Consider the following 57,671-nt stretch of genomic DNA (forward strand, 5'->3'; position numbering starts at 1 on the left):
CGTTCAGGCCAGATGATAGCTTATCGCCCTGTCCGAAAAATGGGGACCACCTCTGATTTACCGCATCAATGTTCAGGGCGTGATCTGGGGTATCCAGGCTGCAGCCAACATTTTCAAAGAGACCGGCAAGAAGGGCAAGATCATCAATGCCTGCTCCATTGCTGGCCATGAAGGCTTCCCTCTTCTCGGGATCTATTCTTCCACGAAGTTTGCGGTTCGCGCTCTGACGCAGTCCGCCGCCAAGGAACTGGCAGCGTTCGGTATCACCGTCAATTCCTACTGTCCGGGGATCGTCGGGACGGATATGTGGGTCGAGATCGACAAGCGCATGTCTGAGATTACTGGCGCTGACTTGGGCGCAACATACAAGAAGTATGTTGAAGGTATCGCTCTCGGACGGGTCGAAACAGCGGACGACGTTGCTGGCTTTGTCGCATTCCTGTCGGGCAAAGACTCCGATTACATCACCGGCCAGTCCATCCTGATCGATGGCGGCCTCGTCTACCGCTAAGGCTGTAGATACAAAAAAGGACCGGAGAAGTCCGGCCCTTTTTTGAAATCATCAGGCATCCCGCGGGATAAGGCGTCCACGCTGCCATGCTTCCGCAGCATCATCGGGGTCCTGCCCTTCGACGCCAATATTGTAATCCAGCGCACTCATGACCTTGTTGCCGAGCATCATCTCGGACAACTCGTCAAGAAGATCTGTGTCTGCCTTGCGCGCTACATCTTCCCGCAGAACCATGCGCGCAGACATTTCCCCGCCAAGCAGCTTGTCAGGGTCCTCAACCAGCGTCAGCAACGCAGTATGGAACACAGCGTGAGGCTGAGTGGCGACAACAAGGGGAGATTCCCCGTCAGCCTGCGCCTTTTCCAGACGACCGATCAGAGCGGCCTCTCCAACGACTTCAAGCGGCAGGGAGGAGAGAGCTGGAAGCTGCTTGAGTGCCTTTTCAAGAACCTCGCGGCTGTCATCCGCAACGATGACGCGATCCACCTCGGCTGATGTCAGCGTATTGACAGAGCCAAGAGAACGAAGTGCTGCAAACGAAATCTGCGGCTGATACAGATCCCCGATGACACGAAAGCCAGGCCCAGCGAATTTTTCATCGCGCGGGAACCAGGCAGAAACCAGAAGATCGACTTCACCCTGCTCCATGGCTTCCGCCACATCTTCAGGGTCGAGGTCTACGAACTCGACGTCCACCTCATGCGCTTCGAGAACACGGGCGACCGCACTGGCACACCCGGCATGAAGCGAGGTGTACAGATGGCCGATCGTCATTTGCGTCATGAGGCAGTCCGTCAGTCAGAAAATTGAAACGTGAGACCGTGGATAAGCCTCACGCTTCATTTTGTCACGACCCTTACCAGATCTTTACGCGCTGATCCGGGGCCAGATAGAGCTTGTCGCCCTCTTTTACGCCGAATGCATCATACCAGACGTCGATATTATGCGCTGGCATGTTCACACGCGTGACGGCCGGGGCATGCTCGTTCGAAAGCATCTGCTGGCGCAGCGCATCCGGACGATCCTTCTCACGCCACACCTGTGCCCAGCCCAGGAACACGCGCTGATCGCCCGTCAGGCCATGAACGGTTGTCTGCGGCTTGCCATGCAGGGAGTCATGATAAGCCTGCAGACCGAGGTTCAACCCGCCGGAATCCGCAATATTCTCGCCCATGGTCATCTTGCCGTTCACATGCGTGCCCGGCAGAGGCTCCTGCGCGTCATATTGTGCACCAAGACGATCGGCCAGCTTTTGGAAGGCATCAGAAGATGCTTTGGTCCACCAGTCATTCAGGCGGCCATGCTCATCATAATGACGGCCCTGGTCGTCAAAGCCATGGCTCATCTCATGACCGATCACGCCACCAATGGCACCGTAATTCACAGCCATATCGCCCTTCGGATCGAAGAACGGCGGCTGAAGAATAGCTGCCGGGAAGACGATCTCGTTCATGGTCGGATCATTGTAGGCATTCACCGTCTGCGGCGTCATACCCCATTCGTCACGATCCACCGGCTTGTCGAGTTTGTCCACCTCATGCTGCCAGTTGAACGCCACACCACGCACGGCATTGCCGTACACGTCGCCCTGACGAACCACGAGGTTGCTGTAGTCCCACCACTTTTTGGGATAGCCAACCTGAATGGCGAAGTGATCCAGCTTGTTCAGAGCAGCCTTGCGGGTCTGCTCGTCCATCCATGTGTTGTGCTCAAGGCGATCATGGAAGGAAGACTTCACCTTCTGCACCAGCTCCGTAATCTGAGCCTGTGCTGACGGCGGGAAATAACGGGCAACATAGATCTTGCCAAGAGCCCAGCCCATGGCACCATTGGTCACGCGTGTCGCACGCTTCCAACGAGGAGACTGCTGCGCCACGCCTGACAGCGTGCGACTGTTGAAGTCGAAGGACGCGTCAGAGAAATCATGAGACAGATAAGCTGCGGCATTGTCGGCCAAATGGAAGGCAAGCCAGGCCTGAAGCACGCTGTAATCAGCCTTCTTCAGAACGCGGGACATGGCAGCGATGCCATCGGGCTCACGCACGTCCACCTTGCGATCGGCAATATTTGCAGCCGGAAGCCCTGCCGTCGTCAGGAACGTGACCCAGTCAAAGTCCGGAGCAATCTTCTGTAGCTGCGTGACCGTCATCGGGTTGTAGAGCTTGAGCGGATCGCGCGTCTGGTCGCGGGGGATCTCAACCTTGGCAAGCGCCGTTTCAAGATCAACAACGGCCTGCGCGTTCTTGGCTGGATCAGCCCAGCCGACAAGCGTCAACATCTTGGCGACATAAGCCTGATAGGCCTTCTTCTTGTCGGCCAGCTTCGGGTCTGTGTAGTAGCTGATATCGGGCAGACCGAGACCACCGCTGACACCAATGCTCATGCCCTGATCGAGCATCAGCATGTAATGTTCCGGATCTTTCTGATCCTGCTCAACACCAATCTGGAATGTCGAGAACGCCATGGACTTCAGAGACGTACCAAACGCTTCTGCAAGGCTCTTGGCATCACTGACCTTGCGGATCTTCTCAAGATCCGCAGCTAGCGGCTTGGCCCCCAGAGCATCAACCGCCTTCTGGTCCAGATAACTGGCGTAGAAAGTGCCAATCTTGCCCATGTCGTCAGACGGCTCGGCAGAAACATGCTTCTGCGCTTCGCTCAGGATCGCCTTCTGGCGCTCCATGGACAGCTCATACAGAATACGGAACGGGCCGTAGCTGCTCATATCCCCCGGAATTTTCAGGTTCTTGAGGTACGTGCCGTTGGCATATTCGAAAAAATTGTCGCCTGGCTTGACGCTATGGTTCATGCCGGCTTCATCAAAGCCCCAGCCTGAATTGTAACCGGCGGCCTGCGCGCTAGCGGCCGTCAGGCCCATAGCCAGTGCAAGCACACTCGCACCCTGCGTCAGGCGGCGTTTAACAGAAACTGTAGTCTTCACATTATGCCTCATGTTCTGGCGATCGCCGTAGCATGAGGCATAAAAGATCATTTCGTCAAAAGGTCGTCCATACAAACGGAGACTTTTTGTTACTTCCCGCTTTTGCGGGTTGTCTTGCGTGCTTTGTCAGCCGGAGCGGAAACAGCCAGCACGTCATAATCAAAAACCATGACTTTATCGAGATATGGCCCGGCAAATTCCTTGAAGGCCTCATGGGCGGGGTCGAAGAAGGCCGGATCTGTCACGACGGGCTTACCAACGTAATAGTTCCGATCCCCTTCTGAGCGAAACGTCACGAGGAATGCCTGCTGCAGACCACCCTCTACACCTTCACCGCTGTTCTGAAACCCGGTCTCAATGCTGACCACTACGGGACGACCGTCCGGACGACGACTGTCCTGTGCAAGATGCAGAAACCGGCCGGCCACTTCCGCACGCTGTGCCGTCGTGGCGTCTTTTTTGTAGCGGAACATCACCATGTGACGCACTGTCCCCACACGCCAGTCAGCCGCTGTGAACTGAGCGTATCCGACCTGTCGGGCAAGCTGCTGGGAGGCAACCGTTGCCGCTGCCGGTGTATCGCTCGTCACCGGGCCTGACGTCGCGATCGGCAGGGAGTATGGATCTGCTTTGGCTGAGAAGCCCTGCGAAAGCCCTGCGATGGACAGAAGGGCAGCGGCTCCCCAGATAAAGCGACGGGACAGAAGTGGTCGAACGTCCATTCTCAAGCTCCAGTTACCAGACAGAAAATGCAGTTCTTCATGGCACGAAACGGCCCCTTCCGTCTTGTGAATTTCCGTAAGTCTGACGAACTGTCAGGCCGCGATCTGACGCTGAAACGATTTGCGGCGCCACTGGATCAGTCGATACACCCCATTCGCTGCCAGCTTCTGCCAACGGGAATGCGGGGTGAAGCCGATTGTCTTGAAGATCATCGCCGTCACACGATCAATGTGTTTCTGCTGATAAAACCCCATGGCTTTGGACATATATGCCGCAATGCACCGCTTGTGATCATACGGCATGTCCGGGGATTCATTGGTGGTGTGATAGGCGGACGCCAGCTCATCGTCCTCACTCTCGGTCACACGCCCAAGAGCAATACGCGTCCGTGCCCAGACACTGAGCTTCTCGCGCTTCAGATAGCGATGCATATGATCATAGAAGAGTTTGAAATGCCGGTATTCATCGGCGGCAATCTGCTTGCAGATGGCTTTCAGCAAGGGCTCATCCGTCGCATCCGCCAGCGCCGTGTAAAAAGACGACGTTCCCGTCTCGACCATACACCGCGCGATCAGCTCGCCCGTGCGGGACCCACGGATGGACGCATCGACGTCTGCATCAATCTTGTAACTTGCGCGATAACGCTCAAAAGCCTCTTCATAGTCCCAGCTCGGATCGGCCAGCATGGCCCAGCGGCCGAGAGCATCTCCGTGCTGAACTTCTTCCACTGCCCAGTTGGCTGTTGCTGCGCTGAAATCCGGGTCTCCCACAAAGACGCGTCTCAGATATTCAGCATAGTCCAGACCATTCTTTTCAACGACTGAAGCAGACTTCACCAGAGGAATGATATCCGGGTCCACGCGGGATGGATCAAAGGAATCCCAGTCCATCTGCTCGATACGCCAGTGTTTCATTGCTTTGCCTCGTCCGTTTTCCGGCTCATAATCATGACGATGAGATGACACGCCGGGGCCATTTTGGGTAGGTGTGACGCAACAACGTTGGAGAAAGCCCCGTGACGGCTCAGAAAATGACACAGCCAGACGTCCGCCACGACTGGACGCGCGCCGAGGTTGAAGCGCTGATCAACCTCCCCTTCCCGGACCTGATGTTCCGCGCCCAGGAACTGCATCGTCGTTATTTCGACCCCACAAAAGTGCAGATTTCCACGCTTCTTTCGATCAAAACAGGCGGTTGCCCGGAAGACTGCGCCTACTGTCCGCAGAGCGCCCGACACGAAAAAAGCGTGAAGGCCGAGCGCCTGATGGCCGTCGAAAAGGTGATGACCGAGGCGCGCGCAGCAAAGGCTGCTGGTGCTGGCCGATTCTGCATGGGCGCTGCCTGGCGCTCCCCGAAGGACCACGATCTCGACTCCGTTTGTGAGATGATCGAGGGCGTGAAGTCTCTTGGTCTCGAAACATGCGTCACGCTCGGGATGCTGGACTCCGTACAGTCCCAGCGCCTGAAGGATGCCGGGCTGGATTATTACAACCACAACCTCGACACCTCCGAGGAATTCTACGGCTCCATCATCTCCACCCGCACATATCAGGAGCGCCTCGATACGCTCTCCAACGTGCGCGATGCCGGCATCAATGTCTGCTGTGGCGGAATCGTGGGTATGGGCGAAGATCTGTCCGACCGCGCCGGCCTGCTGATGACGCTCGCCAACCTGCCGAAGCATCCCGAGAGCGTACCCATCAATCTGCTTGTTCGCGTTGAAGGCACACCGTTAGGTGAAGCTGAAGCGGTCGATCCGATCACCTTCGTCCGTATCATCGCCACAGCCCGTATCATGATGCCGGAAAGCCATGTCCGTCTGGCAGCAGGACGTGAAAACATGACGGATGAGGCACATGCTCTGTGCTTCCTCGCAGGTGCCAACTCTATCTTCTGTGGTGAAAAGCTCCTGACCACGCCAAACCCTGCTGAACACCGCGACCGTCAGCTTCTGTCCGCTCTGGGCATGACGCCGATGGTTCAGTCTGAAGCAGAAATGGGCGCACTGCGTCCTGCCGTTCCGGACGTCGCTGCCTACGAAGCAGCTCTGTCCTAACCAACAAGGGCGAGGCATTCTGTGCGCCTCGCCCTCATTGTTACCGATTAAGCCTTCAGACGTGCTGCAATATCCGCCACACGGCGGCCATAGCGCTCAGCCGTCAGCAAGTCCCCCTTCTGCACACCATCGACACCCGCATTTGCCGGTGCCCGTGCCAGAAGCCCGACTGACCCACCCAGATTGTTCGGGTCGTCGCCCGTCGCTTCAAGAGTGTTGGATGGCAGCACACCCAAACTCACCCAGATCCCACCATGCTGGGATGCCAGTGTCTGGAGCGTAATCAACGTGACCTGCTTATCCCCACTTGGGCTAGCGGAGTTCGTGAAGCCACCAAACACCTTGTCCTGCCAGCCGCGCGTGAACCAGATCTTGGATGTAGCATCTGCAAATTTCTTAAACTGCCAGCTCACGTTGCCCATATAGGTCGGCGTTCCAAAAATGATGGCATCCGCCTCGTTCAGCGCAGCCCATTCGGCCTCGGTAATTTCGCCGTCAGCACTAATCGCCACGAGTTGGGCCTGAGCTCCCTGAGCCACATGCTCCGCCACCACCTTGGTGTGCCCATATCCCGAATGATAGACGACCAAAACTTTAGACATCGTTCCTGTCCTTCAAACCAGTTTATACGATACGTGGTATCCATTGGATACCAACACTCTTTGTGGTATTATGCTAGCAAATTCGGGACAAGAAGGCACTTTCCAGACACATGGTTACCTTGCAGAAACCAGATACCCCAACACGAAACCTCTGCTTCAACGTCTATGCAAAAGAGTGCCCTACACGCCTTGTGCTGGACCGGCTTGGTGACAAATGGGCCCTTCTCGTGCTGGACCGCCTTCAGAATGATGTCGTGCGCTTCAATGCCCTCAAACGGGACATCAATGGGATTTCCCAGAAAATCCTGTCTCAGGTCCTGAAAAACCTCGAGCGCGACGGCCTCATTTCAAGACAAGCCTATCCAACCGTGCCCGTCACTGTTGAGTACAGTCTCAAGCCTCTTGGACAAACCCTGATCCAGGCTGTTTCAAGCCTCACGCACTGGGCTGAAACCCACATGGCTGACATTCAGGACTCCCAACGTCTTTACGATGAAGCAAAAAACAGCGCGCTCTGACATTTTGCGCCTTTCATAAAGCCATTTTTTAACTTTTCCCTTGGCCTCGTAGCCGTTCTTTCCTAAACCCTCGCCCTTTGCGAATTCGGGACGGGACCAGCCAAAATGACGACGCAACCTCTTAAAGCGCCAAAAATTCGCGTCGGCATCGACTTTGGAACGACCAATAGTGTCGTCGTCATCGCAGATGAACAGGGCAACACGCAGCCTGCCATCTTCAACTTCATTGACAGTCCGTCTTCCGAAACCTGCCGCACCCTGCTCTGTCTCTGGATGGATCAGGAGGGCAATCGACGCGTTCTTCAGGACGCTATCGGGCTTGATGCCATCGAAGCCTATCTGGATGATCCGGCAGAAAGCCGCCTCATCATGTCCATGAAGACCTATCTGGCTCAGGGCTCATTCCGCGAAACACGTGTTTTTGCCTCGACCATGACGCTTCAGAACCTGATCGCCCGGTTCCTGCGCTCCCTGATGGACAAGGCCGGCATTACACCAGAGCAGGTCAGCACAACGATCGGCAGGCCCGTGCGCTTTGCTGGTGAACTGGCCGACGACGATCTGGGTGTGAAGCGCCTGAAGGAAAGCTTTGTCGAGGCAGGTTTCGCCGAGCCAAACGTCGTGCTTGAGCCTGAAGGGGCTGGCTGGCGCTTCATGCAGCGACTGGATGCACCAGCAACGGTCCTGGTAGGAGACTTCGGCGGTGGCACAAGCGATTTCTCCGTCATGCGCTTTGACCCCCATGGCACACCGCGCACCGTCACGCTGGGTCATTCCGGTGTCGGGATTGCGGGAGACCAGTTCGACTTCCGTATTATCGACAATGTCGTCGCACCCGCACTTGGTCGGGACACGACATATCGGGTGATGGGTGGGCAGCCTCTTCCCGTCCCTATTGAATGGTATGCGAGCCTCGGCCGCTGGCATCGCCTGTCCCTGATGCGGACCCCTCAAACCCTTCGCAGCATTGCAGATGTCGCCAAGACAGCTTCTAATCCGCAGAAGCTGCGAAATCTTCTGCGCCTGATCGAAGATCAGGAAGGCCAGAACCTCTACCGGGCGATTGGTCAGGCCAAAAGCGATCTCTCACGGCACGACAGTACGGTCCTAAAATTCAGCCACCGGGATCTGAAAATCGAGCAGACCATCACGCGTGCAGATTTCGAAAGCTGGATCAAACCCGATCTGGAAAAACTAGCAGCAGCCATCGACGATGCCCTGAACGTTACAGGCCTTGGCATTGACGATATCGATCATGTCTTCCTCACCGGCGGCACGTCTTTCGTTCCGGCTGTTCGGAAGTTGTTCACGGATCGCTTTGGTGAAAGCCGGGTCGATGGCGGATCAGAATTTGTCTCTGTCGCTGAAGGTCTGGCCCTGATCGAAGTGGAAGCAAGAGCCTCGGCCTGAATGTTCAGGCCGGGCTACTGGTCAGGCGATCTGGCGAAATGGGGCTCATCGCGCGGGCAGAGACAACGGCCTCACGGAATGTCCCTTCCAAAGACAGCTTGAAGGCGGCATCCGTCTTTCCATAAGCCCGGGTCGTGAGACAGACACCTGAAGAGGTGAAAATTTCCACGACCGAACCATCTACGAAAATATCCAGCATATTGCGGGCGGCCAATGGCAAGGGTGCGGAATCTCCATTGGCCATCAATTCTTTTCCGGGCCGGTATGGATCGTAATCAAGCTCCAGAAATGGCCCCTCCCCTCCAAATGTCAGGCGCCCGGCCTCGGTTCCGATAAAGGTCAGACGAATTCGGCCATTCGGTCCATCGGGAGCGGCCCAGGACGAGGGCGTGAGCTGGCGGAAATGCGGGCCTTCCAACGCAGTCAGATTGGGATGGGGCGCAAGACGCAGAGCGACATCTCCGTCAGCCGTGAGAACCCGAGGCAAAGACATGACACCACTCCAGCCCGCTTCCATGGCCCCATGACTGCGCTCAGGCTTCTCAGGCACCCAGCCCCAGAGAACGCGCCGCCTGTGCTCATCCAACATGGTCCGTCCGGCATAGAACGCCCCATATCCAAGAGGCTGAATAATGCGCGGATGAAATGCGCCTTCGCTGTAAACGCCTGAAGCATAATAAACAGTGCTGCCCAGCGAGTAGATCAGGACCCAGGTATCACCGAGCGCAAAAAAGTCCGGACATTCCATGGCATCGTCGTAAGCGCCAGCCTGATGCGTGGGGCCATAGAAAATAGTGCGATAGGTCCAGTCTTTTAGATTCTCACTATCGTATTTCAGAATGACCCCACCCGGACCAAACTTGGATTGCCGAACGTTGGCGCCCAGCAGCATGTGCCATCCCTCGCGATCCTTCCAGACGAGCGGATCGCGAAATCCATCAACATGCAGTCCCGGCGGGGGCTCAGAAAGAACGGGCACAGGGTCCTGCTTCCAGTGCATCATCTGAAGATCAGATGTCGCCGTGCACTGCACGGATGGCTCAATGCCCGTGTAAAAAGCGATGGCCTGATCTTCAACGATCACAACGCAACCACTGAAAACTCCGAGGGAATCTGGCCCCCCGGGGACAGGGCTCATCGCAACGGGTTCGTGATGCCAGTGAACAAGATCAGGGCTGGTCGCGTGGCCCCAGTGAATGTTTCCAAACGCAGCTTTATCCGGCCCCCACTGATAGAACATGTGATAGCGACCATTGACCCAGACCGGGCCGCAGGGATCGTTCATCCATCCATAAGGGGCAATCAGATGATATTGAGGGCGCAACCGATCCGCAGCCATCACGGCGGCTGACGGAAGACGATAAGGCCGCGCCTGACTTCTGTGCGTCAGCCCCAGAGCCAGCAAGGCCACTCCAGACCCAAGAACCATTCGTCTGGATGTAGGCCTCATCTTCTCTCCTTCTCGTTCCGATTTCGTTACTATCGAATGAGAGGGGAGGCTCTGGCAATGACGGAAAAAATTTTCCTTTGATCAGCGAATGGGTGCTGCAGGCGCACTCACAGCAGAGACCGTAATGGAAGCTTTCTCCACATGGCCAGTCTGCTGCACGCTTCGGCTTGAGAGTTCCTGCTGTCGTAAAGCGGCAGCGGTGTTCATGTCACCCTGTGCTTCAGCAGCCTGAGCCGCGACAAGCAGAGCACGCCGCATTCCCTCATAGTCCTGCGCATCCCGTCTCTTCTGTGTCAGGGACATGGCTTGTTCCAGCGCAAGTGCTGGTGCACGATTCAAGAGTGCCAGACGGGCCGCCAGATCCTGATGATCCAGCATGGCAGCAGGCTCTTTTGAGGGAGCCAATAACGCTTCCATGCGGGCCAACTGTGTTACGTTACCTTGATCTGCGGCCCCCAGACCGGCCAGATAAGCCGCACGGTTACGAATGCCTACATCAGGCGACTGAAGCGCCACGAGCGCAGACGCCTCAGAACCCGTCAGGTCATGCTGCCGATACAACGCCGCACTTCTGACAAGCTCCAGATCACTGGTCTGACTGTACTGACGCAGCTTAAGAGCTTTTCCGGTATGATCGAGTGCTGTCAAAGCGTCGGCAGGCTTGTTTTCTTCCAGCAGGGCCGTCGCAAGATTGAAGCCCGCATCGTGGATCTGGGCGGCATCATCCCGGATAAGGGCACGGTCCATCGCCGCACGGTACTGACTTTCGGACTGGTCTGGATGTCCAAGCTCGAAAGCGCTCCGCCCTGTGTCCATTGCGTTCTCATAAGCCTGATCCGGATCAGGCCCCTTGGTCACAGACGAGCAACTTGCCATGGCAAGACACAGCAGAATCATACGCTTCATGGACGGACAGCCTCCGCGGGCAGACGATGACTAGGCGTTTTCTGCGCTGTACCACCCAGCAGCCACAGCCCCCGGAGCTGATCTGTCAGCTTGCGTAAACTATTGGCACTTGCTTCCGCCTGCGTGATGAGTGCCGGAAGCTGGGCCGTTGCGGCGCTGGTATGGGTAATCGTTTCCTGCACCTGCGGCATGCTCTTGCGAAGGGTGTCCGTGGCCGCCTTGGCATTATCCATCGTGCCATCAGCTTTCGTCATGACACCCCCAAGCTGCTTTTCGATCGGCTGAAGGCGGGCGATAACTTCTGTAAGATTTTCCAGCGCCTGATTGGCTTTCTGCAGGGTATCATCCTTTGAAAGAAGCCCGCCAACCGTGCCCTTGCCAGCCCGCATGTCCGTCAGCATGTCATTGACCTGCTTGGTAATGGCCTGAACGCTATCCATTGCGGGGACGAGTTTGTTTCTCAGGTCCGTAACCGTCTGGGTGATCACGTCTGCCGGGTTTGCCTCCACTGTCGCGTTCAGCACGGCATAGCCCCAGTCCATGTCTTCCCCACGGCCACGGCCCAGTTCGATATAGCTGGCGCCGGCCACCACGAAACGATGCCGGATCACCGCAGCACTATCCTGACGGATGAAGGGCACAAACTGTGGCTCGATGTAGCCCTCGGCATACATGCGGCCAGTGCTGTTCAAATCCAGATGGCGAATTTCACCGGCATGTACGCCCATGATCTCAATGTCGTCACCAATAGCCAGCCCGGCCACGCCGGTTTCCGGCAGGACAAAGTGAATCTTTTTCTCGGGTGTCAGCCACTGCTTGAGAAAGCCGGCTTCTGCCACCGCCACAGCAAAGAGGACGATGGTCACAAGGACCAGCAATCCCACCCATTCATCCGCATAGCGGTTCTGGAAAAGCGGGCGGGCAGTGTCAGGGCGGCGTACGCGAAACATCAAGACCCTCGCATCGAAAACAGTCCATCATCATACAGACGGAGGCGAATGGTCGCATCCGCTTCATAAGCCCCCCAGGCGCTGTCATTCGGGGCGAGCCAGACAACGGCACAGCCCCGGTCACGCGCATCCGTCAGAGCAGACAGAAAAGCGTTCATGAGCGGAGGGTTGGCACTTCCCATCGGATTTTCCAGCAGAAGAAGCGCGGGCTCCCCCAGAAACGCACGCACGCAGTCAGCCCGGCAACGATCCAGAGGAGACAGCTTACCCGGGGAAACGACTGGCAACCCGGGCAGACCAAACTGCATTCCCAACTGCACGGCCTGTTGCATCAACCGTTCCTCGGGCACCCGAGTATGATGCAGTTGTGGCCAGAGGATGTTCATATAGGTGCCATACAGGTCAATCCAGCCGCCATTGGCCACCATTCGACCAATCCGTCCCCGGAGTGCAGCAGCACGTCGTTCGTCCAGATCAGACCACTCAAGGCCCATACAGCGGGCAATACCGTCTTCCAGATCCACCAGCCCGACACACATATCGGAGAACAGGCTGGCCTGCTGCATATCCCGACATTCGATCAGAGCGCAGTCCCCCGGGTTCAGGCGCAGGTTGTAGCGTACAGAGGCCAGACCACTACCATCAAAGCGCGGACGAGCATCCAGCAGCTCCAGAATAGGATCGAGGATGTTCAGTTCGGCGGGCGGGACTGTTTTTTCGTCTGCCATATCAACCGAGCCAGACGCTGAGGACGACGTTAATCGTCATGATGGACAGGATGCCACGCGCAAATCCTCTTGGCATCAGCGAGGACAGATCGTCTTCGGTTGTGGCATCCATCCCGGACAGGCAGGAGCACACACCCACCGCAAAGCCACTGAAAATGAATTTGGCCGGAATGGCAAAATAGTCGACCGGGTGCATGCTACTCACCACCTGATCCAGAAACGCCCAGACCGGCATGGTGATGACGCCTTCAACACGGCATACGGCGTAACCGACCAGCAATGCCGTCAAACTGAAGATGATGCCCAGCGTGAACCCACTGATGGTCATGGCGAGACTTCGCGGAAGCAGAAACGCCACGAACGGATCAATCCCCATGCCCGTCAGAACGCGCATCTGACCACCCGTCGTCAGGGTTCCCAGTTCCGTCAGCATCAACATCCCGGAACGCCCCAGAAGAATGACGCCAACCAGCACCGGAGCAATCTCCCGCACCATCACGGTAGACAGGATCGAGCCCGTCATCTGGGCCATCCCGGCAAAACCCAGCCAGTAAACGGCCTGTGCCACAATCCCGAACCCCGTCAGAGCGGCCGTCACCAACACACTGAGAAGACCGCCGCCTGTAGCCTGCTGAAGGGAATGCCAGAATTCGATCCGCACAGTCCGGCGCCAGGACGTGGGCGACAGACCAACACGAATGACGCCCCAGGAAGCACCGATCACCATCAGGGTAAACCGCATCTGGGTCCGGGTAAAATATCCCAAAGTACCCAGAGCGTTCTGCACGCGCGGAATGCGATCGAAACGGGTTTTCATCGCCGCCCCGCCAGAATGAAACTGCGGGTCACGCCGCTGTTCGGCAGATAGAACATGCCCCTGGCTCTGAAGAGGAAATGCTCCCTCAACTGGATATAAGCCTGTTCCGAAACCTGAATTGTCCCGGCATCAGGCGCACTGGCAGCCAGAAGCTCAGCCACATTGATGGCCTCACCCCACAGATTAAAGACGGACGGCTCCTTGCCCAGCATCGCCGCCATGACAGGCCCAACATCAATGCCCACACGGAAGACCGGATCAATATCTACGGACGCCAGAAGGGACAGGCAGGCCTCACGGATGGACACCGCAGCATCTGCCAAACGCAGCACCGCGCCAGGATCAGGCTCCTGCGAACATCCGCCGACCAGCACCAGACGGTTACTCACCACCTGAACAGAGAACAGCCCCGTCTCCCGGGCAATGCGCTGAATGTCTTCGCTGAGCGACGACACGACTTTCATGGCACGTTCGGCGCTGTGGCGATCCATTGCGTATGGATCAGCAAAGGAAATCACCATGACTGGCACCTGCGGGTAAATCCCGCTTGGTACCACCCCGTCCTGAACACCCGAACCCGGTGGCAGGAGGAATCCCTCATCGTAACGCGTGTCTTTTAGCTCATGAGACACGCTTGGACGCGCCCCAGCCTGCTGGGTGCCCTGATCCAGAACCTGAGAAAACCGCAATGCCACGACCGACGAGACAATCGCGACAATATGCTCCATCGCGTCTGCTCTGGCTGGATCTTCCAGAACAATAACACCAACAGCCTGATGCCCACGCATAACCGGATGAAAGACGAGCGACCTGGCATCAACGGCCCGCATGATGATGCGCTGGAAATTCTGACTGCGTTCATCCTGACGCGCATCTTCAATGAAAAGGGAATGCCCTTCCATCAAGGCATCGAAAAGCTTGCTGTGCTCGCGTTTCGTAATCTCGATACCCGTGCTGTGGACATCCCGCACCGGATCGAAAGCATCTTCGCACAACAGGCGTTCTCCATCCGGAAGCAGCCGCCAGAGGCTGGCGCGCCGGGAGCCCGTTCGCGCCGCCAGAGCTTCCGTCAGGATCGGGACATCGTGAGACGCTTCGAACAGATCTGGCGTACTGGCAATTTCGTACAGAGAGGCATTTTCTGCCCGCATCTGCTCACGACCGACTTCAATCCGCTTGCGCAGCCGGTCGATACGACGCCCCTGTATGATCAACCCAAGGGCAAGCAAAGACGCCAGTCCAACAACCAGAGCCGAAAACCAGAGGTTCTGACGACGCGCCGTAATGGCAAAGTCCGAGAAATCGTTTTCCGGCGCGTTCAGCAACAAGACCCAGCGCCTGTGCACGAAAGGAAGCGTCGCGGCGATGGTGACGTAATTCTTGTTGCGCGCCGTCACGAGGCCCGGTCCAGGTCCTTTGACCTTGAAGGTATTCAGGGCCCGAATGAAAACAGGCTGCGTCTTTGGATCGAGTTGCATATGAGCGGGATCAAAAGACGGCTCCGATCCGTCTTCGCTCATATTATGCCCGGCGATGATCTGCCCCTTCATATCCACGATCACGGCTCGACCACTGCGGCCAACCTGAAGCTCGTTGAGAAAAGATGTCAGCCGGTTCAGGGAGATATTGGTGGCAAAGACTGCGCGATGCCCATCTTTCATCGGGAACGCGATGGAAGCGGTAATGGTAAATTCGCGAGCCGCCAAATACGCGTAAGGATTGGTCCAGTAGAGCGCCCCGTCTCCCCGTCCAATCCGTTTGATGGCTCCTTGAAACCACGGGCGCACCGTGACGTCATATTTGTCAGCTGGATCCGAAGCCGTACTCAGATACGTGCCATTCTGATCCACATACGTATGTCTATAGACCTCATGGCCATTTTCGACCTGAAAATGAGTCTGCTCGTAGTCCTTGCCGTGCCGTGTCACCATCCAGAACTGGCCCTGATCACTGGCCAGATAAAAGCTGTCCACCTGAGGCGTATGGGCCAGCATGGAACGGCCATAGAGCATGAACGAGTCTGGTGACGCATCCGTCAGCGGTGATCCGAACATGTCCGGAGCAATACTTGCGCTGTCAGACGCCGGGGAAAGGTAATTCCGGACCTCTTCCGTCACATACTTCTGCTGACTGCGCAGCAGATCCGAGGAAAGCGCAATCGCGCCCTGCCGGGTGGTCCGATAGTTGTGCAGGCTGATCGTAATAATGGCTGCAATGACCAGCAACACACCAACAATAGGCCCAAGAAACTGCAGAACCCTTTGCCGGCTACTGGCGGGGCTTCGTGTCGGATCAACAATCTCGGCAGCTGACAAGGGCGTGTTACTCCGGAACTACGGATAGTCTGATGGTATTTCTGACAGGCTTTGACATGACAATATCTCCTGCCCATTCATCTGCCGCAACCCATACGATACTGAACGAACGCTCGAACCCGCAGGTTTTTTGCCTGCTTCCAATAAACTTTCGTCAATTCTTGCTCTGTACAAAGAGGCATCTTAATCCGTATCGTACAAGTCCTCTTTCATTCACCTCCAAATGGCAGCATATCATCCGTCTGCATGTCTGCCTCGCCTTTCATTCACGCATGCCCTGGTGCCTTCCATGATTGAACTGCTCTCCCGCCGCTCTGTTCTGACCTTTTCAGGCGCTGACCGAGCCTCATTCCTGCAAGGGCTGATCACGAATGACGTTCAGACACTTGTCCCTGACAAGGCCGTCTGGAGTGCCCTTCTGACGCCGCAGGGCAGATGGCTAAGCGAGTTTTTTCTCTTCACCGATGGCGACCGCATCCTGATGGACTGTCCATCAGAGCATGCAGAAATGCTGGCCAAAAAGCTGTCCCGCTTTCGTCTGCGCGCGGATGTCAAAATCGAACTGACAGAGCTGCATGTCATTGTTGGCGCCACTGACACGGTACCATCTGAAGCGCTCTGCTCCGCGCCCGACCCGCGCTGCGAGAATGCCGGATGGCGCGCGATTGTCTCCCAATCACCTGTCGAACCCACACAGGGCCATGACTGGCTGGACCGACGCCTCGCTCTTGGCCTTCCAGACACGGACGATTTCGAGAGCGAAAAAACACTCGCACTCGAAGCCAATCTGGACCTGCTGCACGGCGTGTCATGGAAGAAAGGCTGCTACATGGGGCAGGAGTTAACCGCCCGCACCCATTATCGTGGCCTTCTCCGCCGTCGCATCCTGCCAGTCACGGTGAAATACGGGACATTTCCAGAAACAGGTGGCATTCTCACGATGGGTGACAAAGAGGTCGGTGAATTGCGCTCACGCCATGGATCGCACGCTCTGGCCCTCCTCCGGCGTGAAGCGTGGCTTTCGCCAGACCTTGCTTTTGAGGGCAAACCGGTCTCCGTTGTGTGGCCTGACTGGTTCCCTCTGGAGATGCGTTCGTGACCTATACCCCGCCTGCCCCCGCCATCATCGATGACATTGTCAGCCAGACGAAGTTCGATGCGAATGGTCTGATTTCCGCCATCGCGCAGGACACGAAAGGCGTCATTCTCATGCTTGCGTGGATGAATGCGGATGCTCTGCGGGAAACGCTTTTGACGGGGCGTGTATGTTACTGGTCCCGGAGCCGACAGTCTCTCTGGCGCAAAGGCGAAACGTCAGGCCAGCAGCAGCATCTTATTGAAGCGCGGCTGGACTGTGACATGGATGCCGTGCTGATGATTGTGGATCAGACTGGCGTCGCTTGCCACACCGGGCGTCGCAGCTGTTTTTATCACGGCGTAACACCAGACGGGCTGCGCGACACCGCACAGCCCGAAATCAGCACCAAAGAGCTATACGGTCACTGACTGACGTTAACGGGCACCGCTGCTCCTGGCAGCGGCCAACCCGGCATCATGAACGTTGCCGGGCAATTGTCTTGCACCTGCGGGGACGAGAGATAAGCACCATTCCCCGGAAAGACTGAAAGCTTCTTCGGGTCCAGAGTGAACCAGAACTGCGTCAGGACAACCCGCCCCTCGTGGTCAGCCTCACACTGAAACTGAAGCGCTCTTTCCTCCCGAACACCAGTGAGTTGCACGAACATCGACAGCAGATCGTCTTTCTTCACCTGGAAGCCGCTATGCTGTGCAAGCCACTGTCCATAGGCTGAAGACGCAAAACGATCCCGCAGGATCATGGACGTGACGAAGAACTTGTCAGCGTCATATCCGAAACAACGCGCATGCTTGGTATATTCATGCACATGCAGCGGGTGCTTGAGGTGTGGCACAACGCTTGCCAGCGCATTCTCCGTGGCAGGCTGAAGCTTTGGCGGCGCGTCGTCATGGTCATAAATATCGCACCCCTTCATCCACCACTGCTGCACAGGCACCGCCTGCGCTTCCAGGGCATGCGGCTCGGATGCCCAGAGCCCATGTAGCCCGATCAGATGGTTATGCGGTTGCCCTGTGAGGCATCCTCCGCCCGTTGCACAAAAGCCGGGCTGCCAGGTCAGAGCCAGTGTATCGTGGCTGAAATCCGCATGCGTGACGGGGGTCAAGGCTGGCCCAACAGGAGCCTGCGACGACACGCAGCCCCCCAGAACAAGCAGGGCGGCAACTACAAGACGTCTCATGCCTTCAGTCCTTTGGCGTGATGGCTCAGATGATCAGCAATGACGGTCTGGATAAACCAGTAGGAATGGTCACTGTCGTCATGTCGACGCATGTCCAGCGCTTGCCCACATTCTTTTGCGGCTTCAACAAGGGCGTCCGGACGGAGGTCAGCGAGATACTGATCCTGAAGCCCCTGATCCACGAGAATTGACGTCGGATGCTTATGCCCGCTCCGCAGTAAAAGCGTGGGATCACATTCCTTCCACTTCGCAGGGTCTCCGCCGAAATAGGCATCAAAGGCTTTTCGCCCCCAGGGAATAACGCTGGGATGACAGATGGGCGCAAGGGCCGAGACTGTTTTCCAGAATTCCGGATGGTTTAGGGCCTGATTAAGAGCCCCCATGCCGCCCATGGAATGGCCCATGATTCCGCGTCGATTTCCATCCAGCGAAAAAAGGCTTTCGGTCAGAGCGGGAAGCTCCTTCCGGATATAGCTCTCCATCCGGTAATGGGCACTCCATGGCGCATGCGTCGCATCCACGTAGAACCCAGCCCCGGTTCCCAGATCATACTCATCATCCTCCCCGGCTGTTCCGGTGTTCCGCGGAGACGTATCAGGCGCCACAAGCGCAATGCCGTGTTCCGCAGCGAAACGCACGGCATTGGACTTGATGAGAAAAGTCTCGTGCGTACAGGTCAGACCGCCCAAAACATGAATAACCGGAACCTTTTCTCCTGCCAGAGACTCTTTGGGTAGAAAAATCCCAAAAGTTGCGGGTACGCCTAGCTCAGCCGACTGATGCCTTAGAAAACGGACAGACCCGCCACAACAGGCATGCTGCCCCAGCGTCTCAACATCAGTCATGCTCAATACTCCACGACGCTGCGGATGCTCTCGCCGCGTGTCATGAGGTCAAAACCGTGATTGATTTCGGAGAGCTTGAGTTTGTGGGTGATGAGGGAATCAATGTCGATCCGTCCCTCCATGTACCAGTCCACAATCTTGGGAACATCCGTGCGGCCCCTCGCCCCACCGAAGGCTGAACCGATCCAGCGGCGACCCGTCACAAGCTGGAATGGGCGCGTGCTGATTTCCTGCCCTGCCCCGGCCACGCCGATCACGCAAGACACACCCCAGCCACGATGAGCACTTTCTAGAGCTTGCCGCATGAGGGTGACATTCCCCACACATTCGAACGTGTAGTCTGCGCCGCCGCCGGTCATCTCAACCAGATGTCCCACCAGATCACCGTTCGGGCCCAGACCCTTGGGGTTAACGAAGTCCGTCATGCCGAACTCGCGGGCCATCTGCTCCCGGGCCGGATTGACGTCAATACCGATGATACGTGTCGCCCCGACCATCTTGGCGCCCTGGATGACATTCAGGCCAATCCCGCCAAGCCCAAACACGGCGACAGTCGATCCCGGCTCCACCTTGGCAGTGAACATGACTGCCCCGAGGCCCGTCGTGACACCGCAACCGATGTAGCAGACCTTGTCGAACGGCGCGTCAGGACGGATTTTCGCAAGGGAAATTTCCGGAAGAACCGTAAAATTCGCGAAGGTCGAACAACCCATATAGTGATGGATTGGCTGGCCCTTGTATGAAAACCGGGATGTCCCATCCGGCATGACGCCCTTGCCCTGCGTGGAGCGGATGGACGTACACAGATTGGTCTTGCGAGACAGGCAAGACGGGCACTCACGGCATTCCGGCGTGTAAAGCGGTATGACGTGGTCGCCCGGCTTCAGATGTTTGACGCCTGGCCCCACTTCCCGAACGATGCCCGCGCCCTCATGCCCGAGAATGGCCGGAAAGAGGCCTTCAGGGTCCTGCCCGGAAAGCGTGTACTTGTCCGTGTGACACAGACCAGTCGCCTTGATCTCAACCAGAACTTCACCCGTTTTCGGGCCTTCAAGCTGCACGGTGTCAATTTCAAGAGGCTTTCCGGCCTCAAAGGCAATCGCGGCGATGACATCCATCTGAACTGGCTCCCTGATATATGTGTACAAAGTGTCTCATGAGGGAAACGGGACGCAAGAGCCGCGTTACGCTTTACACTCTTCTCCTGCCCTGACACTTGACGCTCGAAAGGTTTCTTTTCCGGTTCGAGTGGCAAAAGAGTGCAAGAGAGTGGACATCTTTTGGTGTTGGCCGGTCACACTTTTCACGGTTAGTTTCACCGGCCATACCGTTTTCAGGCAAGGAGCACAGGCTTGATCGTCAATCGCCAACACGGGCTAGCCATTCTTTTCAGAGAGTCCTTGCCACCTCTTCTGATTCTGGCGCTCTGGGACCTCGTGGTCGTCATTCTCTTCCAGATCTACCATCAGGAGTGGATGGACCAGCCAGCGCTGCCAATTTCTCTCATGGGCTCTGCACTGGCCATTTTCCTGGGCATGCGCAACAACGCGGCCTATGCCCGGTGGTGGGAAGGACGAACCCTCTGGGGCTCCATCACGAACAACTGCCGGTCGTTTGGCCGTGAGGCTGCATCCCTGCTCGGCGGTCGGCCTGACCTGGCCAGATTGATGGCAGCCTACCCGCATGTCCTGCGCGCAGCACTGCGTGGCGACAAGACGGGCGAGGAAGTAGATCGCCTCCTTCCGTCCGATATCCGTGAAAAAGTCTTCGCCTGCTCCAACACGGCCAATGCCCTGCTTTACGAAATTGGCCTGGGTGTGCAGCAGGAAGTGGCTCTCAAGAATATCGACGGCGCCGTCCATGGCACCGTGGACCGCATCCTGTCTGATATCGCCAATGCGCAGGGCGGTCTTGAGCGTATCCGCAATACGCCGCTTCCGGTGCAGTATTCGGTCATTCCCGAAATCGCGACGCATCTTTTCTGCATCATTCTGCCGCTTTCTGCCGTGCAGACCCTGGGGTGGATTACGCCACTTGGTTCCAGTGTCATCGGGCTTCTGTTCCAGATGCTGGATCGCAGTGGCCGTGACCTGCAGGAGCCGTTTATTGCCAGCGTTCATGCCCTCCCGATGCACACGATGGCGCGGACAATCGAGCGTGACCTGCTTCAGCCGATTGGCGAGCCTGCTCCAGGCATCATTCAGTCCAAGCACGGCGTTCAGCCCTGATTAGACATGATAGTGCAGGACAGGAGGGGGTTTTTCTGGTATCATCCGTGGCTATGAACACCTTCAAGACCCCCCCGAAGGGCGGCATGACCGACGAAATGGCTCGTGCCGCAGCCAAGTACACCGCCCGTCAAACCGACCCTGAACACGGCACTGACCCGTTCAGCGAAGGTGACTCCATCGTCTATGCCGCACATGGCGTAGGCCGCGTGGAAAAGATTGGTATGGTCGAAGTGGCCGATACCATGATCGAGATGATCCAGATCTCGTTCCCCGGCAATCAGATGATGCTCCGCATTCCGCTTGCGAAGGCCCGTAAGGCTGGTCTCCGCAAGATCGTGACGCGGGATATCGTGGACAAGGCGATGACGGTCATCAAGGGCAAGCCGCATGTCAGCAAAGGCATGTGGGCCCGTCGCGCTGTCGCCTATCAGGAAAAGATCAACTCCGGTGATCTGATCCAGATTGCGGAAGTTCTTCGTGACTTGCGTCGTAACGTCGACAGCCTTGATGGCAGTTTCTCCGAGCGTAAGCTTTTCGAAGCTGCACAGGAGCGCTTTGTTGCGGAAGTTGCCGTTCTCGAAAATACGGACCCCGCAACGGTCCTCGAGAGCCTGACCAAGACCATGAAGGCCGCCTGAGCCTTCCAGAATTCTGTGATGTTTTCGTGTAATTACGAAAACATCACAGTTTGAAAAGCATCCTTCAGGCCGTTTCCGCGTTGGCGACACGGAAGGCCGCTCCTGGATGCCCTATCCCATTTTAAAATCACTGACGTTCAAGGAGAGGTGAGGACCTATGCCCGCCCCTTACAGCAATCGTTTCGCCGGCAAGAAAGTACTCGTTACGGGTGCGTCCCAAGGTATTGGTGAGGCAACAGCCTTACGCTTTGCAGAAGAAGGCGCTCAGGTTGCGCTGAATGGCCGCAAGGAAGACAAGCTGATTGCTGTCCGCGACAAGCTTCCGAAGGTTTCTGGCGGTGAACACCCGATCGCCACGGGTGACATCTCCAAGGAAGAAGACGTCCGACGCCTGATGCGCGAAAGCATTGAGGCCATGGGTGGACTGGATGTGCTGGTTTGCAATGCAGGCTATCAGATCCCTTCCCCGTCTGAAGACATCAAGCTGGAAGACTTTGAAGGCGTGATGGCCGTCAATGTGACGGGCGTGATGCTGCCCTGCCGCGAGGCCATCAAGTACTGGCTCGAAAACGGCATTCAGGGCGCGATCATCGTGAACTCCTCCGTGCACCAGATCATTCCGAAGCCTCATTATCTCGGTTATTCCGCGTCCAAGGGCGCCGTGGGCAATATCGTCCGCACGCTGGCTCTGGAATATGCAAGCCGTGGCATCCGCGTGAATGCAGTCGCACCAGGTGCAATCGTGACGCCGATCAACATGTCCTGGATCAACGACCCAGAGCAGTACAAAAACGTTGCTGACCACATTCCGATGAAGCGCCCGGGTGAAGGACGTGAGATCGCGGATGCCGTCACATTCCTGGCCGCCGAAGACAGCACCTACATCACGGGTCAAACCCTCTTTGTTGATGGCGGTCTGACGTTGTATGGTGACTTTGAAAAGAACTGGTCCTCGTAATTTATGACATCTTCCCTCACTGTTCTCATCATTGAAGATGATTTTCTGATCCGGACCTGTCTTGTGGAATTTCTGCAAGACAGTGGGATTACAGTGAGGGAAGCCAGTAACTGCGCGGAAGCCATTGCCTGTATTTCCGCTGAAAGCAGCCTTGATGCTCTCGTGGCAGATATGTCTCTTCCTGATGGCGACGGCATGAGCCTCAGCCATCAGGCCAGAGAAAAATGGCCTGATCTCCCCGTGATTTACATTAGTGGTCATGGAGACCTTCGGCGGGATGAAGCCTCTGACAATCCGGCTCTGGCCCGCTTTATCTCCAAGCCTTATTCGCTTGCAGCCATTCTGAAAGCACTTCGGGAGATGGCTGAACCTGTTTCAGGATAACACTGTGACGGCTAGCCAAAGTACTTCTACGACAGACGGTGAGGCCCTCACCCGCGCTGAAAACGCCATACAGGCAGGCAATCCGAAACAGGCACTGGACATTCTGGGGCCACTCCCCCTGAGTGACGCCGTTCATCTGGCGAAGGGGCGTGCCTTTTTCCGTTCCGCTCAGTACGCGCAGGCTGCAATAGAACTTGAAGCAGCGAGTAAGCCTTTCGGCGGCCATGCCATCACTGCCCTCGTTGAAGAAGCAGCTTCCCTTCGGCGCCGGGCTGATCTGCTCCTGCTTATCAAGGAATGCCGTCGCCTCTCCCCGCAAGACACACGTCTTCTGGATGCCTACGGCACCATTCTGATGCATATGGGGCGCTTCGATGAAGCCGATGTCGCCTTCCGCGAGAGCCTGCAAAGACGCCCTAACGATAAAAATACCCTTAACCTTCTCGTCATGAACCTAACGGAACAGGGCCGGTTTGACGAAGCGTTGTCCATTATGGATGACCTGCGCCGCCAGCATCCGGAAGATTGGAAGATCGGTTGCAATACAGCTGCGATCTTTAACAATATCGGCAGGCTGGAAGAGTCAGCTAACGTCTATCGAGAGACCATTCCGCTCGCTCCATACGAACCAGCCCTGCGACTGAACCATTCCATTGCCATGCTCAAGAGCGGTCGAATGGCGCAAGGATGGACAGAACATGAATGGCGCTTTGGCGTCCCCGGGCACACCAACCTGCCCAAAGACACCCTGCTGCCCAATATTTCCCCGACTCTCAATCTTCAGGGCAAGCGCGTGCTCGTCACGCAGGAGGAAGGACTGGGTGATACATTGATGTATCTTCGGTACATCCCTGCGCTGGCACGAACAGGCGCAGTGGTACACATCTGGGGATCTTCAACACTGGCAGATCTCTGCCGTCGCGTTGAAGGGGTAGCCATTGTTCAGCATGGCGGCGAGGCCCCTGCTTTTGACTATCACTGCCCCTTCATCAGTCTTCCCCGCGCATTCTCGGCCACACCTGACGCCATGGGCGCTCCCGTTCCTTATCTGACGGCTGACCCTGGCAAGGCGTCTCAGTGGAAGAAATCCCTGAAAGCTGATCGTAACCTCCGTGTTGGTCTGGTCTGGGCCGGCGGCGCACGCCCGGAAAACACTGGTGCGCAGATGGTGGACCGTCAGCGGTCAATGCCTCTTGCGGCGCTGGCACCGCTCGCGAATGTAGAAGGCGTTACGTTCTACTCCCTGCAGAAAGATGACGCTGCGCTTCAATGCCTGGATTTCCCAGCCCCGCTGGTGGACTTCATGCCCCAGTGTCTGGACATGGACGACACAGCCGCTCTGGTGTCCTGCCTTGATCTGATTATCTCCGTGGATACATCCATGGTTCACCTGGCTGGGGCGTTAGGTAAACCGGTCATCATGATGGACCGTTTCAACAATTGCTGGCGTTGGCTCCACGAGCGCGAAGACAGTCCTTGGTATCCACAGATGCGGATCGTCCGCCAGACCCGTTTCCGGGAATGGTCGGACGTCGTGACCCGCGTGAAGGCCCTTCTGGAAGACGCCGTTCAGGCTCAGTAATCAAATCCGTAAGACAGACCCACACTTGAGCCGGGATCGTTCTCTGGCGTGGTAAAGCCTGTCACCTGACCGCCCGTTCCGACTGTCGTATTGAGCTTCAGCCGCTTGGTCAGATCAATCTGGACCTGAGCCTGCGTACCGGAGCCAGAGGTGGCCTGTTTTGCGCCGACATACACGCCCTTCATAACGTACTTGCCCGCTTCCACGCTGGTCCCACCGTTATCAACGCCACCACCGCCACCGACAGCCAGTCGGTCCAGTCCAAGGGCATTCCGCACCTTTCCAAGTGGATCGAATGATGACCCGCCGGCAAGCTGTGCGACGGCGGCAGCAAGCTCTGCAAGCTGCGTTGTGGAAAGTGAATGGGCATCCGTTCCGAACAGCAGAATGGCCATGACTTCATCACGAGGCTGAGTTGGCACAGACGAGAAATCGATCTTCGGCGCGCTGGCATAACCCGTGACAAGAAGGCTCGCGAGCGTTCCCTTGGCGTTACGGTCCGCGCGGAAATCCAGTGTCGGGTCAAGCTTGTGGTTAACGCCTGTTCCGTTGAACGCGACGCGACCATGCGTGAAGTTCAGATTAATTCCGGCCAGATTGAAGTTGCCCCGCTTGAGATCGAAACCGCCTGTAATGGACGGGGCGCTACTCGTGCCGCGAACATGCAAGCGGCCCTGCATTTCCGCATCCAGGCCATGCCCCTGGACCACAAACTGTCCCGGCGAAATTACATCAATCCCCAGCCCGATGATGAGGCTGCTGGTATTGTCAGGCGCTTTCTGACCCGGCCGGACCACGTCAAGCTGCGCGACCGATGCTGGCATCGAGTTCGGAATATTGACCGTCACGCTTGGCAGGACAATTTTCCCATCCACATCGACGCGTGTCGTGGCCTGACCGTGGATGTGCAGGTCCGTGTTGATGACGGCTGTTACAAGGTCACTTGAGACAGGGCGGGCCTTGTCGGAAATAACCTTGATGTCCACCGGCAGACCAGGACGGAAAATGCCAACCGTTCCATCAAGTGCGATCGTTCCCGGCCCAGCGTGAGCCAGAATATGCTCCAGCGTGAGGCTATCGCCCGAAGCGACAACGGCACCATTGATGTCCGTCAGACGAACGCCCTGTGCATAGTGGTCAAATGAAACGTTCTGGAGCTCTACACGCCCCGTCGCCCGTGGCTGGCTGGCCGTTCCGGCGACGTTCAGATTGATGCCAACCTGCCCTTTCGTCGCCATTCCACTCGCACCGAGCACGCCATTGGCAACGGAAAGATCGACATGACCTGTTGTGGCCAGTGCAATCGCTCCCTCCTTGGAAAGAGGCGCCGTCCCTCGGACAGCCAAGGCAACTTTCGGCCCTGCTCCAAGCGTCACATCAACTTTGGCCGTCTTTCCGGCCAGACCGATATTGGCCAGAACTTCAGCTGCGGGCAGTGATGCTGCGGGGCCTGTCTGCATTTTCAAGCCATGCGCCGTCAGCGCGACAGTCCCGGTAGGAGCGTCAATCGTTCCCGCCAGATTGGCCTTCGCAGAAATGACACCACTGGCAGCAAGTTCGGGGGCAAATGGCTTGGCTATGGCGGGAGTCAGGCGGTCAACTGTCGCTGTCAGAGCCAGGCGAGGTTTGATGGACCCGGCAATATCAATCGTTGCAGGCGCAACACCCTGCGGAGCCAGTGTCGCCCGCAGATGATCGACCCCCATGATATCTCCAAAAGAGACATTCGCAGGGCCACCCAGCCGGATATACTCTTCCTTGGCCATTGCCGTCAGACGGTCCACACGCACCGTCTTTTTGGGCAAGTTGAGCAGAACCGCCGCATCCACGTTGGCCGGAGAACCCATGACGTTCTGAAAGGCGCCATTCAGGGTCACTGCCATGGCGGACTGAGGACCTTTGACTGTGGCATGAGCCTTGCCGGTAATATCCTGAGAGCGGACACCCGTTAAATCCAGCGTCAAATCTGGAGCGGGATCGTCAATCGGGTTGGAAATCGTTCCTTTTAGATTGAGAGCCTGCACACTGGCCTGAGCCATGGTGAGTGCACCGTCCAGCCCCAGCCTGACCTGCGGTGGCGCGCCCTGCGGTTCAGTCGTATGGATGGCCAGCGCCAGGTGACCTTTGATGGCCTGCCCGATCAGTCGCTGGAAATCCGAAAGATTTTTGATGCTGACGTCCAGATCACCCAGCGGCACTTTCGCGCCATTCGGGAGGCGGAGTTTCCCCTGCCCCGTCAGGCTGTTCCAGCTCAATTTGTTCAAATCGAGATGGAAAGCACCGTCATCCGTTTTCTGAACAGCCGTATCCAGCGCCAGCGGAGCATGATCCAGTGTTCCATGTGCAGTCAGGGTACCTTGCGGCCGGCCGGGCAAATGCTGAAAATCTGCATCCAGCGCGACTGGGCCCTTGGCGACATCCTTGGTGCCGAACTCACCCTCAAGCCCTGCTTTGACAGCCAGATCATCGGTAGGACCATCGGCCGTTGCCGTCAGGGTCATGTTGCCCAGAAGCGCTGGGCTGGCCTGCCGCAGATCAGGAAGAGCAACCGTTGCTTTGGTTTGCATCGTGTTGCCATGCGCCAGATCAACAACCGCAGACACCAGTAAATGAAGCGCCTGACCGTCCAGACCAAAACTCTTCACCGTCAGAACATTGGCGGGTGACTTGCTGAGCTGAAGCGCCAGATGACCATCCTTGCCAATCAGATGGAGAGCCTGTGGCTGACCACCCGTAACAGAGATCGTGCCTGAGCTCTCAAGTGTCAGATCATCATGATCGGTCACTGGCATGGCAAAATCAGCAGCAAGGGCCGCGCTACCACTCAGATCCGTACTTCCGATGGCGGCCAGAGGATGCAGATCCGGCAGCGCCAGTGTCACATGACCCTTGGCCGCTGGCTTCACATCAACATTGGCTGCGACGTGCATCAAAGGATGGTCAACCTTGGCGACAACCGGAAGGGTCGCTGCCAGAGGATGAGCCGTCACATCCAGTGTCAGAGGCGCCGAAGCCAGAAGCGTTGGCTGGCTTCCTGGAATCCGCAGACCATCCAGAGCAGCTTGCAGATGTGCAACGGTCTCTTCTGGCTTTGCGGCTTCAGTGCCATCAAATGTCGCGTGCAGATGGCCGATGGATGCGCCACCCGCAGTCAGAGCATCAATATCCAGCAGCCCCTGTCCGGCAGGTGCCTTGAGCGGACCGTGCAGATCCGTGTTCAGGGCAATCGCATTCCAGCCAATGCCAGGCTTCAATGTCATCGCGGGGGCATTGGCCTTGACGTGAAGGTTCGCGACGTTCGTGTAGAGATTGATCTGCCCTGTTGAAGATGCCGTAATCGGTCCAGCACTCAGGCCGAAATCAAGGACCGCTGCCGTGCGGGGGCCTGCAAGGTTCAGATGCATGTCCACAGGATCAAGCTGCGGAAGCTGTCCGAGTGTGGTTGCAAAGCCGTTGACACCTTCCTTGAAGGTAACGGCGAGAGCCAAACGATCTTTCGGCGTCTGGGCTGAAAGCGTAAGTCCCCCGGCCGCATCCAGACGGGCCAGTTGCAGGGCAATGTCCATCTTGGGCAGTGTCTGCATCGTCACGCCATTCAGGAATGGCGCGATAGACGCAATATGAGCGTGACCGTTCAGGCTGAACAGCGTTGCCTTGCCCGTGAAATCAGGACCAATTTCGATCCGACTGACTTTCAGAGCATCCAGATCAACCTGGATATTCAGCTTTGATGGGCTGGAACTGGCTTGGGTTTCAGTCGTCTCTGCCGTTGTGTCAGAAATCGGTTTGCGCAGAAGAGCGAGGCGCTCAGCGCTCAAAACCTTGACGTGTGCATCCATGCCCACAAGGGACAGGGGCGACCAGCGAAGTTCAAAGTTATCCAGTTCGAGCCAGACGCCCTTGCTGTCCTTCACTGCAAGCCGCGCAAGCTTCAGATGCTGCGGAAGCGCACCGGACAGACCGGAGATCTGCACCATTCCACCTGTGAGTGGACTGACCTTCTGTTCAATCAGGCGTTGGCCCGGACCGATATTGATCCCGACAAGAACGACAACCAGCGCCAGAACAACCAGCCCGAGCGGAACGCCAATGACGAGAGAGACGATCCAGAGAATAATCCTGCGGGCGCGCATCAGAATGTCTCTCCAAGACCAATATACAGTTCCCATTTGTCGCCGTAGGCCGGTCTGTTCATCGGCAGCGCGACATCGACACGAATTGGCCCAATAGGAGTGAAATATCGCACCCCTCCACCATAACCCACGCGAAGTGTTCCCTGTCCGGGGCGGGAACCTGTGCCGACCTGTCCGGCGTCCACGAACCCTGCCAGACCGAGGTTCATGGGCAGTCTCTGCCTGAACTCAACTGTCCCGGCATCCAGAGACGTGCCGCCGATGGCGTACTTGGTGCGACCATATTGCGGGCCTACACCCTGATATCGGAAACCACGCACTGTAGCCGGTCCACCCGCATAGAGCCGTTGATCTGGCGGGATCTGATACGTCGAAGCGCCCTGCACAGACCCAATAGTTCCACGAACTGCGATAACGCTCTTGCCCGGCTTCGTCAGGCCGATCTTGGCCAGATCGAAATAGGTAGAGACCTGCGCGGACAGTAGTGTGAAGAACGATGTTCCGTTCTCTAGCGACACAGAAGGTGTGGCAGACAGAGAGGCCCGAACACCATGTGTGGCCGGATCGATCGGGTTCGCCAACTGAGTGCTATCGTAGGCCGCACTGAGAGGCGCCGATACGATGAAGTAACTCCGCGTGTCTCCGAACTGCTGGATCTGCTCCTGCATGCCCATCAGGCCGCCGGACACATACCAGAACTTGCCGAGACGACGTCCAATACCTCCACGCAGGATGAAGGCGGTCTGATGATAGGAATAGAGAAGCTGACGGATAGCTTCGACACGGAGACTCAGATTCTGGTTCTTATGCAGGAAGTCCGGTTTGCTGAAGTCCGCATAAACGTCATAGCCCAGCCCCTGCTGTGCCGAACCACCGAGGCCTGTAATAAGAGCCGTGAGCTTTAGCTGCTCGGCATTTCCAAGCAGGTTATGATGCGTCCAGGTTGCACCGGCACGCCCACCGAGATCCGTCGAATAGCCAGCCTGCACCGCAACAGTGCGCCTTTTTGCTTCCTTGAAGCTGAAATTGACCGGCATGGCCTGAAGAACGCCCGGCATGAGCGTCTGACCTGCGGGAAGTGTGATGATGGGCGGCGCATTATGCACCTGAACCGAGGAAAAAACGCCGACCGCAGCAAGGTCCTGCCGAGCGGCTTCAATCTTGGAGGGCTGGTACAGTTGCCCTTCCTGGATCGTCAGACGCCGCCGCAAAAAGGACTGATGCACGCGCTTCAGATCGTCCATCCCGATCGGACCGATGACAACCTTCGGCCCTTTCCCCACACGGAAAACGATATCAAGGGTTTCATCATGCGGCTGGAGATAGGCCAGCGGCGTAGAAACATCCGCGACGGCGTAACCCTCTTCCTGCAACTGGGTCAGCAGGTTGCCTTGCGCAGCCAGAACGTCCGAAGCAATCGCAGGTTGACCCGCCTTAAGCTTAAAGGCCTTCTGTTCGTCAGACGTAAGCTCAACCGGCACTCCCTGCCCCGCAGCCTGCCCGGAGGTATCAACCGCTCCCATTTTGTCGGCAGTCTGAGCTTTACTCGAGACCGGCGCTGCACTTCCTTTGGGGGACGGCTCTGTTTTCGGAGCGCCGGAAACGTCCGGTTGAGGCTTTGCTTTCGGTGGCGGTGTCGTCAGGATAATTTTTCCAAGGCGGAACTGGTTCCCCTTGCTGACGGAAATCGTGATGGTGACTTTGGCGTCTTTGGGAAGAGTGTTCAGCACGTCCGGTACGGCCGGATCACGCCCGTCTAATTCCCGCGCTCCCGCCTTGATAAGAATTGTAACCGTCCCGGCATAATACCCCTGAGATTGCAGTGCCGTGTCCACGCGGTCATAATCTGACCTGATACGACCAGCGAGCGCATAGGGTCCAACGGCATGCGTACTCTGAAGGGATTGCAACTGGGAGGATGCGTTTATAGCGGCATCAAGGTCAGCGTTTTTGGTCGGCTGAATCGTGACCTTGTAAGAGACGGTCTGTTCTGTCGCCTCCCCGGCAACAGGCGTATCTGCCCTGGCTCCGGACGGATGACAGCAGGCCGCCATTGCCCCAATGGCAAGAGAGAGAGAAACAGCAGATGAGCGACCGCGTGACTTCACCGGAGGTCCTGATAATCCGTTTTGAGAAATGATCGACCCCAGAAGGTCGAACCACGAAAAGCGAACCGATCGGATGTGGCCGCATACCCTTGTGGCAGTACCCCACGACGCACTGTCAAGTCCATGACAGAAAGACCATTTGAGACACGCATACAACGTTCGTAAGACAAACGAGATTGTCTCCGCCGCCTGAAATCCTTATCACTCAGCACCCATGCCCCATCCTGATGCTCAGCCACCACTCGGCCGCCGTCGCCATAACCGACCGATCATTGACGAAAGTGTCAATTTTCCAGACGAACAGGCAACGACCCAGTTCTCTGCTTTCAGTCGCACCGCTTGCGTGACGAGGCTTGCGGCCGTGCTGATCTGGGCATTCTGGGTTTCTGCCATCCAGTTTGTACTCATCCGTCTTCCAGGCTCCGGCAAGGTTCGAGTGCCCCGGATATTCTGGCGCATGATCTGCCGCATTCTTGGCTTGCAGGTTCGCATTGTGGGAACGAGAGCCGGAAAAATCCTTAACGCCAAGGATGTGCAACGGGGCGAGCGCCCCATCATCTATGTCGCGAACCATTGCTCATGGCTGGATATTCCTGTTGTCGGTGGCGCACTTCACACGGTCTTTGTCGCAAAGGGTGAAGTGGGATCCTGGCCGTTGATCGGAACCATCTCCCGGCTGGGCAGGACAATTTTCGTCAGTCGCAATCGCCAGAATACCGGCAAAGAACTGCAGGAAATGACCGAACGCCTCTGGGACGGAGACGACATCGTCCTGTTTCCTGAAGGGACATCTACTGACGGCTCCCGCGTTCTGCCTTTTCTTTCCTCGTTCTTTGCTGTCGCGAAGCCGGGACGGCTGGATCAGGTTGGCATGCCGAAACCCCCTTCAACACTCGTTCAGCCAGTGTCCATTGTTTATGATCGCTTGGAAGGGTTACCTGTTGGCCGTAGCCGTCGATCCGTCTTTTCCTGGTACGGAGACATGGATCTGACGCCTCATCTGTGGTCCTTCTGCCAGTGGCGCTCGATGCGTGCGACAATTCTGCTGCATCCCCCCTTGGACCCAGAAAATTTCCGCTCCCGGAAAGAGCTGGCGAATGCCACCTTCAAGGCCGTCAGCGAGGGCGCGGCAAAGCTCCGGCAAGGACTTGTTCCTGACGACCAGAACTAAACCTCATTATCTTTGGATCAAACCAAGGTTTGTCTTGACTTGCAGGCTGGCCCCGCGTCACTTTCAGTTCCATCGATGGGAGCAATTCAGCGTCCATCCGGAGATGGTGATGCCGCTTCAGGCCAGTCTGACATGTCGGTCCAGTCTCATGTTTGACCTTTCCTCTGTCCGGGCGGGCTTGACCCCGCAGCCTCCAGCCCTGATGTGTGTGCCTGATATTGCCAGCCCCGGATTGAAACCGTGACCACCGAGACTTCCGCTTCCGTGCCCGCCCCTGCTGAACGTGCCCGTCATGGCCTGCATGTTATTACGTGGGGCTGTCAGATGAATGTCTATGACAGCGCACGCATGGCGGATGTTCTTCGCCCGCTGGGATATGGCCCTGTCGACACGCCTGAGGCTGCTGACATGGTGATTCTCAACACCTGTCATATCCGTGAGCGCGCAACGGAGAAGGTTTTCTCCGAACTCGGGCGTCTGCGCAAAATCCGTGATGAACGAATTGAGAATGGTCAGGATCGCAGCATCATTGCTGTCGCCGGATGCGTGGCGCAGGCCGAAGGGGAAGAAATCCTTCGCCGTGCGCCGTACGTCGATCTGGTGCTTGGGCCTCAGACGTACCATCGCCTTCCAGAAATGGTGGCTCGGGCCGCACGCGCCGGTGGCGCAGTCATTGAAACAGACTTCCCAGCGGAACAGAAGTTTGACTTCCTGCCCGCCGAGGCTGCGCCGCAATCCTCAGGCAATCTCACTGCCTTTCTGACCATTCAGGAAGGCTGCGACAAATTTTGCTCCTTCTGCGTCGTTCCTTACACGCGAGGCGCGGAAACCAGCCGCCCCGTTGCATCGGTCATGGCAGAAGCCCGACGTATGGTTGCTGCGGGCGTGCGCGAAATCACCCTGCTGGGCCAAAACGTCAATGCCTATCATGGTGATGACGGCCAAGGCGGGAGCGCTACTCTGGCAGAGCTAGCTGCCGAACTGGGTCAACTCGATGGGCTGGACCGCATCCGGTATATGACCTCACACCCGCGCGATGTGGACCAAAGCCTGATTGACGCGCACCGTGACAACCGCGCCCTGATGCCTTTCCTCCATCTGCCGGTTCAAAGTGGTTCGGACCGTATCCTGAAAGCCATGAACCGTGGCCACACGGCGGATGAATATCGCGAGAGTGTCCGTCGCCTGAGGGAAGCCCGTCCGGACCTGGCACTTTCTTCTGATTTCATCGTGGGGCATCCCGGTGAGACAGAAGAAGACTTTGAAGCGACAATGCAGCTTGTCCGCGATATCGGCTTCGCCATGGCCTACAGCTTCACATATTCCCCCCGTCCCGGCACCCCAGCCGCTGGCCAGCCTTTTCAGGTGGCCGAAGACGTGAAGACCCGTCGCCTGGCAGAGCTTCAGGCTCTTCTGCGTGAACAGCAGGATGCGTTCAATGCAGACATGGTCGGCACGGTTCAGGATATTCTCATTACGGGGAAAGGCCGCAAGCCAGGACAGCTCTCCGGCCGGTCTCCGTATCTCCAGCCCGTTCATTTCGAAGGGCCGGACCATTTGATTGGCACCATCGCCAAGGTCGCCATCACCACTCGCATGACTAACTCACTTGGTGGAACCCTCATCCGGGAGACAGCCTCCGCTTGCTGACAACACCCCCGACGCGCTCCGTCGCCGCCCCTGGTGGTACCGAAGGCAATCGCACCGTCGCATTGCGCTTCAATGACAATATTCTCCTTCAGAGACTTCTGGGAGATCATGACAGGCACCTCGTCCAGCTTGAGGAGGGGTTCAATGTCAGGCTTTCATGCCGCGGCAACAAAATCGCCATTTCAGGCGAAACGGATGCTGTAGGCCGCGCTCAGGCGGCTATCGTTGCGCTGTACAATCAGCTCGAACAGGGCGGCACCATCGACAGCTCGCAGGTTGATGGTGTGATCCGGATGACTGCGCTTCCTACACGGCATCACGAACGCCAACGCGCTGCTGTTCCTCCAGCACCTCCTTCCAAGCAGCAGCCCCCTCGTCGAGAGGCCGGTCAGCACAGACCTGCTCCTCAGAATTTCCAAGCGGCTCCTGCTTCTGCGCCTTTGACAGATCTCCCGGCCATACGCACCAAACGCGGTGTGATTGCTCCCCGCTCTCATGGGCAGGCCGCTTACATGGAAATGCTGGCCCGCACTGATCTGGTTTTTGGAATCGGCCCAGCTGGCACCGGCAAAACCTATCTGGCTGTTGCTCAGGGCGTTGCCATGCTTCTTGCCGGACAGGTGGACCGGATCATTCTTTCCCGCCCAGCTGTTGAAGCAGGCGAGCGTCTGGGCTTCCTGCCCGGCGACATGCGGGAAAAGATCGACCCTTATCTGCGCCCGCTTTACGATGCCCTGAATGACATGATGCCTGGGGATCAGGTCGTGCGCAGAATGGGAACCGGCGAGATCGAAGTTGCACCGCTGGCTTTCATGCGCGGCAGAACGCTCGCCCACTCTTTCGTCATTCTGGATGAAGCCCAGAACACGACCCCAGCTCAGATGAAGATGTTCCTGACCCGCATGGGTGAAGGCACACGCATGGCTGTTACAGGTGACCTCAGTCAGATTGATCTGCCCAACGGGGTATCATCTGGGCTAAGGGAAGCCGTCGAGACCTTGGAAGGCATCAAGGGAATCGGCATCACTCGCTTTACATCCGTTGATGTGGTGCGCCATCCGCTGGTCGCCCGTATCGTCGATGCCTATGAACAGAAAGCGCCTCCCCCCCTGGATAATTTCCGGGATCGGCCGCGCCGGGATAACAATGGAACCTCCAAGTCGTCACGCCGGTACTGACATCATCATCGAGGACGCCAGATGGCGCTCCTCGGTCTCTGATACCGAGCGCACAATCCGTCGTGCGCTCACCGCCGTCGCCCGCCAGGGCGGCCCGGATTTCAGCCGGTCTCCTGCTCCGTCGATTCTTCTCTCGACAGATCGGATCGTAAAGCGGCTCAATGCCCGCTTCCGCAACAAGAACAAACCCACGAATGTCCTGACGTTCGAACCGGTCTCTCCCTTGCACGGCGGAGACATCATTCTGGGTTACGAGACAGTCCGGAAGGAAGCGGATGCGGCCCACCGCAGCATGCGCGCCCATCTGTCCCATCTCGTTGTTCATGGAGCCCTGCATCTTGCAGGATACGATCATTATCTCCCCGGTGAGGCCCGGGACATGGAAGGGGTTGAAACCCGCACGATGCGCCAGCTCGGTTTTGGCGATCCATGGCGACAGGCAGGAAGACGGGCATGAGCGAAGACACTACGGACCGTTCAGACGACGGTAAAAAGAACTCTCGCGGATTGTTCGGACTATTCGGCCGACGCAACCGCGATCAGGGTCTGCGTGAATCCATTGCGACACTTGTTCACGAAGCCGCCCAGCCTTTCGAGGAAACGGGAGACGAGCCGGAACTGGACCGCCAGGAACGTGCCCTCATCATGAATGTCCTGCGCTTGCGGGACATCACGGCAGATGACGTGATGATCCCGCGCGCAGATATCATTGCCATGTCAGAGAGCATCTCTTTCAACGATGCCCTGGATCACATGCGTCGGGAAAACCATTCCCGCATGCCAGTCTATCGCGGCCAGCTCGACGATATCGCCGGCATGATCCATGTGAAGGATCTGGTGGCGTATGTTGATGACCCTGAGGCGTTCGACATCCGCCCGCTTCTTCGTCAGCCTCTGATGATTGCTCCGACCATTCCGGTGCTTGACCTGCTGCTACAGATGCGTCAGCGCCGGATGCACATGGCCCTTGTCATTGATGAATACGGCAGCATCGATGGCCTCGTCACGATCGAAGATCTGATCGAGACGATTGTGGGTGATATCTCGGACGAACACGACGACCCGGTAACGACCCCGTGGGTAGAGCGCGCGGATGGCTCTTTCGATATTGATGCCCGTCTGCCCGTCCGCCAGCTTGAGGAACGGCTGGGGGCTGTTCTCACAGATGCTGAGCGCGAAGCCGAGATCGAGACGGTCGGTGGACTGGTCTTCCGTCTGGCAGAGCATGTCCCCGCGAAAGACGAAGTTCTGACCCATGAGAGCGGGCTGGAATTCCGCGTTCTGGATGCCGATGCCCGTCACATCCGTGCATTGCGAATGCGAGTGCCGGAAGGCTGGGAAAAGAAGCCCTTGCCGGATACCGGACAGCAGGATGACGAACGCGGGTCTTGACGTCTGAACCAGATCAGCGTTGTGAGTAGGACATCTTGTCCGTAGTGGAGCCTTGTCCATGACCCTTGGCCGTCGTGCATTTCTTATTGCCGGGCCTGCCCTTGCGGCAGTGACATCATTTTCTTCCGCCCGCGCGGAAGAAAATGGACTTTCCCCAACTGACCCCCGTATGGGGCCACGTGTTCTGGGTTCCCCGGAGGCCAAGGTTCAGGTCGATGAGTGGTTCTCGCTCACCTGCTCTCACTGCGCTCATTTCGCACAGACTATTTTCCCCCAAATCAAGACTAACCTGATCGATAATGGGAAAATCCGTTATCGCTATCATGACTTTCCTTTGGATCAAGTTGCACTCCTCGCCTCCATGGTCGCACGCTCCCTTCCTGCAGACCGCTATGCGCCCTTCGTGGATGATCTGCTGCGCACGCAAGACCAGTGGGCTTTTGCGCAGAACATCGATCCGGTGCAGGAACTGAAAAAGCGCGCCGCCATGGCAGGCGTCTCATCGGCTGAGTTCGACAAGATCAATGCCGATAATGCCCTGCGCGAGGCTATCGTGAACCGGCAGGACCGCGATGGTGCTTTCCTTCAGATCCAGGGTACCCCTTATTTCCGCATCAATGACGCTCCGGCACCGGATGTCGTTTCCAGCTATGATGCGTTCGCCAAAGCAGTTGCAAAGGCTTCCTGAATGACCCGCCCCATGATTTCCCGCCGCTTCATTCTCTCCGCAGCCCCGGCTCTTGCCGTGGCTGGTACGGCAGCCCGTGCGGCAGATGCGCCGCCAGCCCTTCCCGCCAATGACCCGCGCATGGGACCGCGCATCATCGGCAATCCGAATGCCAAGGTGCTGGTGCAGGAATGGTTTTCCCTGACCTGCACGCATTGCGCCCATTTCGGAACAGAAGAGTTCCCGAAGATCAAGGAACAACTCATTGATACCGGCAAGATCCGCTATCAGTTCCATGATTTCTGTGGTGACCGCGTCGGCCTAACGGCGGCCATGGTGGCACGTTCCCTGCCGGAAGAGCGGTATGTCCCGTTCATTGAAGCGCTGCTCTCCAGCCAGATGCAGTGGGCCTTCGCTTCGGGTGGCGATCCGATGCAGCGTCTGCAGCAGATGTCCGCTCTAGCCGGCGTCTCTGCGGCCCAGTTCAAGAGCATCAGCGAAGACACAGCATTCATGCAGGCCATGTACAATCAGGTACAGAAGGACGCAGATACCTACAGCATCCAGGGCACGCCGTATTTCCGCTTCAACAACACGCACTACGATCAGGACCCGGAAACCTACGAGAAGTTTGCCGATCTGGTCGCCAAGGCGTCCTGATCTCTTTCCGGACGTTTCATAAACACCGATGTCAACTCACACCACGACGATCAGCCGCCTGACGATCGGCGGCTTCAAAAGCTTCGCCGATGAGGTGCGCGTTGACATCCTTCCGGGCCTGACGGGCATTATCGGCCCAAACGGCTGCGGCAAATCCAATGTCGTCGAAGGCCTGCGCTGGGCCATGGGTGAGACCTCCGCCCGCGCCCTCCGGGGCGGCGAGCTGGACGATCTGATCTTTGCCGGAACAGGCGCACGTTCCGCCCGGAACATCGCTCAGGTCACGCTCCATCTGACCGGCGCCAAGGGTCTCGCCCCTGCTCCGTTTCAGGATGCTGAAGACCTCGAAATCACGCGTCGTGCCGAGCGCGGTTCCGGCAGCGAATACCGTATCAACGGCCGCGTCATGCGCGCGCGAGACGTGCAGACGCTTTTTGCCGATCTGGCGTCAGGTGCACGCAGTTCCGCCATCGTCAGCCAGAACCGTGTCGGCCAGCTTATTGCAGCAAAGCCGGAAGAGCGCCGCCTTCTGCTGGAAGAAGCTGCGGGGATTACTGGCCTTCATGCCCGCCGTCATGATGCAGAACTGAAACTTCGTCAGACCGAAACCAACCTCTCCCGTGCGGAAGATCTGCGCCTACAGATTGAAGAGCGGCTCGGTAGCCTCGAAGAGCAGACCGTTCAGGCGCGGAAATATCGTGAGCTCTCCGAGAAGCTGCGTGAAGCCGAGGTTCAGCTTCATGCCCTCCTGCACGCCCGCGCCAATCTCGCCGTACAACGCAGCAAAGATGATCTGGCCAAAGCCCGCGAGGCCCTCCGCAAAGCCGAGCAGGAAGCAGAACACGCGACCATTGCAGAGTTCGAAGCCCGCAAGGCTACCCCACAGGCCAGAGAAGAAACAGACCGTCTTCGCAGTGCTTTAGAGCGCCTGAAAGTCCAATCCGAGACGGCGCGGGTCGATGTCACGCGTGCAAGAGAAGCAGAGGCCGAAGCACTGGCGCGCTTCCAGCAGGCCGAAGCAGATTTTACCCGAAGCACGGAACGGCTCTCGCAGGATCGAGCAGCTCAGGCGGCCGCTCTTGCAGATTTGGAAGCGCAGGAAAAGGAACACGCCCAGCTTCCTGAACAGCGCGCTCAAGCCACCGAAGAGCAGAACCGCCTCGCAGCACTTGAGCGCACGCAGGCAGCGTCTCTGGAAGAAGCAGTCCGTCTGCGAGACGCAGAAGCGATCCGTCGCGATGGGCTGAGAAGTGCTCTGGATGCTCTGACCACACGGCTTGATGCTGAAACAGGCGCTCTTCAGGCACTTGAAGCAGAACTGACTGCGCTGGAGAAAAACCGACCTGACGATGAAGCTCTAGAGAGCCTGCGCCAACAGGTTGATGTCGCCATCAGTGATGCTGAAGACGCCAGACAGATCGAAGCTGCGGCTCTTGCCACGCTTCAGGATGCGCGTCTGGCAATGGGATTGCAGGGCCGCACCCTCGAAGACGGACGGCAACGCCTGACTGTTTTGGAAAAGACCGAGGCGGATCTGAAGCGTCGCCTTCAGGCGGCGACAGACCGCCTGTCTCAGGACCGCACCGCTCATGCCCAGACGGCAACCGCTCTACTGACGGATGCACAGCGCGCCGAGCTTCAGGCTCAGCGGGAAAAGACCCTGCAGGCATTGGAAGATATTTCCGCTCGGGAACGCGCAGCGCGGCAGGCTTTGGACGAGGCCAATACGGCGTGGCTTGAAGCGCGCGCGAAGGCTGAGGAAGGCGTTCAGCGCCATAAGGGTCTTCTGCGTGCGAAAGACAACGCCCAGCAGGTCGCCAGTCAGGCAGTGAAACGCGCAGAAACGGCTCTTCGAGAGCGGGATACCGTCGCGAAAGCTCTCGTACCGGACACTGACGTAGCAGGCCTTCGAGCAGCCGTCACGAACCTGGAAACGAGGCTGGATGCCCTTCAGGGCGCTCTCTCCGAGGCCGAAAAGGCCCTTTCTTGCGCGTCCGAAGCGGAGAGCTCTACCCGTGAGGCTCTGACCCGCACAGAAAGCACAATCCTCCGCCTTCGTTCGGAATGTGAAGGGCTGGAACAGACACTCGCCGCCGTCGCCGCGCAGCCAGACCCTCTGGAAGACAGGCTTGACATTCCCGCGGATCTGGCACGGGCCGTCGCTGCGGCATTGGCGGATGGGCTCGATGCCTCGCTCGCGCCCACGACCGTCGCAGCCGACCGTCGATGGCTTGCTCTCACAGCAATAGACAGCCCACGGATTGATTCCTGCCCGCCCCTCTCGTCTCTGGTTGCGGCGCCAGACGCTGTTAAACGCTGTCTGGACGCCGTTTTCCTGTTGGATGACCCTGCCAAAGGGGCGTCTCTTCAAACGCATCTCCAGCCCGGTCAGGCGCTTGTCTGCCGGAATGGCGCTCTGTGGAGATGGGACGGTTTCATTCGCTCTGGCGATGCTCCTGACGCCGGCGCTACCCGTCTGGAGCAAAGGCAACGTCTGACAAAGGCACGCGCCCTTCTCGCTGAGCAGGAAAACGGGCTTCCGGCCGTACAGAGCGCTTTCCAAGAAGCCCAGCGCATTCGAGTCGAAGCGGAACAGACCTTGCAACGTTTTCGGTCGGAACGTTCGGGGCTGGAACCTGAACTGAGCAAGGCCCGCACGCAACTCTCGTCACGCGAACAGCAGGCTGCGCTGGCAAAAGGTCGATGGGAAGAAGCGGAACGTCGGCTGTCGGATGCAGAGGCCGCTGCGAAAAGCGCACGCTCGGACGCTGAGAAAGCTGCGGCCGATTATGACGCTCATCCTTCTCCGGCAGCTCTGACGGACACGGCTGGACATGCGGCTCAGGTCGTGGAGGGGACTCGAACAGCTCTCACGGCACTGACGCGGGACCTCCAAAAAGCCCGAACAGACACCGAACAGGCTGATCGCACGTTGGATCAGGCTGTTCTGCGTCATGAGACAGCGCAGACACGCCTTCAGGAACTGGAAGAGGCCTTGAAAAGGCTGGAGCGGGACATTGATGCTCTTCAAACAGAACTTGAAGCCACACGAACTGCCACACACCGGCTGGATCTTCCGGATCTGGAGCGCCGTGACGCGGTCGCCCGTCAGCAGCATCAGGACGCCCGGCAGAAGCTTGAAACCGCGAGCAAGACCACGGGCGACCTCCGCCAGAGGGCAGATCGCCTTTCGGCCGAACTGCAAACTTTGGACCAGTCCGCAACGGCAGCCCTCGCCCGGCGCACGGCACTTGCTCCACGTGCGGCGGAGCTCAAAGCGCTCGTAGAAAAGCTCACGAAGGACCATCAGGCGCAGGCCGCCGCCATTGCAGAACGTCCAGACCCCGCGCTTCTGGAACAAAACGTACTAGAAGGCACGGCGGAACTGGAAGAAACCCGGAAGACACTTCAGACGGTCCGGGAGACTCTGTCTCACCTCGCGCTGGAAGATATGCGCTTAAACGGGAGTATCGCGGCGCTCAGAGGACGGCTATCCGACCTTGCGGGACAGATTTCTCTGGCCGTTCAATCACATGCAGAGCTGGAAGAGCGCCGCAACACCTTGGAAAACGCGTGGAACAAAGCGGCCCATAGTCCCGTTCGCCTCGAAGCCGCACTGAAGCAACAGGATCTGGATCTTGAGAAGGCCCAGACAGCTTATGATGAGGCCCGCGCAAAGGACGAAGCCACCGATCAGGCTGGTCAGGCTGCGCAGGAACGTCGTCGGGATGCCGACCTAGCTCTGTCTTCGGCTCGTGAAGCCATTGCCCGGCTGACCGAACGCGCTGAACAGGCTGTGGCAGCACGTGAGCGTCTGTTGACGGAAAGCGACCCGCCAGAAGGCGGCGTTTATCCCTCTGATCTGTCCGAGCAGGCCGAAACGTCCACCCGCCGTAGGCTCTCCCGCCTCACCCGTGAGCGGGACGATCTGGGAGCCGTCAATCTGCGGGCCGAGACAGAGTATCAGGATGCCAAGCAGACCGCCGAGACCATCGCCCGCGAGCATGAAGAACTGACGGCGGCCATCAATCGGCTGCGTGGCGGCATCGGAACCATCAATCGTGAAGGACGCGAGAGACTTCTGGCCGTCTTCACGGAAGTAGACCGGCATTTCCAGTCATTGTTCTCACGGATGTTCGGCGGCGGTCGCGCGCATCTGGGTATGGTCGGGAGTGATGACCCACTGGAAGCCGGTCTGGAAATCTTTGCCCAGCCGCCGGGGAAAAAGCTTTCCACCCTTTCCCTGCTGTCTGGCGGTGAGCAGGCTTTGACGGCCCTTTCTCTTATATTCGCGACGTTCCGCTGTAACCCTGCGCCAATTTGCGTGCTGGATGAAGTGGATGCTCCGCTCGATGACGCCAACGTGGAACGCTTCTGTTCCCTGTTGGCCGATATGACCAAGGAAGCCGGTACGCGTTTCCTTGTCGTGACCCATCATCAGCTTACCATGGCCCACATGGACAGGCTTTATGGTGTTACGATGCAGGAACGTGGTGTAAGCCGGGTATTGTCGGTTGATCTGGGGCGTGCTGCGGCTCTTGTCGAAGGCTGAAGTCTTTTTTCTTCAATCGAAAATTGACGTTAAGGCGTTGAAGCCTTTTGATAGACAAAACGCCTTGAAAGATCGAACCCATTTTCGTCGAACCACCTCTCCCCGCCCCAATCATGACGCGAATCCGTGAGCACGGTATTCGTGTGGTGGGAGACGTGCATGGTGATCTGAACGCATTCCGTCACGCGACTGCGACTGAGCGCTTCGTCATCCAGCTGGGAGATCTGGTCGATCACGGCCCAGACAGTGCCGGTGTGATGGAGCTGATGCTTGATCTGCTGGAAACAGATCGCGGGCTTTTTATTCTCGGCAATCATGACCGCAAGCTGGGGCGCGCGCTGGAAGGTCGTCGCCTCAGGCGTGATCCGCCACTTGAAGAAACACTTCGGCAGTTTTCCCTGCCGGAATATGAAGGGCTGCAGCAGCGCACCTATGAGGCGATTGCTGCAGCCCCGACATGGCTGCGGCTTGGGCGGGCATTATTCGTGCATGGCGGGTTCCATACCGCCATGTTGTCCGAAGCGCCTGTTCCGGGTCTGGGCGAAATGTCTGCCCCCCTCTCCCGCGCCCTTTTTGGTGAAACCACCGGCCGCATGCAGCCGGATGGATATCCTGAACGCCGCCTCACCTGGATCAACCGCATTCCGGACGGAATGACGGTCTATGTCGGCCATGATCGCCGCTCGACTGACGGACGCCCCTGGCGCCGGACCGGGCGCCTTGGCGGCACGGCTGTCTTTACAGATCTGGGTGCTGGAAAAGGCGGCCACCTTGCATGGATCGATATCAATGACTTCTGACAGCTCTTCCGCCCTCGCAGAACTTGAGCGCCTGCGTGCCAGCATCGACAATATTGATGCCGCCCTGATTCACATGCTGGCAGAGCGGTTCCGCTGCACAAAAGCCGTTGGCGAACTCAAGGCACGTTCCAGCCTTCCTGCCGCGGACCCCAACCGTGAAGCCCGGCAGATCGAACGCCTGCGCCAGCTTGCGCGGGACGCACATCTGGACCCTGATTTTGCTGAAAAATTTCTGGCATTCGTTATCAGGGAGGTCATTAGACATCACGAAGCGATTGCCGCCCAAACCCACGGTACACGCTGAATGGCCGAACGCCTGCTCCTTGTCCTGCGGCACGCTGAAGCCGGCCCCCATCTTTATTCGGGAACGGGTGATATCGAGCGGCCACTGACTGCGACGGGCCATCAACAGGCGGCAAGAATTGGTGCTCAGCTTGCAGGGCTGGAGCTACCTCATCCCTTTCAGGTGATTTGCAGTTCTGCCCGTCGAACACAGGAAACGGCAAAGGGCGTTCTTTCCGCTCTGCCTGATACGATTATTCCGCAGATTGAAAGCAACCTCTACGGAGCAGGTCTCGACACCCTTTACGGTTTCATTCACGCGACATCGGATGATATCCGGACGTTGCTCCTCATCGGGCACAATCCTGCCATAGGAACATTGGCTCATGATCTTGCAGGAGCCGCTCTCAAGAATGATGCCTTTGCCGCACTGAGATACGGGTATGCACCAGCAACCCTGACAGTCTTTCAGACAGCAGAAGACTGGGTCAATGTCCGACCTTCCACTGTTCAAGCCAGTCAGGTTCTTACGCCCTGACTGGCTTAATCAATTACGTTCAGGCGCAGAGAAGAGTAAGGCGCCTTTCGGCAGGTTCAGGCTTTACATAAGGTCCAGCCTCAACCACCTCAATTTCGAGCACTCCGGCTTCCGTCGCTGAACGCGGCCCAAGTTCAAGGAGAGCACTGCCGTTCGTCCACCGCATGCCGGACGGATCTGCGGCGTACCAACCGTCAGCTTTTTCAGGTTGCAGTAGCATAAGCTCGCGCATGCCCTGCCCATCCCAAAGACGGATTGCTCTCGTCAGAACACCAAGCACCCGCCTGTCATCCAGATAGGGGCCAACCGAATCACACAACCGAGATGCCTGTGACACCAGACGGACAGCACGCGCACCACTCGGAAGCGAAAACAGGAAGCGTCCTTCAACCTGCCGCATGGGAACAATGCGCTGGCCTGCTTGCGTTTCAAGATGCAAATCATGTGCACGCGTTGTTTCAACTGCGCACGCAACAGTGAGGCCAAGCTGTTCAGAGCGCTGAGCCAGACGGGCATGAACAGGCTCTACGACTGCTCGATCCGTCACCAGTGGCGCAGAAGCGTCATGCACCCAGCTTTTCGTAACAGTTGAGAAGTGAGCAATGCTCCCTGGCTGAGCAAAGCTGTTGCGATTTCCTGTGTCGAGATAGCTCTCTGTGGTCAGGCCGTTCGCCACGATCACATCATGATGGGCTGTCTCAACATGGTAGTAGTCATAGGACGTAATGTCTGTTGCGTAAGCAATGCTGCCGCCATTTACGAGCATACGCACTGGAATGAACACGCCATCCAAATAGAGGCAATGCTCTGGCGTCAGAAGCAGATCCGTATGGGGGGTACCTTCGGCCACAGCACCTGCACAAATGCGAACCGGATATCCTGCCATATCAAGATGTGGCCCTTGGCGAACCTGCGCTTTCTTACTGCCAACCCAACTCAGACGCTCAACCTGCTCGGCACCATCCCGAATGACCACAACGTCATCTCCGGCACGCAGGTCTTCAACAGCGACCTCACCAGTCGGTGCCTGGATAAGGCTTCCTCTAAGAAAACAGACCGGGCCTAGCGCAGCGATTGTTGAACCGTCATCATCTTTTGTCAGGGTCACACCATTGCTGCTGTAATCGCCCTGCATCCGTGTGGAATAAATGGTGTTTCCAGCGGATGTGACGTTCAGATAATAAGCGCCCCCACTGCTGACAAACGTCGCCGTCTCCCCGTCCGAATAGCTCAGTCCGTCCAGATCAATCCGTCCACCTGACAACAAGATCGTCTCACTCAGGGTGCCTCCGCTTTGCAGTGTCAGCACCGCACCTGAGGAAATGACTGTTGTATCGGCAATTGCTCCCGACGCGACATAGAACGAGGCTCCGCTGCGGACCTCAGCATGATCGACAATAGACCCTGGCAGAGCCGACAGAGTAGCGCCCGGGTTCAGCTGTGTATGGGTTAACTGGCCGCCTGAAGACGTAACCTGCATTCCGCCGCTGCTGACGGCTACATTATAGGCATGGCCGCCGTTCGTAATGGTCTGGAGCCCCCCGGACAGAACAGTCGTATTGTAGGACCTACCTGCGGAGCCGACTGTCAGGGTTCCACCATTACTGATGGTCAGAAAACGATCTTCTCCTTCGTCAGAAACAGCACCACCGCTCACAACGGTTACCCTTTGAATAGAGCCACCATTTTCAACGGTCAGAATGTTACCCTCTCCGCTGACGATACCCCCGGAGATTGCCTGACCTGAAGAAACTATCTGAGACATGAAGATCCTGATTTTGACGAAAAAGGAAACCGCAGGTTTTCTAAACCTGACGATGTGAAGAGCGCGGGTTGTAGCGGAAACGCATTCAAAAACACAATTTATTAACAAAAACTTTAAGACGCGCGGTTTCACGCCGATTTTTAGGTTTCCCTGCTTTTTTTGAGGCCTTCGACAGCCCGACAGGTAGTGTCTCTGGACAGGGAAAACCCCTACACCCTAAACTTTGACTCTTCCCGTCACTCTGCCAGACAGGCGCTTGTTCCATGCACGATCCAAAGTCCGAAACTGCTACCCTTCATGCTGGCGGCGCTTCCATGCAAGCCCCTCTTCTGAAGGGCACCATGGGACCGGACGTCGCGGACCTGCGTGGAATCCAACAGCAGCTTGGTATATTTTCCTTTGATCCCGGCCTGACGGGAACGGCAACCTGCACCAGCAAGATCACATTCATTGACGGGGATGAGGGAACGCTTCTCCACCGTGGCTATCCCATTGAAGACCTGGCTCTCAATGCCAGCTTCACGGAAACTGCTTATCTGCTGCTTTACGGAGAACTGCCTACAACGGCGCAATATCAGGCTTTTCAGGCTGATATGAACACCCACCGGCTGCTTAACGAGCAGATCCGGAATTTCTTCAATGGTTTCCGCCGCGACGCTCACCCCATGGCGATCCTGTGCGGCACCGTTGGCGCGCTATCAGCATTTTATCATGATGGTCTGGATATTTCACAGGCCGAAGACCGCGATCTCTCTGCCCGCCGCTTGATTGCCAAAGTGCCCACCATCGCCGCATGGGCTTATAAATACTCCATCGGAGAGCCCTTCATCTATCCTGATGAAGAGATGTCGTTCTCCGAGAATTTCCTGCACATGCTTTTCGCCAGACCAGGCAACCACTACCGGGTCAACCCGGTCCTGGCACGCGCCATGGATCGGATCCTGCTTCTACACGCCGATCATGAGCAGAACGCATCAACCACAACGGTTCGACTGGTTGGTTCTACCGGCGCCAATCCATACGCCTGCATCTCTGCCGGCATTGCTGCGCTCTGGGGGCCTGCTCATGGAGGGGCCAATGAAGCTGCCCTGAACATGCTTCAGTCCATCGGAACCCGTGAAGGCATCCCTGCCTTTCTGGAGCAGGTCAAAGACAAAAATTCCAGTGTTCGTCTGATGGGCTTTGGCCATCGCGTCTACAAGAGTTTCGATCCGCGCGCGAAAATCCTCCAGGCAACCTGCCATGAAGTGATCTCCGAACTGGGTCTGGAGCGCGATCCATTGCTCGACCTAGCCAAGGAGCTGGAGCGGGTCGCGACGGAAGACGATTATTTCGTCAGCCGTAAGCTCTATCCGAATGTGGATTTCTACTCAGGCCTGATCCTGAAAGCTCTCGGAATTCCGACAAGCATGTTCACCGTTCTCTTCGCGGTTGCGCGGACAGTGGGCTGGGTCAGCCAATGGAAAGAAATGATTGAAGATCCGGCCGGGCGGATTACACGCCCTCGCCAGCTTTACGTAGGGGAAACAAAACGGGAGTTTGTTTCCATGGGTGACCGGGACTGAAAGGCCCCTACCACACGGGCTGGATTAGCAATCGCAGCCCGGAGTCTGACCATCGGCCTTGCGGACGACATGATGGTCAATCCATTCCGCAACAAGGCGGCGTGCTTCCGTGATGGAAGATTCGGGGTGATGGATACGGTAAAGCGTCGTGCATGCGGCAAAGGCCTGCATGTCCGGCTGACCGACCTCACGCAGTTCCTGATAGGCGGTGACAACTGCACGTTCGCATTTCCGGCCGATCCGGCTGGTTTCGATGCTCACTTTTGATCCTGCTTCAGAAGAGGAAAAACGGTCTTACTCCTTAGGGGGCAAGGCCTGACTGCGCAAGCATAGATTGGGTCCCCCTATAACAGCAACAAGTGCATACGAATTTGGCACTACCCTTTGCGTCTTGTGGCCGGTAAACCACAGAAAACGACGTCAGTGGAGACCAGCATGACACAACATGGAGAGAGCCCGATCGCGGGTCGCACCCAGTGGGACCGGGACGCAGCCCTGACCACTGCCCGCATCCTTCTGGAGATCAAGGCCGTCAACTTCCGTCCGGAAGAGCCTTACACGCTGACGTCAGGCTGGAAGTCCCCGGTCTATATCGACTGCCGCAAGATCATCTTCTTCCCCCGCGCCCGGACCAAGATCATGGAACTGGCCGTCGAGAAGATCGGCCGCCACATTGGCTATGAAAGCATCGATGCGGTTGTCGGCGGCGAAACAGCAGGTATTCCGTTCGCTGCGTGGATCGCGGACCGCATGATGACGCCGATGGCGTATGTCCGCAAAAAGCCGAAGGGCTTTGGCCGTAATGCGCAGATCGAAGGTGATGTGCCCGATGGCATGCGCACCCTGCTGGTCGAAGACCTGACGACGGATGGTGCGTCCAAAATCCGATTCGCCAATGCCCTGCGCGATGCGGGCGCCATTGTGAACCACACCTTCGTCGTATTTTTTTACGGTGTCTTCCCAGGCGCCCACAAAACGCTGGCAGACATGGACATCTCCCTGCACGCGCTGTGCACTTGGTGGGATGTTCTCGAAGCCTGTGCAGGCGGCGATTATTTCTCTGAAAAGGACAGTGCCGAGGTTCGTCGCTTCCTTGAAGATCCCTGTGGCTGGTCCCGCAAGCACGGCGGTGTTGGCAGCGCCGAAGAAGCGTTGGCGCTCAAGGCCAAAGCAGAAGGCTGACGCCCGTGGGCTCTCCTGCCCTTTTGTCCCGATGCCTTGTTTTTGACTCGGGCATCGGGGGGATGGGTGTCGTTCAGGCTCTGCGCGACATCCTCCCCGCCCTCACGATCGACTATCTGGCCGACACCGCGCTGTTTCCGTATGGGGAACAACCTGATGATCGCCTGACCGGCCGCATCGTCAGCCTGCTCGCAGCGGCCTGCCGTGACGTCCAGCCAGACGTTCTGGTGATTGCTTGCAACACGGCGAGCACTATCGCCCTGCCGGCGCTCCGGGAACGTCTCTCCATCCCCGTTGTCGGATGCGTCCCCCCTATCCGCTGGGCTGGACGTGTTTCCACGACCCGGACCGTTGGTCTGCTGTCCACGTCAGCAACAGCCCGGCGCCCCTATGTGCTGGAACTGCATCGGGAGTTTGCCTCGGATTGTCGTCTCATCACCCATGGTGCGCGTGGACTGGCTGATCTGGCCGAACGCGCCTTTCTGGGCGATGCCATTCCGGATGCAGACGTCGAACGCGAACTGACCTGCCTGTTCGAACAGCCTCATGGCGAGGCCATCGATACGGTCGGGCTTGGCTGCACGCATTACACATTCCTGATGCCAGCGTTTCAACGCCTTGCACGCCCCAATCTGAACTGGCTTGACCCGGCTCCGGCCGTCGCCCGACAAGTGCGGACTGTGCTTGAGACCCTAGCCCCCATCGCAACAGACAAAGTCGCAGCACCGCCCCGGCTTTTCATGACAAGCGCACCATTCAATGCGCCGCTCTTGGAAGCCGCCGTAAGCCGTTTAGGTTTTTCGGAATGGTCTCTTTTCAGCCCGCTCGCACTGACGGCCTGAGAGCAAAGTCTGCGTCAGCCCTGATCGGACTGACGCAGAACAGAGTTTTTTAGCGGGCCCGGTTCACCGTGAACTGAACAGTCTCAATCAGAAGGCGACGCAGTTCGCTATCCGGGAAAATGGACAGGGCTTCAACAGCCGCATCTGCATAGACCTGCGCCCGGGCGATCGTCGTATTGATCGCACCTGTTTTCGCAATCAGGTTCAGAGCGTGAGGCAGATCCTCCTCAGTCTGCTCGCCTTCCCCAATAACGCGCTCCCAGAACACACGCTCTTCCGGTGAGCCGGCCTCATAGGCGGCCAGGACCGGCAGAGTGATCTTGCCTTCGCGCATATCATCGCCAACGGTCTTGCCCAGAACCTGCTGGTCTGCGGCATAATCCAGCGCGTCATCAACAAGCTGGAACGCCATGCCAAGATTGGTCCCAAACTGCTCGAGAGCATCCTCTTCCGCGTCCGGACGCTCGGCCACGACAGCACCAACGCGGCAGGCCGCGGCAAACAGTGCGGCCGTCTTGCCGTGAATGACTTCGAGATACCGCTCAACAGGCGTCGTGAGATCGTTCTGCACAACCATCTGAAGGACTTCGCCTTCAGCAATCGTTGCAGACGCATCTGACAGGATCGCCATGACCTTCAGGGAGCCGTCTGCCGTCATAAGCTGGAACGAACGGGCGAACAGGAAGTCCCCCACCAGAACGGACGCCTTGTTGCCAAACACGGCATTGGCTGAAGCCAGCCCGCGACGCAGGGTGCTCTCGTCCACCACATCATCATGCAACAGAGTTGCGGTGTGAATGAACTCCACGCAGGCTGCGAGCCCGACATGACGCTGATGATCCGGGCCCGGCTGATAACCACACAGCCGTGCTGAAGCGAGCGTCAGAAGGGGACGAAGGCGCTTGCCGCCAGCAGCCACCAGGTGAGCGCCAAGCTGCGGGATCAGGGGGACAGGGCTCTCCATCCGCGCGATAATGGCGCGGTTGCAAGCCAGCATGTCCTCTTCGAGATAGGCTGACAGCGCTGACAGTGCGCTTTCGCCACCTGTACCCTGAACCACAGCTTTATCAACGGTCACGGCAGCATCCGGTGCGGCAGAATCCAAGGGTCTTTACTCCAGTTCCTGCACACTATCCCAGGACTGCCCAGGACCGTGCAGGCACGATATGATGTGGCGTATCCCTGCTCGTTCTTCCTGTCTGGAAAAGCGACCAGGCCATATTAACGCCGGACGACAGGTTGGAATGACCATATGAGCGGCAGCAGGAAGGTGGTCAACCCATTGCAGCCCCCTAAGGCCCATCTGAAGAGCACTTCCCCCCTTTCTGAAAACGAAAGGGACGGAACATTGCTCAACGGACGACTCCACTACCGACAATTTCGGAAGGGCTATCGTACGGGGCTTGAGCCCGTCCTGATGGCGGCAGCTGTCCCTGCACGAGCCGGAGAGACTGTTCTGGAGGCAGGATGCGGTGCAGGCGCAGGATTGCTATGCCTTGCAGCACGGGTTGCTGGCGTGAGCGGCATTGGGCTTGAAGCAGATGCGGACACAGTGAAACTGGCGGCTCACAATTTCCTGAACAACCCGTTTTCAGACTCGCGAACATCGCTCTCGGCTCTTCAGGCCGTGCTCCCGACAATCCCATCATCCTTGCGAGCTCTGGCACCGACAGCCAATGGTCGCTTCCATCACGTGATGGCCAATCCTCCGTGGCACAGCGCGCATGGTACGCCCTCCCCTGACGAACGACGGCGGCTGGCCCTCAGCGCAGAAGACACCGACCCACAGGCGTGGATCCGCAGCCTCACCCGCTGGGTTCTACCCGGTGGAACACTGACGTTCATCATATCCGCAGCGATCACGGACAGAGCCTGCCAGACGCTTTTGGAAAACGGGTGCGGTTCACTCCAGCTCTACCCCTTCTGGCCCAAACAGGGACGGGAAGCGAAACTGGTGCTGATCCAGGCCATCCACGGCGGCAAAGGCATCTTTCGCCTGCGTCCGGGACTGATTTTGCATGAAGAGGATGGCCGCTTTACCGATGCGGCCGAACGGGTTCTGCGACGGGGGAAGAGCTTGCCCGAAAGCTGACTCTCCCCTATCCCCAGATTATTCGAAGACACTGCCTTCGAAGGCTTCTTCCCAGGTGCCGGACGTAGAGGCACGGGAGTATTCCGTAGAGCGGTTTTCGAAGAAGTTGGCGTGCTCAACAGCGTTCAGCATGTCATCAATCCACGGGAGGGGATTTTCTTCCTCACCATAAACCGGATCAAGACCAAGCTGCGTCAGACGACGATCCGCAATGAAGCGGATGTAACGCTTGACGTCTTCCGAGGACATTCCCTCAACCGGGCCCATTTCAAAGGCCAGATCAATGAACGCGTCTTCATGCTCAACGGTCGTGCGGCAGATTTCCTTTAGTTCTTCACGGAAATCTTCCGTCCACAGTTCCGGATTCTCACGAATGAACGTGCGGAACAGACGGATCATGGACAAGCAGTGCAGCGTCTCATCACGCACGGACCAGGACACGATCTGCCCCATGCCCTTGAGCTTGTTGAAGCGCGGGAAGTTCAGCAGGATCGCGAACGATGCGAAAAGCTGAAGCCCTTCCATGAAGGCCCCGAAGGCCGCCATGGTCTTGGCGATCTCACGCTTGTTGTCGATGTTAAACGACTGCATGAAATCGTATTTGTCCTTCATCTCCTTGTACTTCAGGAAGGCCGAATACTCTGTTTCTGGCATCCCGATGGTGTCGAGAAGATGGGAATAGGCCGCAATGTGGATCGTCTCGATGTTCGAGAACGACGACAGCATCATCAGCACTTCAGTCGGCTTGAAGACCTGGCTGTAATATTTCATGTACGCGGAATTCACTTCCACGTCGGCCTGTGTGAAGAAGCGGAAGATCTGCGTCACGAGATGCTGCTCGGCTTCCGTCAACGTACGGTGCCAATCCTTCACGTCATCAGCCAGCGGCACTTCTTCCGGGAGCCAGTGAACGCGCTGCTGGGTTAGCCAGGCATCATAGGCCCACGGGTAGCGAAACGGTTTGTACACCGGGTTCGCAGTCATCAGGTCATAATGCTGCTCGGTCGCTGGCGTTTCGCCAGCATTCGGGGTCGTGTTGCTCATGACCTTACTTTCCTCAAAGACACGTTTTCAGTGCACCTTACCTCTCCTTACGGAAAAGCCACAGACGCACGAATAACGTGTTTTCTCAATATCTTAACCAGGACAAAGGCTTTCCATCAAAGGGCGCTAAGGTACGCAGCCTGTCTGGCCTTTGGGTTTCCTGCTGCTCCAAGCATAGCTTCGGATGCGATCATAGTCACGCGTCACAGCGCAATCTCTTGAAGGACCGGAAGGCTGTAGTTATGCAAAGAACACAATCCTCCCGGCGGAGCTTCCATGCCCCAGAAAACGCGTCGCTTCTGGCCGCGCTCTCACCTTCTCGCGCTGATCCTCCTGCCAATCTGCATCTACCTGCCGGAGTGGCTCGGATTACGCTCCAGCGACCCAATGATGACGACGTCACTAATGGTGCAGAACTCTGCGAATGCCGCGAAGGGACTAATCCCGGGACATCCAGGCTGGATCGACGGTTGCGCAGGCGTTTTCGTAGAAGCCCTCGGCCGACTTGTGGCGCACGACTGGGTGCATGGTGTCATTCCCTGGTGGAATCCCTACAGCGGTGTCGGCATGCCTTTGGCGGGCGAATACCAGCCTGCCGCATTTTTTCTACCATTCGTGCTGTTTCTGGGGCTGCCGAATGGTCTCCTGATGATGAAGTGCACTCTGCAAATCATCGCGGGCCTGTCCACATATGCATTTTTGAAACAGCTGCGCCTCGATCCGCGCGCCGCGCTGATCGGTGGCCTGCTCTATGCTTTCAACGGCACCTATGCATGGGCTTCGGACGGCCCGTCTGAACCCCTCGCCTTTCTGCCTCTCGCTCTCTATGGCGTGGAACGTGCCCGAACCGGGAATTGGGGCTGGCTTGCTCTAAGCCTGACCTATCTCCTGTTGGCAGGCTTTCCCGAAACTGCCTTTCTTTTAGGACTGATCGCGCTCGGGCTTGCAGTTCTACGCTTTTTCCAGACTGCTCCTGGCAGCAGATCCCGCTTTGCCCTTCACATCTGCCTTGGGGGCCTCACGGCTGGTTTGATTGCCGCCCCGCAACTCCTCGCTTTTCTGACATTCCTACCCCATGCTGACATCGGTGTTCACGGCGGCATCAATGATGAGACCCTGCCGCATCAGGCATGGTCGATGCTGCTATTCCCCTACATCAACGGTCCCATATTCTACGGCTCCGAATTGGATGCATGGTATGCCCTAGGAGGCTATTGCGGGCTTACTCTTCCGTTTCTGGCTTTATGCGCCATTGGGGGCAACAACGAGCGAGGGCTGCGCTTCCTGCTGCTCGGCATTTTCCTTGCTGTCGTGGGAAAACAGGCCGGTGTTCCGGGGCTCACTCAACTCGTCGATCTGGTGCCAGGACTTGGGCACACCGTATTTTTTCGCCTTTGCGAACCCATGGTGGAAAGCTGCCTGATCCTTCTCGCAGTCTTCGCCCTGGATGACATGTTCCGTGGTGTGTGGCGCCGCAGAGCAATCATCCTGTCTGCTTGTGTGATGGGCGCCCTGATTGTCACGACCTATGCTCTGGATCATCAGTTCCTGACGAAACTTCGTTCCGTTTCTGAGGGACCAGTTTCTTCCCATATTTATGCGGTGGGATCGCTAGCTTTCGGCACCCTCTGCTTGGCTACTGTGGTTTTTCTTGCATGGAGCAAGAAACATCCGAAAATTATTGGAACGGTTCTCTGTTTTGAGACCCTTCTTTTGTTCGGATTTCCTCTTCTAAGCGCCTATCCGGAACAACCCCGCCCAGACCAACGCCTTATTACGGCACTACAGGGAGAAACCGGCCTACAGCGCTTCGTGACCATTGGACCGATTGAGCCAAATTATGGCGCTTATCTGCGGATCGCCTCTATCAATCACAATGCCATTCCCACGCCGAAAGCATGGATCGAGCGCCTGAAACAGGACTTCGGCTCAAAAGTCGACGCCGTAACCTTTAATGGCTCCTATCCTTTTGCTGAAAATGGGGATGCCTTTCTGGAAGCCTCTTTAGCCCGGCATCCTGATCTGTTCGCCAAACTCGGCGTATCAGCCCTGCTGGTTCCTCCAGGTCATGGCATGCCAAGCATCGCGCCCTACCCCCTAGAAAACCGCCAGCCAAACGGCTTTCCTCTGACGCCGAACTCGCCAGAGGTCACAATCAATATTTCATCATGGGAAAAGCCGGTTAGCCGCCTGGCAACGCTGCAATTGGGCACTTACGCCGGAAACTCGAACGGAATTCTGATTCTGTCCATTTGTTCCGACACGCAATGCGCAACGGGTCAGACACGGTTGAAAGAGGCAACAGACAACGGTCTGACGTCGATCGAACTGGATAGAATCATTCCAGCCGATGCCCACACCCTGACATTAAGCCTCAAAGAGGCCACCACAGACGTTATGATCTGGTCCACCGTGAAAGAGCGTGTGGGTTGGCCGCGCATCCGCTTTGAGACAGATGCTGTGCGCGAAGCCATGATGCCCGTTCTGCATACGGGAACCGGAGACCTCATCCGACTGAAGAACGCTGCCCCCTATTTTGAGACTGAAGCAGCCTGCACCCTTACTCTGAAAGACCGGGAGACGCTTGCCGCAAACTGCCCGGCGCCGACTTATCTTATCCGTCGCGAAGTGATACTGCCGGGATGGACGGCCGAGGTAAATGGCACTTTCATCGTCCCGGAAGTGTGGGACGGGTTATTTGAACGTATCCCGCTTCCTGCAGGACCAACCCGGATCCACTTTCATTTTGCACCTCCCGGCGCAATATTCGGATGGATCGCTACAGCACTGGGCCTCATCCTGCTCTGGTTGGGTTTCCGTCGCGTTAGAGCGCCTGACACGCCGTGAGAACATAAAAAAAACCCGGTTCCCCAAACGAGGAGCCGGGCTTTTCAAACCGATACTACCAACCCGCCTTACTGACAGGCGAGGCACTCGTCGTAATCGCCACTGCTCATTTTGCCACGCGGGGCAGCCTGCACGGTAGCTTCGTACTTCTCATCGTCCAGAATGTCGCTCTTCACGGCCAGCGTGGAGACTGCATCGGCACGCTGTACCGACAGGGAACGACAGTAATACAGAGACTTCAGGCCTTTCTTCCAGGCCTGGAAGTGGATCTGATGCAGGTCGCGCTTATGCACATCCGCCGGCAGGAAAAGGTTGACCGACTGTGCCTGACAGATGAACGGCGCACGGTCGGCGGCATGTTCAACAACCCAGCGCTGATCCAGTTCGAAGGCCGTCTTAAAGACGTCTTTCTCATCCTGCGTCAGGAAGTCCAGATGCTGAACGGAGCCTTTGCTCAGGGTAATGTCAGACCACACCTTATCCGTATTCTGACCGCGCTCTTCGAGGATCGTGGTCAGATGGCGGTTACGGACCGAGAAGGAACCAGACAGGGTCTTCTGAAGGAAGACGTTTGCACTGATCGGCTCAATGCCCGGGCTGGCATTGCCCGTGATAATGGAAATGGAGGCCGTCGGAGCAATTGCAAGCTTGTGCGAGAAACGCTCCATGAAGCCGTATTCTTCGGCATCTGGGCACGGGCCACGCAGTTCCGCCAGCTTCTTTGACGCCGCATCAGCCTGAGCGCGGATATGCTGGAAGATCTTTTTGTTCCAGACCTTCGCCATCACGCTCTCGAACGGGATCATCCGGGCCTGAAGGAAGGAATGGTATCCCATCACGCCAAGACCGACAGAGCGCTCCCGGGCAGCGGCGTACTTGGCACGCGCCATGTCATCCGGCGCACGGTCAATGAAATCCTGCAGAACGTTGTCGAGGAACAGCATGACGTCCTCGATGAACTGCGGATCGTCCTTCCACTCGTCCCACGTTTCCAGGTTTAGGGAAGACAGGCAGCAGACAGCCGTCCGGTTCTTACCATGATGATCGATACCGGTTGGCAGCGTGATCTCGGCGCAAAGATTGGATGTCTTGACCTCAAGCCCGGCGAGTTTGTGATGCTCGGGGCGGGCGCGGTTCACATGATCCGAGTAGATGACGTACGGCTCGCCCTGCTCCATACGGGCCGTCAGGATACGGATCCAGAGCCCACGGGCGGAAACCTTGCGGATGATGCTGTGGTCCTTCGGGGACAGCAGCGGCCATTCCTCGTCCGCCTCAACAGCACGCATGAAGGCATCTGTGATCAGAACGCCATGATGCAGGTTCAAAGCCTTACGGTTTGGGTCACCACCCGTCGGGCGGCGCATTTCCGTGAATTCTTCGATTTCAGGATGCCAGACCGGCAGATATACAGCCGCAGACCCACGACGCAGAGACCCCTGCGAGATGGCCAGTGTCAGGCTGTCCATTACGCGGATGAACGGAATGACGCCGGACGTCTTGCCGTTACGACCGATGTTCTCACCGATCGAACGCAGATTGCCCCAATAGGACCCGATGCCGCCGCCCTTGGATGCCAGCCAGACGTTTTCGTTCCAGAGGCCGACGATACCTTCCAGGCTATCTTCGGCTTCGTTCAGGAAGCAGGATATCGGCAGACCGCGGGACGTTCCACCGTTAGATAGAATCGGTGTAGCTGGCATGAACCAGTGGCGTGAAATGTAATCATAAATACGCTGGGCATGACCCTGGTCCGCCCCGTAATAGGACGCAACACGCGCAAACAGATCCTGATAATGCTCGCCCGGCAGCAGATAACGATTGTCCAGCGTCGCTCTACCAAAATCCGTCAGTAAGGAATCACGTGAACGATCCACACGGACGGCATGATGACCCGGAAGCTGCACGACATCATCGAACATGTCCGGCGTTTCTTCCCCCTCCCCAACGGCACGCTCGCCAACAGGATGGTCAACAGGCGGAAGCACGTCATGCGGGCGGTCGGCCGTATGTGGCGTGTCCATCGTCACGTCATGAAGTGTCATTGCGCTCTGCTCCGGCAGTCTGATTTTTTCGATTTGATGACCCTCCAATTCCACACCCGCGCCCGTCACTGCAAGCGAACTCTTCTCTTGCAAATTGGAAAGAGCTGTGAATTTGGAGTCATCCATATCTAGGGGCATAAACGATCCACACCCCTATATATTGGGGCAATCGCAGAAAACCGCCATAGGTTCCCATTCATCCCCAAGGGGGCTTTTCCTGAGTGGCATCACAACCACACCACACGGTTTTTTCACGGCAACGTTTCCTGTCTGGTCACGTTGGAGACAGCATCCCCTCAACACGCGGAGAGCGTCTC

Annotated in this window: 47 protein-coding genes and 1 pseudogene; 27 read left to right on the forward strand and 21 right to left on the reverse strand. The window is 57.4% G+C overall.

Translation table 11 applies throughout. The annotated features are described in order from the left end of the window. Window positions 1-55: 55 nt before the first annotated feature. Window positions 56-511: pseudogene (locus ABF979_RS00005) on the forward strand (SDR family oxidoreductase); the annotation flags it as partial. Between the two features lie 51 nt (window positions 512-562). On the opposite strand, the gene ABF979_RS00010 reads toward ABF979_RS00005, so the two are convergent. The 4 genes from ABF979_RS00010 to ABF979_RS00025 all read right to left on the reverse strand — a co-directional run bounded on the left by ABF979_RS00010 (window position 563) and on the right by ABF979_RS00025 (window position 5,089). Further along, a complete protein-coding gene (locus tag ABF979_RS00010) occupies window positions 563-1,294 on the reverse strand; it encodes a glycine betaine ABC transporter substrate-binding protein (protein ID WP_415557242.1) in 732 nt (243 codons plus the stop codon). 73 nt (window positions 1,295-1,367) lie between these two features. Next, window positions 1,368-3,527: a M13 family metallopeptidase gene (locus ABF979_RS00015; protein WP_415557243.1), complete on the reverse strand. Its 2,160-nt coding sequence runs from the start codon at window positions 3,525-3,527 to the stop codon at window positions 1,368-1,370. A 14-nt stretch (window positions 3,528-3,541) separates the two neighbouring features. Beyond that, window positions 3,542-4,174 (reverse strand): Dabb family protein, encoded by a 633-nt coding sequence (locus ABF979_RS00020; RefSeq protein ID WP_415557244.1) that lies wholly within the window; start codon window positions 4,172-4,174, stop codon window positions 3,542-3,544. Window positions 4,175-4,267: 93 nt separating this feature from the next. Further along, window positions 4,268-5,089 (reverse strand): acyl-ACP desaturase, encoded by an 822-nt coding sequence (locus ABF979_RS00025; RefSeq protein WP_215748778.1) that lies wholly within the window; start codon window positions 5,087-5,089, stop codon window positions 4,268-4,270. 116 nt (window positions 5,090-5,205) lie between these two features. On the opposite strand from ABF979_RS00025, the gene bioB reads away from it, so the two are divergent. Continuing rightward, window positions 5,206-6,231: a biotin synthase BioB gene (gene bioB / locus ABF979_RS00030; RefSeq protein WP_202206803.1), complete on the forward strand. Its 1,026-nt coding sequence runs from the start codon at window positions 5,206-5,208 to the stop codon at window positions 6,229-6,231. A gap of 47 nt (window positions 6,232-6,278) precedes the next feature. On the opposite strand, the gene ABF979_RS00035 is transcribed toward bioB, so the two are convergent. After that, complete coding sequence (locus tag ABF979_RS00035) at window positions 6,279-6,833, reverse strand: flavodoxin family protein (RefSeq protein ID WP_215748779.1); 555 nt, start codon at window positions 6,831-6,833, stop codon at window positions 6,279-6,281. A 110-nt stretch (window positions 6,834-6,943) separates the two neighbouring features. Here ABF979_RS00035 and ABF979_RS00040 point away from each other — a divergent pair, with 110 nt between their 5' ends. Both ABF979_RS00040 and ABF979_RS00045 read left to right on the forward strand, forming a co-directional pair. After that, complete coding sequence (locus ABF979_RS00040; protein WP_415557246.1) at window positions 6,944-7,351, forward strand: winged helix-turn-helix transcriptional regulator; 408 nt, start codon at window positions 6,944-6,946, stop codon at window positions 7,349-7,351. Between the two features lie 105 nt (window positions 7,352-7,456). After that, window positions 7,457-8,761: an Hsp70 family protein gene (locus ABF979_RS00045; protein ID WP_415557247.1), complete on the forward strand. Its 1,305-nt coding sequence runs from the start codon at window positions 7,457-7,459 to the stop codon at window positions 8,759-8,761. Window positions 8,762-8,765: 4 nt separating this feature from the next. Here ABF979_RS00045 and ABF979_RS00050 read toward each other — a convergent pair whose 3' ends face one another. The 6 genes from ABF979_RS00050 to ABF979_RS00075 all read right to left on the reverse strand — a co-directional run bounded on the left by ABF979_RS00050 (window position 8,766) and on the right by ABF979_RS00075 (window position 15,927). Further along, window positions 8,766-10,211, reverse strand: a complete 1,446-nt coding sequence (locus ABF979_RS00050) for a glycoside hydrolase family 32 protein (RefSeq protein ID WP_415557248.1) — start codon at window positions 10,209-10,211, stop codon at window positions 8,766-8,768. An 81-nt stretch (window positions 10,212-10,292) separates the two neighbouring features. Further along, complete coding sequence (locus ABF979_RS00055) at window positions 10,293-11,117, reverse strand: hypothetical protein (protein ID WP_415557249.1); 825 nt, start codon at window positions 11,115-11,117, stop codon at window positions 10,293-10,295. After that, a complete protein-coding gene (locus ABF979_RS00060; protein WP_215748784.1) occupies window positions 11,114-12,067 on the reverse strand; it encodes an MlaD family protein in 954 nt (317 codons plus the stop codon). The genes ABF979_RS00055 and ABF979_RS00060 overlap by 4 nt, the downstream gene beginning before the upstream one ends. Beyond that, window positions 12,067-12,795 carry an ABC transporter ATP-binding protein gene (locus ABF979_RS00065; RefSeq protein WP_202206671.1) on the reverse strand — a complete coding sequence of 243 codons (729 nt, stop codon included), beginning with the start codon at window positions 12,793-12,795 and terminating at the stop codon, window positions 12,067-12,069. Before ABF979_RS00065 ends, ABF979_RS00060 begins: the two co-directional genes overlap by 1 nt. A gap of 1 nt (window position 12,796) precedes the next feature. Beyond that, entirely contained in the window at window positions 12,797-13,612 is an 816-nt protein-coding gene (locus ABF979_RS00070; RefSeq protein WP_202206670.1) for an MlaE family ABC transporter permease, read from the reverse strand. Continuing rightward, entirely contained in the window at window positions 13,609-15,927 is a 2,319-nt protein-coding gene (locus tag ABF979_RS00075) for a cache domain-containing protein (RefSeq protein WP_415557250.1), read from the reverse strand. Before ABF979_RS00075 ends, ABF979_RS00070 begins: the two co-directional genes overlap by 4 nt. 289 nt (window positions 15,928-16,216) lie before the next feature. On the opposite strand from ABF979_RS00075, the gene ABF979_RS00080 reads away from it, so the two are divergent. Continuing rightward, window positions 16,217-17,026 (forward strand): YgfZ/GcvT domain-containing protein, encoded by an 810-nt coding sequence (locus ABF979_RS00080; protein ID WP_415557251.1) that lies wholly within the window; start codon window positions 16,217-16,219, stop codon window positions 17,024-17,026. Further along, window positions 17,023-17,433, forward strand: coding sequence for a phosphoribosyl-AMP cyclohydrolase (gene hisI, locus ABF979_RS00085; RefSeq protein WP_415557252.1), 411 nt, complete (start codon window positions 17,023-17,025; stop codon window positions 17,431-17,433). Before ABF979_RS00080 ends, hisI begins: the two co-directional genes overlap by 4 nt. On the opposite strand, the gene ABF979_RS00090 is transcribed toward hisI, so the two are convergent. From ABF979_RS00090 to ABF979_RS00100, 3 genes are read right to left on the reverse strand one after another with little or no spacing between them, the layout of a single operon-like run. Next, the gene (locus ABF979_RS00090) at window positions 17,427-18,203 is read right to left on the reverse strand and encodes a ribonuclease T2 family protein (protein ID WP_086634086.1); all 777 of its coding nucleotides are present in this window, start codon (window positions 18,201-18,203) and stop codon (window positions 17,427-17,429) included. The genes hisI and ABF979_RS00090 overlap by 7 nt on opposite strands. Further along, window positions 18,200-19,048, reverse strand: a complete 849-nt coding sequence (gene fghA / locus ABF979_RS00095; RefSeq protein ID WP_415557253.1) for an S-formylglutathione hydrolase — start codon at window positions 19,046-19,048, stop codon at window positions 18,200-18,202. The genes ABF979_RS00090 and fghA overlap by 4 nt, the downstream gene beginning before the upstream one ends. 2 nt (window positions 19,049-19,050) lie before the next feature. After that, window positions 19,051-20,166, reverse strand: coding sequence for an S-(hydroxymethyl)glutathione dehydrogenase/class III alcohol dehydrogenase (locus tag ABF979_RS00100; protein ID WP_415557254.1), 1,116 nt, complete (start codon window positions 20,164-20,166; stop codon window positions 19,051-19,053). A gap of 234 nt (window positions 20,167-20,400) precedes the next feature. Here ABF979_RS00100 and ABF979_RS00105 point away from each other — a divergent pair, with 234 nt between their 5' ends. From ABF979_RS00105 to ABF979_RS00125, 5 genes are all read left to right on the forward strand, one after another. Then, a complete protein-coding gene (locus tag ABF979_RS00105) occupies window positions 20,401-21,276 on the forward strand; it encodes a bestrophin family protein (RefSeq protein WP_064274069.1) in 876 nt (291 codons plus the stop codon). Between the two features lie 53 nt (window positions 21,277-21,329). Beyond that, window positions 21,330-21,917 carry a CarD family transcriptional regulator gene (locus ABF979_RS00110; protein WP_046899564.1) on the forward strand — a complete coding sequence of 196 codons (588 nt, stop codon included), beginning with the start codon at window positions 21,330-21,332 and terminating at the stop codon, window positions 21,915-21,917. A gap of 157 nt (window positions 21,918-22,074) precedes the next feature. Continuing rightward, window positions 22,075-22,875, forward strand: a complete 801-nt coding sequence (locus ABF979_RS00115; RefSeq protein ID WP_064274068.1) for an SDR family NAD(P)-dependent oxidoreductase — start codon at window positions 22,075-22,077, stop codon at window positions 22,873-22,875. 3 nt (window positions 22,876-22,878) lie between these two features. Continuing rightward, window positions 22,879-23,259 (forward strand): response regulator, encoded by a 381-nt coding sequence (locus ABF979_RS00120; RefSeq protein WP_202206664.1) that lies wholly within the window; start codon window positions 22,879-22,881, stop codon window positions 23,257-23,259. A 4-nt stretch (window positions 23,260-23,263) separates the two neighbouring features. Next, a complete protein-coding gene (locus ABF979_RS00125) occupies window positions 23,264-24,841 on the forward strand; it encodes a tetratricopeptide repeat protein (RefSeq protein WP_415557256.1) in 1,578 nt (525 codons plus the stop codon). Here the strand turns inward: ABF979_RS00125 and ABF979_RS00130 are convergent. After that, on the reverse strand, window positions 24,835-28,974 hold the full coding sequence (locus ABF979_RS00130) for a translocation/assembly module TamB domain-containing protein (RefSeq protein WP_415557258.1): 4,140 nt from the start codon (window positions 28,972-28,974) through the stop codon (window positions 24,835-24,837). The two genes, ABF979_RS00125 and ABF979_RS00130, sit on opposite strands and share 7 nt — an antisense overlap. Further along, a complete protein-coding gene (locus ABF979_RS00135; protein WP_415557260.1) occupies window positions 28,974-31,082 on the reverse strand; it encodes an autotransporter assembly complex protein TamA in 2,109 nt (702 codons plus the stop codon). Before ABF979_RS00135 ends, ABF979_RS00130 begins: the two co-directional genes overlap by 1 nt. A gap of 214 nt (window positions 31,083-31,296) precedes the next feature. Here ABF979_RS00135 and ABF979_RS00140 point away from each other — a divergent pair, with 214 nt between their 5' ends. The 11 genes from ABF979_RS00140 to ABF979_RS00190 all read left to right on the forward strand — a co-directional run bounded on the left by ABF979_RS00140 (window position 31,297) and on the right by ABF979_RS00190 (window position 43,972). After that, window positions 31,297-32,253, forward strand: a complete 957-nt coding sequence (locus ABF979_RS00140) for a lysophospholipid acyltransferase family protein (protein ID WP_415557261.1) — start codon at window positions 31,297-31,299, stop codon at window positions 32,251-32,253. 240 nt (window positions 32,254-32,493) lie between these two features. After that, a complete protein-coding gene (gene miaB, locus ABF979_RS00145) occupies window positions 32,494-33,903 on the forward strand; it encodes a tRNA (N6-isopentenyl adenosine(37)-C2)-methylthiotransferase MiaB (protein WP_415557262.1) in 1,410 nt (469 codons plus the stop codon). Further along, complete coding sequence (locus ABF979_RS00150) at window positions 33,897-35,081, forward strand: PhoH family protein (RefSeq protein ID WP_415557263.1); 1,185 nt, start codon at window positions 33,897-33,899, stop codon at window positions 35,079-35,081. Before miaB ends, ABF979_RS00150 begins: the two co-directional genes overlap by 7 nt. Beyond that, window positions 35,050-35,538 (forward strand): rRNA maturation RNase YbeY, encoded by a 489-nt coding sequence (gene ybeY / locus ABF979_RS00155; RefSeq protein ID WP_202206657.1) that lies wholly within the window; start codon window positions 35,050-35,052, stop codon window positions 35,536-35,538. Before ABF979_RS00150 ends, ybeY begins: the two co-directional genes overlap by 32 nt. Then, complete coding sequence (locus ABF979_RS00160) at window positions 35,535-36,473, forward strand: hemolysin family protein (RefSeq protein ID WP_215748796.1); 939 nt, start codon at window positions 35,535-35,537, stop codon at window positions 36,471-36,473. The genes ybeY and ABF979_RS00160 overlap by 4 nt, the downstream gene beginning before the upstream one ends. Window positions 36,474-36,531: 58 nt before the next feature. Beyond that, on the forward strand, window positions 36,532-37,161 hold the full coding sequence (locus ABF979_RS00165) for a thioredoxin domain-containing protein (RefSeq protein WP_415557264.1): 630 nt from the start codon (window positions 36,532-36,534) through the stop codon (window positions 37,159-37,161). Further along, the gene (locus tag ABF979_RS00170) at window positions 37,162-37,800 is read left to right on the forward strand and encodes a thioredoxin domain-containing protein (RefSeq protein WP_415557265.1); all 639 of its coding nucleotides are present in this window, start codon (window positions 37,162-37,164) and stop codon (window positions 37,798-37,800) included. It abuts the gene before it with no gap. A gap of 28 nt (window positions 37,801-37,828) precedes the next feature. Beyond that, window positions 37,829-42,352, forward strand: coding sequence for an AAA family ATPase (locus ABF979_RS00175; RefSeq protein WP_415557266.1), 4,524 nt, complete (start codon window positions 37,829-37,831; stop codon window positions 42,350-42,352). A gap of 113 nt (window positions 42,353-42,465) precedes the next feature. Beyond that, on the forward strand, window positions 42,466-43,152 hold the full coding sequence (locus ABF979_RS00180; RefSeq protein WP_202206652.1) for a metallophosphoesterase: 687 nt from the start codon (window positions 42,466-42,468) through the stop codon (window positions 43,150-43,152). After that, window positions 43,142-43,456, forward strand: a complete 315-nt coding sequence (locus ABF979_RS00185; RefSeq protein WP_202206651.1) for a chorismate mutase — start codon at window positions 43,142-43,144, stop codon at window positions 43,454-43,456. The genes ABF979_RS00180 and ABF979_RS00185 overlap by 11 nt, the downstream gene beginning before the upstream one ends. Beyond that, window positions 43,457-43,972, forward strand: a complete 516-nt coding sequence (locus ABF979_RS00190; protein ID WP_415557267.1) for a SixA phosphatase family protein — start codon at window positions 43,457-43,459, stop codon at window positions 43,970-43,972. A gap of 19 nt (window positions 43,973-43,991) precedes the next feature. On the opposite strand, the gene ABF979_RS00195 is transcribed toward ABF979_RS00190, so the two are convergent. Further along, entirely contained in the window at window positions 43,992-45,737 is a 1,746-nt protein-coding gene (locus ABF979_RS00195) for a Hint domain-containing protein (protein ID WP_415557268.1), read from the reverse strand. A gap of 263 nt (window positions 45,738-46,000) precedes the next feature. Here ABF979_RS00195 and ABF979_RS00200 point away from each other — a divergent pair, with 263 nt between their 5' ends. Then, window positions 46,001-47,302: a citrate synthase gene (locus ABF979_RS00200; protein WP_415557270.1), complete on the forward strand. Its 1,302-nt coding sequence runs from the start codon at window positions 46,001-46,003 to the stop codon at window positions 47,300-47,302. 24 nt (window positions 47,303-47,326) lie between these two features. On the opposite strand, the gene ABF979_RS00205 is transcribed toward ABF979_RS00200, so the two are convergent. Continuing rightward, window positions 47,327-47,563: a hypothetical protein gene (locus tag ABF979_RS00205; RefSeq protein WP_046899580.1), complete on the reverse strand. Its 237-nt coding sequence runs from the start codon at window positions 47,561-47,563 to the stop codon at window positions 47,327-47,329. 174 nt (window positions 47,564-47,737) lie between these two features. On the opposite strand from ABF979_RS00205, the gene ABF979_RS00210 reads away from it, so the two are divergent. Together ABF979_RS00210 and murI are read left to right on the forward strand one after the other, a co-directional pair. Further along, window positions 47,738-48,484 carry an orotate phosphoribosyltransferase gene (locus tag ABF979_RS00210; RefSeq protein ID WP_016737749.1) on the forward strand — a complete coding sequence of 249 codons (747 nt, stop codon included), beginning with the start codon at window positions 47,738-47,740 and terminating at the stop codon, window positions 48,482-48,484. A gap of 5 nt (window positions 48,485-48,489) precedes the next feature. Continuing rightward, entirely contained in the window at window positions 48,490-49,326 is an 837-nt protein-coding gene (gene murI, locus ABF979_RS00215; protein ID WP_415557271.1) for a glutamate racemase, read from the forward strand. Between the two features lie 49 nt (window positions 49,327-49,375). Here the strand turns inward: murI and ABF979_RS00220 are convergent, their stop codons facing one another. After that, a complete protein-coding gene (locus tag ABF979_RS00220; RefSeq protein ID WP_086634068.1) occupies window positions 49,376-50,431 on the reverse strand; it encodes a polyprenyl synthetase family protein in 1,056 nt (351 codons plus the stop codon). A gap of 147 nt (window positions 50,432-50,578) precedes the next feature. On the opposite strand from ABF979_RS00220, the gene ABF979_RS00225 reads away from it, so the two are divergent. Continuing rightward, a complete protein-coding gene (locus ABF979_RS00225; protein WP_415557272.1) occupies window positions 50,579-51,418 on the forward strand; it encodes a tRNA1(Val) (adenine(37)-N6)-methyltransferase in 840 nt (279 codons plus the stop codon). Window positions 51,419-51,436: 18 nt separating this feature from the next. Here the strand turns inward: ABF979_RS00225 and ABF979_RS00230 are convergent, their stop codons facing one another. Further along, window positions 51,437-52,462, reverse strand: coding sequence for a ribonucleotide-diphosphate reductase subunit beta (locus ABF979_RS00230; protein WP_046899852.1), 1,026 nt, complete (start codon window positions 52,460-52,462; stop codon window positions 51,437-51,439). Window positions 52,463-52,738: 276 nt separating this feature from the next. Here ABF979_RS00230 and ABF979_RS00235 point away from each other — a divergent pair, with 276 nt between their 5' ends. Further along, window positions 52,739-55,309, forward strand: coding sequence for a hypothetical protein (locus ABF979_RS00235; protein WP_415557273.1), 2,571 nt, complete (start codon window positions 52,739-52,741; stop codon window positions 55,307-55,309). Window positions 55,310-55,377: 68 nt separating this feature from the next. On the opposite strand, the gene ABF979_RS00240 is transcribed toward ABF979_RS00235, so the two are convergent. Continuing rightward, the gene (locus tag ABF979_RS00240) at window positions 55,378-57,231 is read right to left on the reverse strand and encodes a ribonucleoside-diphosphate reductase subunit alpha (protein ID WP_415557531.1); all 1,854 of its coding nucleotides are present in this window, start codon (window positions 57,229-57,231) and stop codon (window positions 55,378-55,380) included. Between the last annotated feature and the right edge of the window lie 440 nt (window positions 57,232-57,671).

It is taken from the genome of Gluconobacter sp. (genome assembly GCF_047723935.1).
In the GTDB taxonomy this organism is placed as follows: domain Bacteria; phylum Pseudomonadota; class Alphaproteobacteria; order Acetobacterales; family Acetobacteraceae; genus Gluconobacter.

Bases quoted from the DNA above. Each gene is read 5' to 3' on its own strand.
- ABF979_RS00240 (WP_415557531.1), bottom strand. From the start codon at position 57,231: ATGTTCGATGATGTCGTGCAGCTTCCGGGTCATCATGCCGTCCGTGTG.
- ABF979_RS00080 (WP_415557251.1), top strand. From the start codon at position 16,217: ATGATTGAACTGCTCTCCCGCCGCTCTGTTCTGACCTTTTCAGGCGCT.
- ABF979_RS00115 (WP_064274068.1), top strand. From the start codon at position 22,075: ATGCCCGCCCCTTACAGCAATCGTTTCGCCGGCAAGAAAGTACTCGTT.
- ABF979_RS00025 (WP_215748778.1), bottom strand. From the start codon at position 5,089: ATGAAACACTGGCGTATCGAGCAGATGGACTGGGATTCCTTTGATCCA.
- bioB (WP_202206803.1), top strand. From the start codon at position 5,206: ATGACACAGCCAGACGTCCGCCACGACTGGACGCGCGCCGAGGTTGAA.
- ABF979_RS00130 (WP_415557258.1), bottom strand. From the start codon at position 28,974: ATGCGCGCCCGCAGGATTATTCTCTGGATCGTCTCTCTCGTCATTGGC.
- ABF979_RS00120 (WP_202206664.1), top strand. From the start codon at position 22,879: ATGACATCTTCCCTCACTGTTCTCATCATTGAAGATGATTTTCTGATC.
- ABF979_RS00230 (WP_046899852.1), bottom strand. From the start codon at position 52,462: ATGAGCAACACGACCCCGAATGCTGGCGAAACGCCAGCGACCGAGCAG.
- ABF979_RS00170 (WP_415557265.1), top strand. From the start codon at position 37,162: ATGACCCGCCCCATGATTTCCCGCCGCTTCATTCTCTCCGCAGCCCCG.
- ABF979_RS00055 (WP_415557249.1), bottom strand. From the start codon at position 11,117: ATGAAGCGTATGATTCTGCTGTGTCTTGCCATGGCAAGTTGCTCGTCT.
- ABF979_RS00235 (WP_415557273.1), top strand. From the start codon at position 52,739: ATGCCCCAGAAAACGCGTCGCTTCTGGCCGCGCTCTCACCTTCTCGCG.
- ABF979_RS00165 (WP_415557264.1), top strand. From the start codon at position 36,532: ATGACCCTTGGCCGTCGTGCATTTCTTATTGCCGGGCCTGCCCTTGCG.
- ABF979_RS00070 (WP_202206670.1), bottom strand. From the start codon at position 13,612: ATGAAAACCCGTTTCGATCGCATTCCGCGCGTGCAGAACGCTCTGGGT.
- ABF979_RS00185 (WP_202206651.1), top strand. From the start codon at position 43,142: ATGACTTCTGACAGCTCTTCCGCCCTCGCAGAACTTGAGCGCCTGCGT.
- ABF979_RS00140 (WP_415557261.1), top strand. From the start codon at position 31,297: ATGCCCCATCCTGATGCTCAGCCACCACTCGGCCGCCGTCGCCATAAC.
- ABF979_RS00175 (WP_415557266.1), top strand. From the start codon at position 37,829: ATGTCAACTCACACCACGACGATCAGCCGCCTGACGATCGGCGGCTTC.
- ABF979_RS00090 (WP_086634086.1), bottom strand. From the start codon at position 18,203: ATGAGACGTCTTGTAGTTGCCGCCCTGCTTGTTCTGGGGGGCTGCGTG.
- ABF979_RS00050 (WP_415557248.1), bottom strand. From the start codon at position 10,211: ATGAGGCCTACATCCAGACGAATGGTTCTTGGGTCTGGAGTGGCCTTG.
- ABF979_RS00045 (WP_415557247.1), top strand. From the start codon at position 7,457: ATGACGACGCAACCTCTTAAAGCGCCAAAAATTCGCGTCGGCATCGAC.
- ABF979_RS00060 (WP_215748784.1), bottom strand. From the start codon at position 12,067: ATGTTTCGCGTACGCCGCCCTGACACTGCCCGCCCGCTTTTCCAGAAC.
- ybeY (WP_202206657.1), top strand. From the start codon at position 35,050: ATGGAACCTCCAAGTCGTCACGCCGGTACTGACATCATCATCGAGGAC.
- ABF979_RS00065 (WP_202206671.1), bottom strand. From the start codon at position 12,795: ATGGCAGACGAAAAAACAGTCCCGCCCGCCGAACTGAACATCCTCGAT.
- ABF979_RS00225 (WP_415557272.1), top strand. From the start codon at position 50,579: ATGAGCGGCAGCAGGAAGGTGGTCAACCCATTGCAGCCCCCTAAGGCC.
- ABF979_RS00020 (WP_415557244.1), bottom strand. From the start codon at position 4,174: ATGGACGTTCGACCACTTCTGTCCCGTCGCTTTATCTGGGGAGCCGCT.
- ABF979_RS00100 (WP_415557254.1), bottom strand. From the start codon at position 20,166: ATGGATGTCATCGCCGCGATTGCCTTTGAGGCCGGAAAGCCTCTTGAA.
- ABF979_RS00010 (WP_415557242.1), bottom strand. From the start codon at position 1,294: ATGACGCAAATGACGATCGGCCATCTGTACACCTCGCTTCATGCCGGG.
- ABF979_RS00200 (WP_415557270.1), top strand. From the start codon at position 46,001: ATGCACGATCCAAAGTCCGAAACTGCTACCCTTCATGCTGGCGGCGCT.
- ABF979_RS00190 (WP_415557267.1), top strand. From the start codon at position 43,457: ATGGCCGAACGCCTGCTCCTTGTCCTGCGGCACGCTGAAGCCGGCCCC.
- ABF979_RS00110 (WP_046899564.1), top strand. From the start codon at position 21,330: ATGAACACCTTCAAGACCCCCCCGAAGGGCGGCATGACCGACGAAATG.
- ABF979_RS00195 (WP_415557268.1), bottom strand. From the start codon at position 45,737: ATGTCTCAGATAGTTTCTTCAGGTCAGGCAATCTCCGGGGGTATCGTC.
- ABF979_RS00035 (WP_215748779.1), bottom strand. From the start codon at position 6,833: ATGTCTAAAGTTTTGGTCGTCTATCATTCGGGATATGGGCACACCAAG.
- fghA (WP_415557253.1), bottom strand. From the start codon at position 19,048: ATGACTGATGTTGAGACGCTGGGGCAGCATGCCTGTTGTGGCGGGTCT.
- ABF979_RS00210 (WP_016737749.1), top strand. From the start codon at position 47,738: ATGACACAACATGGAGAGAGCCCGATCGCGGGTCGCACCCAGTGGGAC.
- ABF979_RS00160 (WP_215748796.1), top strand. From the start codon at position 35,535: ATGAGCGAAGACACTACGGACCGTTCAGACGACGGTAAAAAGAACTCT.
- ABF979_RS00180 (WP_202206652.1), top strand. From the start codon at position 42,466: ATGACGCGAATCCGTGAGCACGGTATTCGTGTGGTGGGAGACGTGCAT.
- ABF979_RS00040 (WP_415557246.1), top strand. From the start codon at position 6,944: ATGGTTACCTTGCAGAAACCAGATACCCCAACACGAAACCTCTGCTTC.